Source organism: Streptomyces sp. NRRL S-87 (genome assembly GCF_000719335.1).
Classification (GTDB): Bacteria; Actinomycetota; Actinomycetes; order Streptomycetales; family Streptomycetaceae; genus Streptomyces.
Map to the genome: position 1 here is coordinate 1 of NZ_JOGB01000081.1, position 47,696 is coordinate 47,696.

The 47,696-nt window shown below is 71.1% G+C and carries 45 protein-coding genes and 1 pseudogene; 15 read left to right on the forward strand and 31 right to left on the reverse strand.

What is annotated here, in order from left to right:
- The first annotated feature begins 280 nt into the window (after positions 1 to 280).
- A complete protein-coding gene (locus IF43_RS0132735; RefSeq protein ID WP_078910638.1) occupies positions 281 to 1,039 on the forward strand; it encodes a DUF4253 domain-containing protein in 759 nt (252 codons plus the stop codon).
- Between the two features lie 337 nt (positions 1,040 to 1,376).
- Here IF43_RS0132735 and IF43_RS0132740 read toward each other — a convergent pair whose 3' ends face one another.
- The 4 genes from IF43_RS0132740 to IF43_RS0132755 form a co-directional block, all read right to left on the reverse strand.
- Positions 1,377 to 1,628, reverse strand: a complete 252-nt coding sequence (locus IF43_RS0132740) for a hypothetical protein (protein WP_158939629.1) — start codon at positions 1,626 to 1,628, stop codon at positions 1,377 to 1,379.
- Positions 1,629 to 1,779: 151 nt separating this feature from the next.
- The gene (locus tag IF43_RS0132745; RefSeq protein WP_158939631.1) at positions 1,780 to 2,892 is read right to left on the reverse strand and encodes a hypothetical protein; all 1,113 of its coding nucleotides are present in this window, start codon (positions 2,890 to 2,892) and stop codon (positions 1,780 to 1,782) included.
- A gap of 94 nt (positions 2,893 to 2,986) precedes the next feature.
- The gene (locus IF43_RS0132750) at positions 2,987 to 3,814 is read right to left on the reverse strand and encodes a C39 family peptidase (protein ID WP_030209488.1); all 828 of its coding nucleotides are present in this window, start codon (positions 3,812 to 3,814) and stop codon (positions 2,987 to 2,989) included.
- 778 nt (positions 3,815 to 4,592) lie between these two features.
- Complete coding sequence (locus IF43_RS0132755; protein ID WP_051796649.1) at positions 4,593 to 6,254, reverse strand: VCBS repeat-containing protein; 1,662 nt, start codon at positions 6,252 to 6,254, stop codon at positions 4,593 to 4,595.
- A 377-nt stretch (positions 6,255 to 6,631) separates the two neighbouring features.
- On the opposite strand from IF43_RS0132755, the gene IF43_RS41880 reads away from it, so the two are divergent.
- On the forward strand, positions 6,632 to 7,549 hold the full coding sequence (locus tag IF43_RS41880; RefSeq protein ID WP_158939633.1) for a hypothetical protein: 918 nt from the start codon (positions 6,632 to 6,634) through the stop codon (positions 7,547 to 7,549).
- Between the two features lie 679 nt (positions 7,550 to 8,228).
- Here IF43_RS41880 and IF43_RS0132765 read toward each other — a convergent pair.
- On the reverse strand, positions 8,229 to 9,344 hold the full coding sequence (locus tag IF43_RS0132765) for a VanZ family protein (protein ID WP_158939635.1): 1,116 nt from the start codon (positions 9,342 to 9,344) through the stop codon (positions 8,229 to 8,231).
- A gap of 292 nt (positions 9,345 to 9,636) precedes the next feature.
- Positions 9,637 to 10,098 carry a hypothetical protein gene (locus IF43_RS40085; RefSeq protein WP_030209500.1) on the reverse strand — a complete coding sequence of 154 codons (462 nt, stop codon included), beginning with the start codon at positions 10,096 to 10,098 and terminating at the stop codon, positions 9,637 to 9,639.
- 638 nt (positions 10,099 to 10,736) lie between these two features.
- Here IF43_RS40085 and IF43_RS0132780 point away from each other — a divergent pair.
- On the forward strand, positions 10,737 to 10,985 hold the full coding sequence (locus tag IF43_RS0132780) for a hypothetical protein (RefSeq protein ID WP_158939637.1): 249 nt from the start codon (positions 10,737 to 10,739) through the stop codon (positions 10,983 to 10,985).
- 97 nt (positions 10,986 to 11,082) lie between these two features.
- Here IF43_RS0132780 and IF43_RS43220 read toward each other — a convergent pair.
- Positions 11,083 to 11,178: pseudogene (locus tag IF43_RS43220) on the reverse strand (ATP-binding protein); the annotation flags it as partial.
- 500 nt (positions 11,179 to 11,678) lie between these two features.
- Between IF43_RS43220 and IF43_RS0132785 the strand changes: the two are divergent.
- The 3 genes from IF43_RS0132785 (at position 11,679) to IF43_RS0132795 (ending at position 13,811) form a co-directional block, all read left to right on the forward strand.
- Entirely contained in the window at positions 11,679 to 12,089 is a 411-nt protein-coding gene (locus IF43_RS0132785) for a hypothetical protein (RefSeq protein ID WP_030209506.1), read from the forward strand.
- A gap of 30 nt (positions 12,090 to 12,119) precedes the next feature.
- A complete protein-coding gene (locus tag IF43_RS0132790) occupies positions 12,120 to 12,470 on the forward strand; it encodes a hypothetical protein (protein ID WP_030209509.1) in 351 nt (116 codons plus the stop codon).
- 432 nt (positions 12,471 to 12,902) lie between these two features.
- On the forward strand, positions 12,903 to 13,811 hold the full coding sequence (locus IF43_RS0132795) for a class I SAM-dependent methyltransferase (RefSeq protein ID WP_030209513.1): 909 nt from the start codon (positions 12,903 to 12,905) through the stop codon (positions 13,809 to 13,811).
- A gap of 38 nt (positions 13,812 to 13,849) precedes the next feature.
- Here IF43_RS0132795 and IF43_RS0132800 read toward each other — a convergent pair whose 3' ends face one another.
- Entirely contained in the window at positions 13,850 to 14,701 is an 852-nt protein-coding gene (locus IF43_RS0132800; RefSeq protein ID WP_030209516.1) for an SDR family NAD(P)-dependent oxidoreductase, read from the reverse strand.
- A gap of 102 nt (positions 14,702 to 14,803) precedes the next feature.
- On the opposite strand from IF43_RS0132800, the gene IF43_RS0132805 reads away from it, so the two are divergent.
- On the forward strand, positions 14,804 to 15,403 hold the full coding sequence (locus tag IF43_RS0132805; RefSeq protein WP_030209519.1) for a CGNR zinc finger domain-containing protein: 600 nt from the start codon (positions 14,804 to 14,806) through the stop codon (positions 15,401 to 15,403).
- A 135-nt stretch (positions 15,404 to 15,538) separates the two neighbouring features.
- On the opposite strand, the gene IF43_RS0132810 is transcribed toward IF43_RS0132805, so the two are convergent.
- The 5 genes from IF43_RS0132810 to IF43_RS0132835 all read right to left on the reverse strand — a co-directional run bounded on the left by IF43_RS0132810 (position 15,539) and on the right by IF43_RS0132835 (position 18,781).
- Complete coding sequence (locus IF43_RS0132810) at positions 15,539 to 16,003, reverse strand: YdeI/OmpD-associated family protein (protein ID WP_234332617.1); 465 nt, start codon at positions 16,001 to 16,003, stop codon at positions 15,539 to 15,541.
- A 125-nt stretch (positions 16,004 to 16,128) separates the two neighbouring features.
- Positions 16,129 to 16,542 carry a VOC family protein gene (locus IF43_RS0132815; protein ID WP_030209525.1) on the reverse strand — a complete coding sequence of 138 codons (414 nt, stop codon included), beginning with the start codon at positions 16,540 to 16,542 and terminating at the stop codon, positions 16,129 to 16,131.
- A 288-nt stretch (positions 16,543 to 16,830) separates the two neighbouring features.
- Positions 16,831 to 17,652 carry a hypothetical protein gene (locus IF43_RS0132825; RefSeq protein WP_051796663.1) on the reverse strand — a complete coding sequence of 274 codons (822 nt, stop codon included), beginning with the start codon at positions 17,650 to 17,652 and terminating at the stop codon, positions 16,831 to 16,833.
- Positions 17,649 to 18,554: a sigma-70 family RNA polymerase sigma factor gene (locus tag IF43_RS0132830; RefSeq protein ID WP_037891073.1), complete on the reverse strand. Its 906-nt coding sequence runs from the start codon at positions 18,552 to 18,554 to the stop codon at positions 17,649 to 17,651. Before IF43_RS0132830 ends, IF43_RS0132825 begins: the two co-directional genes overlap by 4 nt.
- Positions 18,551 to 18,781, reverse strand: coding sequence for a hypothetical protein (locus tag IF43_RS0132835; protein WP_158939639.1), 231 nt, complete (start codon positions 18,779 to 18,781; stop codon positions 18,551 to 18,553). Before IF43_RS0132835 ends, IF43_RS0132830 begins: the two co-directional genes overlap by 4 nt.
- 453 nt (positions 18,782 to 19,234) lie before the next feature.
- Between IF43_RS0132835 and IF43_RS0132840 the strand changes: the two genes are divergently transcribed.
- The gene (locus IF43_RS0132840; RefSeq protein WP_030209545.1) at positions 19,235 to 19,741 is read left to right on the forward strand and encodes a GNAT family N-acetyltransferase; all 507 of its coding nucleotides are present in this window, start codon (positions 19,235 to 19,237) and stop codon (positions 19,739 to 19,741) included.
- 49 nt (positions 19,742 to 19,790) lie between these two features.
- Here IF43_RS0132840 and IF43_RS0132845 read toward each other — a convergent pair whose 3' ends face one another.
- From IF43_RS0132845 to IF43_RS0132900, 10 genes are all read right to left on the reverse strand, one after another.
- Positions 19,791 to 20,177, reverse strand: coding sequence for a hypothetical protein (locus IF43_RS0132845; RefSeq protein WP_030209548.1), 387 nt, complete (start codon positions 20,175 to 20,177; stop codon positions 19,791 to 19,793).
- Between the two features lie 4 nt (positions 20,178 to 20,181).
- The gene (locus IF43_RS0132850; protein WP_030209551.1) at positions 20,182 to 20,622 is read right to left on the reverse strand and encodes a hypothetical protein; all 441 of its coding nucleotides are present in this window, start codon (positions 20,620 to 20,622) and stop codon (positions 20,182 to 20,184) included.
- Between the two features lie 610 nt (positions 20,623 to 21,232).
- Positions 21,233 to 22,333 (reverse strand): LLM class flavin-dependent oxidoreductase, encoded by a 1,101-nt coding sequence (locus IF43_RS0132860; protein ID WP_030209555.1) that lies wholly within the window; start codon positions 22,331 to 22,333, stop codon positions 21,233 to 21,235.
- A gap of 239 nt (positions 22,334 to 22,572) precedes the next feature.
- Positions 22,573 to 23,361 carry an ABC transporter permease gene (locus IF43_RS0132865; RefSeq protein ID WP_030209557.1) on the reverse strand — a complete coding sequence of 263 codons (789 nt, stop codon included), beginning with the start codon at positions 23,359 to 23,361 and terminating at the stop codon, positions 22,573 to 22,575.
- The gene (locus tag IF43_RS0132870; protein ID WP_107048645.1) at positions 23,358 to 24,392 is read right to left on the reverse strand and encodes an ATP-binding cassette domain-containing protein; all 1,035 of its coding nucleotides are present in this window, start codon (positions 24,390 to 24,392) and stop codon (positions 23,358 to 23,360) included. Before IF43_RS0132870 ends, IF43_RS0132865 begins: the two co-directional genes overlap by 4 nt.
- A 172-nt stretch (positions 24,393 to 24,564) precedes the next feature.
- Positions 24,565 to 25,410 carry a DUF4097 family beta strand repeat-containing protein gene (locus IF43_RS0132875; RefSeq protein ID WP_030209563.1) on the reverse strand — a complete coding sequence of 282 codons (846 nt, stop codon included), beginning with the start codon at positions 25,408 to 25,410 and terminating at the stop codon, positions 24,565 to 24,567.
- A gap of 114 nt (positions 25,411 to 25,524) precedes the next feature.
- Positions 25,525 to 26,043, reverse strand: coding sequence for a toxin-antitoxin system HicB family antitoxin (locus tag IF43_RS0132880; protein WP_030209566.1), 519 nt, complete (start codon positions 26,041 to 26,043; stop codon positions 25,525 to 25,527).
- 322 nt (positions 26,044 to 26,365) lie between these two features.
- On the reverse strand, positions 26,366 to 27,613 hold the full coding sequence (locus tag IF43_RS0132885) for a serine hydrolase (protein ID WP_078910639.1): 1,248 nt from the start codon (positions 27,611 to 27,613) through the stop codon (positions 26,366 to 26,368).
- Positions 27,614 to 28,076: 463 nt separating this feature from the next.
- Complete coding sequence (locus IF43_RS0132895) at positions 28,077 to 29,261, reverse strand: calcium-binding protein (protein ID WP_051796672.1); 1,185 nt, start codon at positions 29,259 to 29,261, stop codon at positions 28,077 to 28,079.
- A 312-nt stretch (positions 29,262 to 29,573) separates the two neighbouring features.
- Positions 29,574 to 30,170 carry a TetR/AcrR family transcriptional regulator gene (locus tag IF43_RS0132900; RefSeq protein WP_030209576.1) on the reverse strand — a complete coding sequence of 199 codons (597 nt, stop codon included), beginning with the start codon at positions 30,168 to 30,170 and terminating at the stop codon, positions 29,574 to 29,576.
- Between the two features lie 133 nt (positions 30,171 to 30,303).
- On the opposite strand from IF43_RS0132900, the gene IF43_RS0132905 reads away from it, so the two are divergent.
- Complete coding sequence (locus tag IF43_RS0132905) at positions 30,304 to 31,113, forward strand: alpha/beta fold hydrolase (protein WP_030209579.1); 810 nt, start codon at positions 30,304 to 30,306, stop codon at positions 31,111 to 31,113.
- Positions 31,114 to 31,197: 84 nt separating this feature from the next.
- On the opposite strand, the gene IF43_RS0132910 is transcribed toward IF43_RS0132905, so the two are convergent.
- The 6 genes from IF43_RS0132910 to IF43_RS0132935 all read right to left on the reverse strand — a co-directional run bounded on the left by IF43_RS0132910 (position 31,198) and on the right by IF43_RS0132935 (position 38,111).
- Complete coding sequence (locus IF43_RS0132910) at positions 31,198 to 31,386, reverse strand: DUF6059 family protein (RefSeq protein ID WP_051796674.1); 189 nt, start codon at positions 31,384 to 31,386, stop codon at positions 31,198 to 31,200.
- 53 nt (positions 31,387 to 31,439) lie between these two features.
- Positions 31,440 to 32,675 carry an MFS transporter gene (locus tag IF43_RS0132915; protein ID WP_037891086.1) on the reverse strand — a complete coding sequence of 412 codons (1,236 nt, stop codon included), beginning with the start codon at positions 32,673 to 32,675 and terminating at the stop codon, positions 31,440 to 31,442.
- 161 nt (positions 32,676 to 32,836) lie between these two features.
- Positions 32,837 to 33,391 carry a hypothetical protein gene (locus tag IF43_RS0132920; protein WP_030209589.1) on the reverse strand — a complete coding sequence of 185 codons (555 nt, stop codon included), beginning with the start codon at positions 33,389 to 33,391 and terminating at the stop codon, positions 32,837 to 32,839.
- Positions 33,392 to 33,402: 11 nt separating this feature from the next.
- On the reverse strand, positions 33,403 to 35,727 hold the full coding sequence (locus tag IF43_RS0132925) for a helix-turn-helix transcriptional regulator (protein ID WP_030209591.1): 2,325 nt from the start codon (positions 35,725 to 35,727) through the stop codon (positions 33,403 to 33,405).
- 102 nt (positions 35,728 to 35,829) lie between these two features.
- Positions 35,830 to 36,882, reverse strand: a complete 1,053-nt coding sequence (locus IF43_RS0132930) for a ParB/RepB/Spo0J family partition protein (protein ID WP_030209593.1) — start codon at positions 36,880 to 36,882, stop codon at positions 35,830 to 35,832.
- Positions 36,879 to 38,111, reverse strand: coding sequence for a ParA family protein (locus IF43_RS0132935; protein ID WP_030209596.1), 1,233 nt, complete (start codon positions 38,109 to 38,111; stop codon positions 36,879 to 36,881). The genes IF43_RS0132930 and IF43_RS0132935 overlap by 4 nt, the downstream gene beginning before the upstream one ends.
- A 1,101-nt stretch (positions 38,112 to 39,212) precedes the next feature.
- Between IF43_RS0132935 and IF43_RS0132945 the strand changes: the two genes are divergently transcribed.
- From IF43_RS0132945 to IF43_RS0132960, 4 genes are all read left to right on the forward strand, one after another.
- Positions 39,213 to 40,373 carry a bifunctional DNA primase/polymerase gene (locus tag IF43_RS0132945; protein ID WP_078910641.1) on the forward strand — a complete coding sequence of 387 codons (1,161 nt, stop codon included), beginning with the start codon at positions 39,213 to 39,215 and terminating at the stop codon, positions 40,371 to 40,373.
- A gap of 713 nt (positions 40,374 to 41,086) precedes the next feature.
- Entirely contained in the window at positions 41,087 to 42,472 is a 1,386-nt protein-coding gene (locus tag IF43_RS0132950) for a phage/plasmid primase, P4 family (RefSeq protein ID WP_234332619.1), read from the forward strand.
- Complete coding sequence (locus IF43_RS0132955; RefSeq protein WP_030209603.1) at positions 42,469 to 42,861, forward strand: DUF6009 family protein; 393 nt, start codon at positions 42,469 to 42,471, stop codon at positions 42,859 to 42,861. The genes IF43_RS0132950 and IF43_RS0132955 overlap by 4 nt, the downstream gene beginning before the upstream one ends.
- Positions 42,862 to 43,143: 282 nt before the next feature.
- A complete protein-coding gene (locus tag IF43_RS0132960; protein ID WP_051796676.1) occupies positions 43,144 to 44,712 on the forward strand; it encodes an FAD-dependent monooxygenase in 1,569 nt (522 codons plus the stop codon).
- A gap of 153 nt (positions 44,713 to 44,865) precedes the next feature.
- On the opposite strand, the gene IF43_RS0132965 is transcribed toward IF43_RS0132960, so the two are convergent.
- Both IF43_RS0132965 and IF43_RS0132970 read right to left on the reverse strand, forming a co-directional pair.
- On the reverse strand, positions 44,866 to 45,531 hold the full coding sequence (locus tag IF43_RS0132965) for a ScbR family autoregulator-binding transcription factor (RefSeq protein ID WP_030209607.1): 666 nt from the start codon (positions 45,529 to 45,531) through the stop codon (positions 44,866 to 44,868).
- 214 nt (positions 45,532 to 45,745) lie between these two features.
- Complete coding sequence (locus IF43_RS0132970; protein ID WP_063753438.1) at positions 45,746 to 46,696, reverse strand: ScbA/BarX family gamma-butyrolactone biosynthesis protein; 951 nt, start codon at positions 46,694 to 46,696, stop codon at positions 45,746 to 45,748.
- Positions 46,697 to 46,999: 303 nt separating this feature from the next.
- Between IF43_RS0132970 and IF43_RS0132975 the strand changes: the two genes are divergently transcribed.
- Positions 47,000 to 47,206: an acyl-CoA carboxylase subunit epsilon gene (locus tag IF43_RS0132975; RefSeq protein ID WP_030209612.1), complete on the forward strand. Its 207-nt coding sequence runs from the start codon at positions 47,000 to 47,002 to the stop codon at positions 47,204 to 47,206.
- A gap of 129 nt (positions 47,207 to 47,335) precedes the next feature.
- Positions 47,336 to 47,696: carboxyl transferase domain-containing protein (locus IF43_RS0132980; RefSeq protein WP_324605145.1), on the forward strand; the 361-nt coding region annotated here is incomplete at its 3' end.

The window sequence follows — 47,696 nt, forward strand, 5'->3', positions numbered from 1 at the left end:
CACTGCCACGAAAACACCGAGCCACAACAAGCCCCCACACCGGCCAGCCCCCGCGCACCCGCTGACGCCCAACCGCTGCCACCACCCCACCCACTCACAGCTGTCCACACCCGAAGCCGTCCATCCCGACACGCCGACCAGACCAACACGAACGAGGGAAGCAACGGGATACGGATTGCCATCCGCCCTCACCAGGAAGCCGAAAATCCTGCACAGCTAGCATCCACACGTGCACCCCGAGCCTCGATCGACCCTCAGGACCCCGCTCCCGCCCGGCCGGATGATCACATCCGACGAGGGCGACGGAGATGTGCAGCCCCTTTGGCTCAGCGATCGACCCGCCCCGGTCGAACTGTGGGCACAGATCCAGACCGAGCACACAACCTCCGGCCTCTGGCCACTACTCCTCGACTCCCCGGATTCAGACGGCGGCGACTTCCGCCCATGGGGATCGGGCGAGATCTTCCCCGAGCAGATGTCATCCCCGGCAAGCCATGACCCGGCCGGCCTGCTCGCGCAGTGGTGGGCGGCCCACACCGCCGTGGATGAAGACGACCTGCTCCCCGCCGCAGAACGCCTCGCCGTCACAGCTCCCTTCGGTCAGAGCTGGCCCGGCCTCGCGCCCAGCCGAGAAACAGCAACAAACGCCGACCAACTGGCCGGCGAGTACGCGCAGGCATTCCTCACCGACCGGCCTCAATCCCGACTGGGACTGGTCATCGCCGCGTCCGGCGCCGAGGCCCTCACCGCCGCAGGCTGGGCCGGGCCCTGCAACTACGACGACGACACTGCAAAGTTCTCCGCGGTCATCGCGGATTGGGAGCACCGCTTCGGTACTCGTGTCGTCGCCGTCGGATTCTCCACCCTGCACATCAGCGTCGCCGCTCCACCAATGAACCAGGAAGACGCTCTGCTGGTCGCGGCTGAGCACTTCGCCTTCTGCCCGGACAACATCTGGCAAGGCAGCCGCCCTCACACACTGGCCGCGTACGCAGAACGACTCACCGGCGCACACAACTGGGACTTCTGGTGGGACTGATCGTCCCCGCCGCAACGGAACCCTCACGCCCTACACGCACGACAACGGACCTTCACCGGAAAACGACAGCGGCCTCCACCAACCGAACGACACCCCAGCAACGCGGTGCCCAACCCCGCCACACCCACCACCCGTGAAAACCCGTGACGCACACCCAGCGCACATCACACGACACGCATCACGCGGCAAGCTACCAACAAGGGGCCGGCGTCCACGGCACCGGCCCCTTGCCCATGAACTTGCCTTTTGGTCCCAGCCCGGTCCCAGACGGCCCTACGAGGCGGGGGCGAACTCCTCGTCGGTGCCGCCGCAGCCGGCCACGAAGCTCTCCGCCGTCCTACGCGGAGAGCAGGGCCAGCAGTTGCCGGGTGGCCTCGAAGCCGGGACCAGCAGTGAGGAGGAAGCGCCGGACCCGGTCCACCGCCCGGTCTCGGGCCTCGTCGTCCCCGGCCGCCAGTGCGGCGTCCAGGGCGTCGGCGTGGCTCTCGGCCGGGTCGGCTTGTTCGTCAGGGGCGTCCACCGCCTCTGCGCGCAGGCTCCGGGCGAGGTCCTCGTACCGCGCGGACGGGGTGCCGGCACCAACCCTCAACTGACTCTCACACCACCGCCCCAAAACCGAGAGATCGCAGGTGGCGGGTTCTGGACGGCCGAAGGGCCCTCCCTCGAGGTGATGAGGAGGACCCTCCAGCCGAAGAGTGCGACGCTCCGGCAGGCCTTGCTGTTGATGCTGACGGTTGGGACTACAGCGGTGCCGGTTCGGCGGGAGTGTCGGGGGCTGTGGTCTCGTCCGCTGGTTGGGGTATCGGTGCCCAGCCACGGCAGGGGGCGAGCGGTTCCAGACGGGATGCGGTGAGGACGTAGGCGGTGGTTCCCTTGTAGGCGGCCGGGTCCTTGCTGAAGCCCCCGGTCTGGTAGGAGACCAGGATCTTGTCCCCGTTTGCGTGCGGTACGCCGTCCTTGTTGAGCCGGGTCATGGACTGGGATCTGAGATCTGCCGCCCAGAGGCCGGAGTCGTCCTGCCACGTGATCAGGTCGCCCGCGATCTCCATCTGGTCAAAGAACTGGCCTTCACTCACGGTGGCCACCAGGGCGGAGGTCTTCCACCCCTTCTTCCACGCGTACAGCTTGCGCATGTCCGGCGAGGTCCACGCCCAGGCATGCCCGTCACTGCTGCCGGTGATGAACGTCGTGCCCTTCACCTTCGCGATCTGCTCCGGCAGGGCCGCAGTGCGGCCTGTGGACAGCGAGGCCGCCCGCACCTGCACGGGGCTCGAGCCGGAGAATGCCTCGCGCCACACCACCAACTCACCGGACACGGTCACAGGGGAGACCATCCCGGTACGCACCACACGATCGCTGCGAGTGTGCAGATCGTAGACGTGTACCTGCTTGCGTCCATTCCCGCCGCCGCCCTGCGCCCATGTTGCCTTTCCGCCGCGGGCGCGTAGGAAGAGGAACGGTCCGTTCGCGGTGTTGCGGGTGATCCTGAACGGTCGGCCACCAGCCTTCGCGTCCCATGCATAGATGGCCCAGTCGTTCATGTTCTCGGCATCGTAGGAGGCTTCGTACAGGAGCCATCTGCCGTCGAAGTCCCACAAGACGTATTGCTGGAGGCGCTTCGACCGCGTCTGCGGCATCTGGTCGATGACTGTCCGGCCACCGCCGGGGGTGCGCATGACAACCCGTGTGACGCGCCCGTCGGACTCCTCGGCAAAGATCTTCTTGCCGTCCGGGCTGACTACGCCTTCGTAGGCGCGAGGGCTGGCCGCAGTGGTGTATGTGGTGCGGGCTCGAGCTTGTCGCCACAGTTCCGGCGTGCTGACCTTGCAGAACGCCCGCTTCTGGGTCGGCACTGCAGGAGGCTTTTCGCCGCTGGCGGAGTGCGAGGGACCGGGTGCGCATGCTCCTACGCTGAGGGCCGCTATGGCGCAGAGCGAGGCGAGTCTTCTACCACTGATAGCCACGGCCGCCCATCATAATGACCAGATTGTTCGACGGGACGGGGGAGTTGGCCCTCACGCCGGGCCACACGCTGGTCGCGGGGTCCTGTACCTGGCTGTCCGCTCCGCTGTTCTTGTAGCCGCGGATGTTGACCCAGTGGTAGATGGTCTGGTTGATCGGGTGGCCGGCCAGACGGATGCGGCTGCCCTTCGGCTCCAGGACGTTGCCGGCGATGGAGTCCTTGTTTCTGGCGATGTCGATCTTGAGGTGGGCCTTGTACTCCTCCTTGTCGCGGGCGCTGGGGCTGTAGGCGAGGAAGTTGCCGGCGTAGTTGCCGCTCGTGTACGCCTTGAGCGTCCTGAGCATTGCGTCCCAGCTCGTGCCCCCGTTGCCCGGGCTGATACCGAAGCGGGAGGCGAGGCTGGCCTGGGTGAGGTTGTAGCCCTGGTGTCCCAGCGTCATCTTGGCTGTGGCCGGCCCGCAGTAGTTGTTGTAGGCCTGGGCGACGTGGTTGCTCGCCAGGTAGTACGCAGCCGGCAGGCCCGGCTGCGGCTCCAGGGCGATGCGGCGGTCCTTGTCGGCCGTATCCTTGGCCGCGGCCTCGATCTGCTCCGCAGTCAGCGGGTCGGCGTCCAGAGCCTGCTTGGCCGCGGCAGCGTCGGCCTGCTCCTGGTCGTCCGCCGGCGGCATCCAGTCGCCGCCGTCATCTTCGATGACCGGGGCGGTGACCGTGTTGGTCCCAGCGTCCCCGTCGGCGGCGGCGGGAGAGGTGGCGATCGCAGCAGCGGTCAGTGCGCAGGCCGCGGCCAGAGTGATGTTGCGCAGACGAGTCACAGCGAAGCTCCGTAGTCAGTGGTGTTCTCGGGAGTCGTGTCGATCTTCCACTGACGGAAACAGCCTGGTCATGACGTGTCTTTCGGTCACCTCAAGAGACCCTCAAGAAGCAATCACACACCGTCGTCACAGGTGACGCTTGTCCCCTATGTCGAAGCGGAGCGCCAAAGCGGAACCCCATCACGTGACGGACGACACAATTGCCGCCCGCTAGCTGTCCGCCCCACCACCCCCACAGGACGCGCAAGAGAGCGAAAAATGCGCCCTGAACCCCTTGCTCCGGAAGCCCGACACCGTCCGGTCGACGCTGGAGGAATCAGACGGCGTGGATGCAGGTTCGAGGCGCCCTGGGAGCTGTGTAGTTCACGGAACCGTAGGCATGGTGAGGAAGAGTCCTGAGCGGTGTTCGCTTCGGCCGCGCGGGCAAGTGCCAGCGCGCCTGTCGGTGACATGCGCCGTGAGTGCCCCGCCTCCTGGAGCAGATGCCCGAATATATCTGCCCCGCGGCCTTGGGGGCTGTGTGCAGTCAGCTGAGCCTGTGCGGTGTTCCGCACGGTAGCTCGCTCGCCGTCCGTGTTGTGTTGTTGCCGCGTTTCAGACTCGCTCGTGGCCCGCTGATGCCCGTCGAAGCCACTCCCCGAGGCGACTGACCTGAACGCGAGTCGCCTCGGGGAGTGGCCGCAATGTCTGCGCGGCGGAGGTGGCGTCATGACTGCGGCGTCTGAGCTGGAGGGAGTGGTAGAGCCACCCGGGAGTGCTCCGCCAGTGGGCGGAGTGGTCACGCAGGGGGAACGAGCATGCGTTCGGTTCCGAGGTTGGTCGTGCGGGTGTCGCGGTACATGGTGGTCTCGCCGTCGGACCAGCGGATCACCAGGTCGTTGGCCAAGCCGTCGCCCGTGTACTCGCCGGTGGTCATGATCACGCTGTGGGTCCAGGTCTTGTTCGGGCCCTGGACCTGCTTCTGGCTTCCCAAGCCGGACGTGGTCGTGCCCACGTAGTTGTCGAGTTCCCCGGTCGTCCAGCGGACCATCAGGTCCCACTTCTGGTTGCCGGAGAACTGCCCGGACGTCAGGAGCGTGGCGTCCTTCCAGGTGCTGTTGGGGTCCTTGAGCTTGTGCTCCTGGCCCAGGGTGCCGGCGCTGACGTTGGTGTAGAGCGTGAGCTCGCCGTCGGACCAGCGCACCATGAGGTCGGTCACGTAGGTCTGCGCGTTGAAGCGGCCGGCCGCGATCTGCGTTGCATGGCTCCAGATCGAGCCGGCCGGGGCCATCTGGGTGCCGCTGCCGCCGAGCCCGTTGGCACCGATGTCGCCGTGCAGGCTCAGCCGTCCGCTGTCCCAGCGCACCAGGAGGTCGAACTGGTTGGAGCCGGTGAAATCCCCGGCGGTGATCCCTGCGGCCGTCTTCCACGTGGGGTTCGGCGCGAGCAGCTGCCGTTCCTTGCCGAAGCCTCCGTTGCCGTCGCCGGGGTAGAGGGTGACCTCGCCGTCGGTCCACAGCACCAGCAGGTCGCTGTGGCCGGTCGCCCGGAAGTCGCCGGAGGCGATCTGCTTGGCGTGCTTCCAGGTGGTGCCGCCGCCAGGGAGGATCGGCCCGTCGTCAGGCCCTTGGTAGGGCTTCGTTCGGTTGACGTTCTTCTCGCCGATGTCGTTGGCGGCGTCGTTGTACAGATCGAGGGCGTCCTGGCCATACACGGGGGCGTAGGAGAGCCAGTGGACGGGGCCTCCGCCGCCGACACCACCGACGTTGCCGATCACTTCGCCGGTGCGGGTGCGGGGGTTGTAGTTCCTGATCCAGGGACCGCCGGAGACACCGCCGTAATAGCCGCCGCACTCCATCCTCATCTGGCGGTAACCGTAGAGGCGCTTGGTGCGGACATCGCACCGGATGGCCCGGTGGGAGTTGTTGACCTTGTCGGCGGCCGGGTAGCCGACGACCGTCACGTCGTGCTCATAGGTATTCGAGGTGGTCAGCGTCAGGGCGCCGGTGACATCCTCGACCTTGCCCTTGGGGCCCTTGCCGACCAGGACGAACGCGAGGTCGAGGTCCGAGACAGTGTCGCGCTTGGGGTCGTAGCGGTTGTCGATGTAGACATCGGTCAGCGGGTAGACCCCCCAGGGCTGGTCGGCGGCCGACTGCCCGTAGCGGTACTGCGGAACGAAGATGCGGTGCTCCGCCTTCCGCAACGCGATACCGCAGTGCCCGGCGGTCAACACCATGTTCTTTCCCTTGCTGCGCACCACACTGCCGCTGCAGTAGGTTGCGTCACCACTGACCGGTGTCCCCTGGAAGAAGAACGTGCCCACCATGGGCAGCCCTTCGAAGTGGGTGGCGCTCGGCGTGCCGGCAGGAGGTCCCTCTTCCGGCTCTTCCATGCTGTTCTGGCGTAGGGAGGCCTCGGTCTGTCCGCGGTCGGCGTCGATGGGTTCGGCCTGTGCCATGCGCTCGGCGGTCCAGAACTCCGCTTCCCCGTTCTCAAACGGCTCGGCCGGATACGGGGATGATGCGGATGCGGAATCCGAAGGACTGGCAGACGAGTTCGGAGACAGCGAGGGACTAGGCTGCGCCGTCGCAGAAGCGGAAGGAGACGCAGACGGGGATATGGAAGGTGGAGGGAAATCGGTCGCAGCCGCTGTCGGACTTCCGGTTGCCGACGCGATGGGCGTCGGCAACAGGGCCGCTGCGAGTGCGAGGGCACACGTGGCCAGCCGTCTGGAATTCAAGTTGTTTCCCTTGAAAGATTGTCTCAAATCACGTTCTCGTGGCCGAAAGTGAGGGGCCGAATGGCTGCCCGCGTCGGCGAGCTGGCAGAGTATGCATGTTCGTGAATGATCGTCAACAAGGAAGCCAGGTGCCGCGAGTGGGCATATGGAGAGCTGAGCGGGTAGCAACGTTCGCTGCGGCGCTGCTCATATCGCTAATCGCCGCGGGAAACGCCGCGACTCTCCCGAATTCGGATGAATCCATTCCGATTTCGGAAGGCAAGAGGGCGGCGCTAGTCGGGCTCAATGGCACAGTCGCGGTGAATGTACAAGCCGCGTCCCGATCCGGCGTGAGCAACGTTACCCAGATGGAGTCCGAAGCCTCGGTACGCCCCAGGGTGCTGCGAATGCAGGGCAGTGGACTCAAGGACTCAGTTCCTGTCTCGTGTGTGGCTGCGGATGGCGTACGCGAGATCCGCCTCCCGCTCCCCGCCTCCGTACCGGATAGCACCGCCCAGGCGCGGACGTCGCAAAGCGTGGATTCAAAGGCGGGCTACACACGGCGGGACTGCGAGCGCAGCGTCGCCACCCAGCAGGCGGCAGCCCAGGACGAGCACCGGGACCCGGGCACGTACTGGCCGCAGACACCCTGGGACGTGCGCACGGTCCGCGCCGGCGGAACACTCACGGCCGATGAACCCCTGGCCCTGTTCTCGGACGGGGTCACGCTTTCTTCGCCCGCCTTCGTGGAACCGGTCGTCATGCACGGCGGCAAGACCGTCTCCGCTGTCGTGCACATCCGCTGCACCGCGCCGCCGGGCCTGTACACCGTCACCGCGACCGGCCCCGGCGCCCCCGCCGGTCCGTGGGCACGTTTCCGTGTCGAACCCGCTCTCCCGAACTGCCACGACCCAGCCCCCGCTCGCGCGGCAGGGTCATCCGGGCACAAGGGTGTGTGGCTTGGTGCAGCCGCGTTCTTCGTCTTCTCAGCTATCGCACTTATCGCCGTCCTCCGCTTCCGACCAGCTGCCTGAAGTTCCAGAGGCCAAAACACGCGGCTGCCCTGGCTTGCCGCCTCAGTCACGCGATGTCTACTGCGGCGCGCACGACGGCAGCCGTTCAGCCGCGGAGCGCGGTGCCACCGAGCAGCCCCGCCCTACTGACGCAGGGTGTGCGCGATTCGCGCCCCCGCGCGGGAGTTCGCAATGGCCCACAGCGAAGACCACCCGCCGGGCACCCCAGTCCCCCATCGCCATTCCCACGTCTCGGCGGGCAGAGGGCTACGAAGGGCATATGGCTGTCGCCAGCTTCAAAACCTTCGGCGAACGGCCGCCTGGACGAAGGGACGTGAAGGCGGCGGCGCGAGCAGGTGCGCAACTACACCTCGCGCTGGCCAGGCACAGGCCGTTTAGACCGGCATGGTCTGGTCTATGACGGTGTTCGGCAGCGTGGTGGTGCGGCGGGAGGGGTCCCCCGGAAGGCGCCAGTCGGGGCGCGGCCACCTGGACTACCGCAGGGCCGAATGGCGGAGTTGCCGGCACATCACGAAGATTCGTGGTACGAGGTTCTCTTCGGCAGAAGCGGTGGGCGCGGGCTGGCCGACCTCGCCCTCCCTGGAGGCAGTTCGGTGCAGTCCCTCTCGATGAGGCGGCCTCTCCCGGACCTGAAAGAGGCCGCCTCGTGCGCGGCGTGTTCGGCCGGCGGGTCCTCGGCTCATCCAGTGGCAGCGGCGTCGTGGACCTTTCCGGTCTCGGCATCCACGTAGAGATCGGAAGCCGCGTCGCCCATGGGGATGCGGACCACCCACTCAGCCCGCCATGTCGCATTGCGCTGCACCGCACGCAGCACGATGGCACGAGCATCCACCGTGGCAGGCGCATCGATGGAGCGCAAAGCAAGCTCCTCAGCCTGCGCCGTGGTGATTCGACGTGGCGGGACCGTCACCGCCCCGGGCCCCCTCTGCACATCGATCTGGGAGACCCGTCCGGCCCGGTTGACCTGGACGTCAAGGCTGCGGGGCATGAGAACACCGTCCCTCATCTGCCGCCAGCTGGTGATCCACCCCAGCTCCGCCTTGTCTCCGACCGGATGAGTCGTGTGGTGGTTCGTCTGCAAAGCCCAGGGGAAGTGCTGCTGCGCATACTTCTGGGCGATCTCGGTGGCTGCCTTGCCGTCCTTGGGTGCACCGGCGTCCGGGGAGACAGGGAAGCTGTTGGGGCCGGGTACGCTGCTGGACTCGAGGCTGACGTTCAGGTTAATCGCGTCGGGCCAGCTGAGCGTGGCTGTGCCCTCATGGGCAAAGGTGATCATTAGACTCCCACGGTCTGTTCCCGGTATCGGCTGGAGCTGCACGTTCGCCACTTCGTAGCGGTTCCCGAAGGCGTCGCGGATGGCCTTCTCAGCGGCCTCCTTCTCATCGGACGAGGCCAGCTGGATGCTGGTGGCGTCCACTGCGATCGGGGTGATGAAAGCGGCGCCGAGAAGGCCGGCGACCACTACTACCCCGAGGGCGAACTGGCCGGTGCGCTTGCCGCCAGCCAGCCAGGGCAGGACGCTCTGCTTCGTCGTGAGCAGAGCAACCCAGGCGAAGGCGAAACCGATCAGCGTGCCGAGCGAGTTCATCTGCACGTCACTGGTGTCGCAGTTGCGCCCCACCCATGGGGCAAGGGCCTGTCCGAGCTCGGTGGCCACGGACAACAGTGGGCCACTTACGACAGCCACCGTGGGACGACGCGTGGCAAGCAGCCCGAAGAACCCCACTGGCAGGTACAAGAGCACGTTCAGCAGCCCCTGCTCGGTCGCGAACGGTTCCGCGAGGTCACGGTTCACGACGCACTGGGTGCCCAACCCCCCGCCGGCTCCGGTGAAGAACCCAGTGACTCCGACGACAGCCGACATAGCTGCAACCCACAGGGCGTGCGCCCCTGCGCGTGCCCCGCGGCGCTGGGCGACCGCGAACGCGATAGCCCCACCTGCAAGGCCTGCGAGGCAGATGGCAACGAGAAGACCAAGGTGGCCCTTAAAGACAGCCTCGAACATAGGTTCCTGACTCTATTTCTTCGAGAAAACGCGCCGCACCCCCGCTGCGGCTGAACTCACCGCAGCGAGGGCGTGGAATGAATTAGGCGCAGCGCGAAATGGGCGTTTGGAAGGTACCCTGACCACTGACGTTCAGGAGCCCGACAGTATTGTTGCACCAGAAATCATAGTCGTAGGTGTACCAGTCTTTGGTCTTCGTGGTTCCTGCGGACTGCGTGAACCAGTCTCCCCAGTGATTCGTGCCGGCGTAGTTGTACCCGAGACGCGCGGTGATGGCGGAACCACTGGTCTTCTTGTACTGCGAGTAGATCCGCGTCCGCGTGGAATCCGGGTGGTGCTTGCCGTGGAAGAGCGCACCGTTCGTCATCGACGTGCAGCTCTGGGAGGGGTTGCCGGGGACCGGGTAGCCGCTGTCCGGGCACCCTGCAATGTAGGGCTCAGGGATCGGGCCGTCGGCATGAGCCACTCCAGGAACCGCCAGAGCAGAGACGGCAGCGATGATCGTGGCAGCCCCCCGCGCGATGCCACGGATTACATTCTTCATGGTTTCTGTTTCCCCTCCCGGCCTCGACGGCCGAATTGCGATTACCGGCACCCGGGAAATCGACAGGATGCTTCCGCTTACGCAAGGCAATCCTCCCCCTGAAGCCCCCGGGGGAATTAATGGACTTATCAAGCGCTGAATACTTTATGGAGCGAGGTAAGTGCTTGCAAGCAAATGACGGCACCCCGCGTGTCGTGATTGGCTGAAATTTCTGCAACCCCGCGCCAATCTGCCCACTTTTGCCCATTTTCGTCGATACCTGACGTGCGAGCATAAAGGGAAATTTCGGGCCCAAAGGGCGAGTTTGTTACAAGATCTTTGGCCTGAACGCCTCGGCTCTGAATCGTGCGAGACCGCCAGCTACCGATCCTCCGGCAAGCCCTCGTCGTGAACGAGCACCGTTGCACGCACCAGATCCCGCTCGGAGCGCCGGGTTCACAGGGCGATCCAGGGGCGTAGCTTCTCGACGCGGACCGCGGCGGCCGCAGCCGACGGCCCTGCCCATGTGCCTTCGGCGGCCTGCTCGCTGTCGTACAGAAGCTCCATGCCGGCGTACTCAGGTGTGTGCTCAAGTTACGCGCGAACGTGCCCAGCAGGAGGACACGGTGACCACTCAGCTCATGAGGAGCCGTGCCACGATGACCATGCTGATCGAGGCGCTTGTCGTGGTCGCGGCAGGTGCAACGGCTCAGGTGGCGTGGCTGGAGGAGTACGACGTGCCGCCGGACGAGATCGCGTTGGGCTTCGATGACGTCTTCGGGCTGGCTGGGCAACTGGTCGAGGAGCAGCAGCTCAGTCCCGCGGTACTGCCTCGCCTGAAGATGATCAACAAGGTCTTCAGTGGGATAGGCCACGACTCGAAAGTGGATCGATGGACAAAGCCGTAAATGTCCAGTCACCTGGGATGGGAACGTACCCGACAGCTGGCGCGAGAAGTCCTCGTGATGGAAGGCGAGGGGGACGTACCGCTGCCACGCATCTGCATCATCCGAGCCGGTTCTTGACTCGGTAGCTGGGGCCATTGATGGAGACGACGTCGCAGTGGTGCAGGAGGCGGTCGAGGTCGAGGATGGCCGTAGCGGGTCCAACACCATGGTCAGCCGCCCGCCACCACCCCCAATCAAGTCAGCGGCAAACTGCCCACGAAGGATCCCGAGAGGTCAGTAGCCGGGCACATTCGTCCATCCATATGACTGGGCACGCTCATCCATACGCCGACACTCCAGCCCGCGGCAGGCCACCGTCACCCGGTCGCCCCGGTACGCAGCCTCGACCACGGTGCCGCAATGCCCGTCAACCTAGCCCACCTCCACTCGCCAGTCCCGCGCACGACTACCTGAGCCACCGATAGCCGCCGCTGGTGTGACTTCCTGCTGAGGTATGTCCCGTGCGCGTGCAGGCGTTGCGGGGACGCCTGGCCTTCGCCCGGAGCATGTCCTTCTCAGCCAATGCGGGTTGTGAATCGGGCAGGCACATGCGAGTCCCGCACGTCTTCGAGGCCCGGGCCAGATGATCTGCGGCAGGCCATGGCCTTCTCATGTGGCCGCGATCAGTGCCTCAGCCAAGGTGGAGGGAACCCCATGCGCAACATCACTCCGGCCGACGATCCCGACCTCTCCCACCTGGTCGACCTGATAGACATCCTGCCCGGTCCGGAGGCGGCGGGCTTTTGGGACGAGAAGGGTGAGGGCGGTGCCAGCATAGGCTCCAAGATCGGATGGGACCTCAAGCAGGTCCTCGGCGGTCAATGCAGCCCTGGAGATGTGGACTACTTCGCGGTGCATGTCCTGAAGTACCTGGGGCGAGGGAACAAGTACATCTCGGAGGAAAAGATCACCCAGAAGCTGAGGGGGGTCCACGGGCTGCCTGCGGCCGGCCATGCCTGGGTGGAGGATGCCACGCGGACCGCATGGACGCTGGTCACCCGCTACAGCCTCACGCGCTGGCGGGGAACCCGCTCAACTCCTGGAGCGGCGTGGACTGAGATCTAAGGTCCGCGCATCCAATTGGAGGAGTCGACTATGACCGACGATGAAAACCAGCTCGCTGCCCTCCTCAACGACCTACCTGGCCATGCAGACGCCCGATTCTGGCGCGGCCTCAAGGAGGCCGCGGGCCTCTACCGCATACGCTCGACCATGTCCTCCGCGGTTCAAGATGCTCGGGGTGGCGACTTCGAACCGCTCGCCACGTTCGTGCTCGACGTCTTCAACCGCGAGGCCCGAATCAAGGACATCACCGCAACCCTTGGCACCCATCTCGGCAGCACCCTGCGCGCCCGAGCCTGGATCACCGACGCCATCGCAGCAGCAGACCGCGTCAAACGGACACACGACGAGGACCCACTCGACGGCCTCACCGCAAAGTGGTGAGCCCGTCGATACGGCGGGGTAGCGCTTCCGACGGCGGCCGACGCGGTGTAGGGCGTCCATGGTGAACCTCTCTGCCACGCAAGCGGATGAGGGGCTGGGCAGGGACTCTGTCGCGATGACATCCTCGCTGCGCACAGCGGCGTAAACACGGCGGTCGAGGGATGTGCGGCGTGGGTGACGCACCATCCGGGTGCGGACGGATGTGGCGCCATCGCGCAGGGTGTGTGTCACGGTGTCCGGGGGCGGGGTGAGCGGGTTCTCGCACAGAAGCTGGCCGACGCAGAAGAGCGCCACATCAGCCGGGTGGCACGGAGGCGTGAGGTGTACTGGCAGGTGCCGCTGCGTAGTCGGTGGCGGTTCGCCGGGACGTTACCTGGGGCTCGTAATCTCGCCGGATCGACCGCTCCGCCTCGCTCCTGGGATGTCCGCCCCATGACCGCACCGCTTGCACGGCCCGAGGAACCCCTGAACCTTTCTGCGCCCACGCGTCTGGACGAGGTGAAGGGATGGTTCTGGCCGGCCGATCAGGTCCTGTTCGACTGGTTTCTGAGCCGTCAGAACGCCGGTCCGTCCGGCGGGGACCTCCTGGAACTCGGCGCCTACCTGGGGAAGAGCGCCATCTTCCTCGGCGGGTACCTTAAGGAGGGCGAGGAGTTCACGGTCTGCGACCTCTTCGACTCACCGGCCGAGGACGACGGCAACGACGGCGAGATGCGACGCTCGTACGCCACCTTGACGCGCCGGGCGTTCGAGGCCAACTACCGGGCGTTCCACGACGAGCTGCCGACGGTGGTGCAGGCGGTGACGGCGGTACTGCCCGACCGCGTGCGGCACGCCTCCTGTCGCTTCGTTCACGTGGACGCCTCGCACCTGTACGCGCACGTGCGCACGGACGTGGAAACCTCGCGGCTGCTGGCCGCCCCCGGAGCAGTCGTCGTCTTCGACGACTTCAGGGCGGAGCACTGCCCGGGCGTCGCAGCGGCCGTCTGGGGGGCCGTGGACGCGCGGCGCTTGCACGTCCTGTGCATCACCCAGCACAAGATGTACGCAACGTGGGACGATCCCGAGCCGCTGCGCACGGAGCTGGCCGCGTTCCTGGCCGGGCGCGAGGATCTGTGGCACGGGGTGGAGGAGGTGGCCGGCGCTCCCCTGATCCGGGTCACCGGCCGCAAGGCGGTTCCTCCAAAGCACCCGCGCTCCCGCTACGAGACGACCACCCCTGGTCCCGGCTCCGCGGCCGTACAGTCACGGCATGCCCCGGTCCGCGGTCAACTGGCCCGCCGGCTGGGCAAGGACCTCCTTCCGCCGGTCCTGGCCCGCAGGCTGCGCCGTTGGCTGTAGGGCCCGCGGGGCCGGTTGCGGTTCGTCCGCCCGCCGGCTTACTGGCTGTCGACGGCGTCGGTCACGTGCTGCCAGTCGTCCAGGTCTGCGATGCGCGTCTTCAGGGCGGGGCGCATGGCCGTCGCGCTGGAGGCGCCGAGGGCCAGGCGCAGCGGAGGGGTGGGGCTGTCGACCGCGGTTCGGATGCCCGCGGCGATCCGCGCGGCGGCGGAGAAGGCGGACGGCGGCAGCTCTGCGATGCCCTTCTGGACCTCGCGGACGGTCTGGTCGTAGTCGGCCAGGCCGGTGGCGACGTCGAGGTTGGAGAGGAAGGGGGTCGCGGTCAGGCCGGGCTGGATGAGCGTGACCTTGATGCCGAGCGGTGCGACCTCCGCCGCGAGGGCTTCCGACAGCCCCTCGAGTGCGTGCTTGGTGGCGGCCAGCAGACCTACGCCGGGATGGGCGGACTGCCCGTAGACGGACGAGCCCTGGAGGATGTGGCCGGACCGCTGGGCGCGGAGTACCGGCAGCGTGGCGCGGAGCACGTTGAGCGCTCCGAAGACGTTGGTGTCGAACACGGCGCGGACCTGTGCGTCGGAGGCCTCCTCGACGGCTCCGAACAGTCCGTATCCCGCGTTGTTGGCCACGACGTCGATGCGGCCGAACCGGGCGAGTGTGGCTTCCACTGCGTTCCGGACGGCTCGCTCGTCGCGTACGTCCGTCTGGACGAGGAGGAGGCGCTCGCCGTGTGCTTGCGCCAGTTCGTCCAGGGAGGAGGTGTCGCGGGCGAGGGCCGAGACGGTGTCGCCGTTCTCCAGTGCCTGGAGCGTCAGTTCGCGGCCGATGCCGGACGTCGCGCCGGTGATCAGCCATGTGCGGGGGTGGGTGTGGTGGTTTGAGGTTCCGTTCATGTTGCGACCGTAATGAGTTAGCTCGCAACTCGTCAAGGGTAGGGGGGTTGGTGGTTGCTTTCTAGTTGGATTAGTGCTGGTTCGTTGATGTAGTGTTGGGGTATGGCCAGTGCCCCGAGAACCAGCCTGCGCACCGTCACGCCGACGGTGGAGACCGTCCTCGCGTTCGTGAACACGCGGGCGGACGGATCGGGGCGCAGGGAGTTGTTCGGGGACGGGGACTCGTTCGCGGCGTGGCTGGCGGAGCGCGACGAGTTCGGTGGCGAAACCGTGGTGACCGATGCCGACGCCGCGGTGGCGCGCGAGTTGCGTGATGCCCTGGTGACCGTGCTGCTCGCGCACTCGGGCGACGAGGAGAGTCTGGGTGAGCCGCTGCTGCGTGCGGAGCGGCACCTGCGGCGGGTGGGGGCGCTCTACCCGCTGGCGACGGTGGTCACGGCCGGCGGTGTGGAGCTGGCCTCGCCGCAGGCGGGGGTGCCGGGCGTGTTCGGGACCGTGCTGGCTGCGGTGACGACGTTCGCGCAGAGCAGCGACTGGGGGCGCATCAAGGCGTGCCGGAACCCCCCGTGCCATTTCGGCTTCTTCGACCGCACCCGCAACGGGGGTGGGCTGTACTGCAGTACCGGCTGCGGCTCTCAGGTGTCCATGCGTAAGCACCGCCAGCGGCAGCGCGATGGCGGTGGCGCGTCGTCCGACGCGTGAGACCGGCCCCGTGTCGGGTGGGGTGCGGGGCGGTTCGGCGGATCCACGCGGGGGCCCGGGGCCGTCCCTCGTGCTCGGTCACGACGAGCGTGGCTGAGCACGAGAGTCGAGCGCGGCGTGCCGGGACGGGTCCTGTCAGCCCCGCAGGGTGGCGATGGCCTTCTCGATGCGCCGTTGGCGCGTCTCGGGCTTCTTCGCGCTCTCGATGGCCCGCACGTGCTCGCGCTTGCGGCTGAGGGTGAGGTTGTCGTAGGCGGCGCGGGCGGCCGGCTCGTCGTCCAGGGCCTGGGCGAAGTCCGCCGGCTCGATGACGACGCGCGGCTCGGTGTCGAGCTCGACCTCGACCTCGATCTCCTCGCCGATCTCGACCTCCGAGGCCTCCCGGTTGGCGTGGCTGAGGCCGATCAGGTGGCGGCCGCGCAGGTGGGCGATGCGGCTCCGCCAGGTGTGCCCGTTGATGGTGATGGTCACCGGCGGCCGCGAGCCCTCGCCGAGCGCTGTCACCACCTCGAGCGGGACTTCCAGACCCCGCATGGGCTCGGGCGGCTCGACGTAGGTGCGGAACTTCACGGTCTTCTCCTGTTCGTCCTGCCGGTTCACCGCGGATCCCGCCCGCCCGGCTCCGATCGCCGCTCCCGCTTTCCCGCACCTCGGACGCGGCGGTCCGGGGGCGGGAAGCGGCACGCGCCCCGCCGTCCCGGACGGCTGTGGGACGGAGTTCGCGGCTACTCGGCGTAGGGCTGGTCGGTTCCCTGGGCACTGTAGCCGAGGCTCCAGATGTAGCCGTCCGGGTCGGCGAAGGTGCCGCCGTACCCGCCCCACGGCAGGGCGCCGGCGGGCTTGAGGATCGTGGCGCCGGCCTCCTTCGCCTCCGCCATGACCTCGTCGACGCGCGCCTCGCTGCGGACGACGTAGGTCAGGACCAGGCCGCTGAAGCCGCTGCCTTCCTGGTCCGTGCCCACCTGGTCGGCCAGGCCTTCGCGGCTGTAGAAGCCGACGGGCGAGGCGCCGTCCGATTCGAAGAACACCGAGATGCCGAAGTCGTTCCGGATCTTCCAGCCGAGCCCCTCGGTGTAGAACCGCTTGGCCCGGTCCATGTCCCGGACGCCCAGAAGGATCGAGCTGACGTGCGCTTTCATGCCTTACTCCTTGCACTGAAGATGTGTTCGTGCCGGACGTCCGGGGCCCTGGCCCGGACGTCGCGTCGGCGCGTGTCCGCCGGTCGATCCGGTATGAGAGGGCCCGGAGTCAGGACGGCGTCGGGGCGAGCGACGCGTCCGGGTCGTCATACGGAGAGGAAGCCGTGCGGACGGTGAGGTCCATGTCCAGCAGGCTAGGGGCGGCTGTGTGGACCGCGCTTCTCGAATCCTGACCGATCCGGAGGTGGCCCGTGTGGTCGTGGGGCGGGGTGCGCGGCGGTGGGCGGGTCAGCGGGTCGCGGCCTCGTCGACCCGTCGGCGGGCCCGTCGGGCGGCCCGGTCGGCGTCCCGTCGGGTGGGGCGGGTCTGGGGGCGGGCCGGGAGGTCGCTGGGGCCGTCGGGGCGGTGGGCCGCGGCGGCCAGCAGGGTGCGGATCCTGCCGGCGAAGTCGGGTCCGGGCAGGGGCAGCTCGCTCTCGGGTTCGCGGAGGTAGCCGACGGCCACCGCGGTCGGCATGTAGGTCATCAGCTCGGTGACCACGGCGGACCGGGGCCGGCTGGCGTGTCTGGCCAGGTGGCGCATGACGCGCAGGAGCGTGGTGCTGGAGGCGCCGTCGCCGTGGTGGAGGACCATCGAGGCGCCCTCGCAGCGGACGGTGGTGTGCACGGGGGGTGCGTCGGGGCCGGTCTCGTCGGGGGGCGTCTCGTCGGTCTGGGTGTGCCACCAGCGGGCGGTGTGCGTCTCGCCGAGGGCGAGGTGGTGGAGGTAGAGGCAGTAGGCGGCCGCCGGGTGGCCGGCTCCGGCGGCGTACTGCCACCAGAACCGGGCTCCGTCGTCGGTGTCGGTCAGTTGGAGCACGCAGGCCAGGATCAGGGCGCTCCGGGGTTCCGGTACCTGCTCGGTGACGAAGGCGGCGACCGTGGTGGCCGGGGTGTGGTGGACCAGGGCCTCGCACAGTGCGCGCAGTTCTTCGGCTGCGGTCGCGTTCGGGAGTTCGACCGTGACCGGACGGGTGCGGGGGCCGGGGTCGCGGGGCGGGACGGTGTCGCGGGGCACGGCTCGGTCGGGGGCGAGCAGGGCCCTGGACAGCAGGTGTTCGAGCGTGGTCATGGGGTGGGTCCTCCGGTTGGGGGCGGCAGCTCGACGGTGTCGTCCAGGAAGCGGTTGGCGTGGCGTTCGTCGGAGCGGACGGCGGCCAGGGGGATGCCGAGGAGGTCGGAGACGTGCTCGGGCGGGAAGCCGCACAGGCGGCGGAGCACCATGACGTCGAGCTGGGCGTCGGGCAGCCTGCTGATCGCGGTGAACAGTTCCAGGCTCTCGGCCAGCTGGGCGGGTTGCTCCTCCGGACGGGCGTCGCGCAGGGCGACGGTGTCGAAGGCGGCTTCGGCCAGCACGGGGCGTTCGTCGCGGTAGTCGGCCTTGGCCTTGACGGTGGCGCGCAGGATGTTCCAGGCGTAGCGGCGGATGTCGGCGCTGGCGAGGGCTTCGTCGAAGCAGAGCCAGAGGATGGCGAAGGTGTCGTCCACGGCGATCCTGCGGGTGTCGTCGGGGAGGAAGACCCCGGCGTACGCGAGGTAGCCGTCCATGACCATCTGGCACAGGGCGCCGTGTTCGATGGGCCGGCCGGAGCGGGCGGTGGCCACGGCGGTGGTGCCTTCGGTGGAGCGGTCGACCCAGTCCCGGCTCTTGCCGGCGTCCATGGCCGCCTGCTTCCACAGCCGGTAGAGGGGCCAGCCGGGGATGTCCAGTTCGCCGGCGAGGCGGTGGATGACCTCCCAGCGCGGGTAGTGGCCGACGCCGCGTAACAGTTCCGACAGCTTCGACTTGGCCAGCAGGACGCCGAGGCTGAGGTCGCTGAGGGTGCGGCCGCTGGCGAGGTAGCACTTGCGGGTCGGCTCCAGCCAGGCGCGGTGCGAGCTGCTGACCGTGTCCGCGATGGGGCCGAGCTTGCGGCCGGGGCGGACCGGGGCCGGCTCGGGGGCCGGTCCCGGCGCGTTGAACGACGTCGTCACGAAGCGCCGTCCTCCTTGTCGGGCACCGCCGCGACGCGGTGCCCGGAGGCCGGCGCGGTGCGCGAGCGGGCGCCGCGCACCACCTGGGTGACGGTCAGTCCCAGGACCGGGGCCAGCCCGGCGATGAGGCCCGCGTGGCCCATCGCGGCCATCGCCGCGCTCCAGCCGAACACCACCAGCAACACCACTGCGACGGCCACGACCGCGGATATCTGTTTTTTGCTCACACGTGCTCCTTGATGTCGTGCCCACGGATGCGGAAGACCCCGCCGGGACGGGCGGGACCTCCAACGAGCGGGTGCCGAGCCGCTGTTGGAGGAGCATCAGCATGGACCGGCATGTCCGGATCACGCGATGTGATCAAGGAATCACGGAACATTAGGAGTCGGAGACGGTCGGCGCGCGGCCGGAGATGACCGTTCCGTTGCACGTAGAGCACACCGGGAGCGGCCATCGGATGAAGTTCCCGGTTTTCCTTGCAATCCCACCCCGGCACCCCGTCATATGGAGGCAGGACACCTCGGTGTCGGCCCTTCCTCACGGAAGAGGCGTGCTCCCCGTGCCGAAGAAGGGGAGCGTGCCACGCGCCCTCGCCCGGCCTGAGTTGGAGGCCGGGCGGGGATCGCGCGTCCCCCGCGGGGGGAGATGACGGTAGCGCAGGCCGCTGACAGGATGCGTCCATGGACATCCGAGCCGCCCGCGTGGACGAGCTGCCCCTGCTCCAGGACATCGAGCGGGCCGCCGGGCTGTGTTTCCGGGACATCGGCATGCCGGAGGTCGCCGACGACGAGCCGCTCCCGCTCGATGAGCTCGCCGGCTACTGCCGTGCCGGGCTGGCCTGGGTCGTGGCCGGCGCCGGTGACGTGCCGGCCGCCTACCTGATCGCCGACCGCGTCGACGGCAACCTCCACGTCGAGCAGGTCTCGGTGCACCCGGACAGCGCGCGTCGCGGCATCGGGCGGCTGCTGCTGGACCATGCGGCGGACCACGCCGTGCGTACGGGGGCGCCCGCCCTGACCCTGACCACCTTCACCCAGGTCCCGTGGAACGCCCCCTACTACGCACGCTGCGGGTTCCGGCTCGTGGACGACAGCAGCCTGACTCCCGGTCTGCGGGAGATCCGCGAGCGCGAGGCTGCGCACGGCCTGGACAGGTGGCCGCGGGCCTGCATGCGCCGGGAGCTGTGACGTCCGCAGCCGTGGCGTCCACGCGCCGGGGCATCCGGGGCGGTACACCTCAGCGGGTGTGCGGGAGCGACGTCCAGGCGGCGGCGAGGCGGGTGACGAGTTCGGCCGCGGTGTCCGGGGCGAAGGAGTACGGCAGGCGGAGGAAGTCGTCGTGGCCGCCGGTGGGGTCCATGGTGGCGCCCGGGACGACCTCGGCGCCGTGGCGCAGGGCCAGTTGGGCGTAGGTGCGGGCGTCGGTGGCCGGCGGGAGGCGGATCCACAGTGCGGAGCCGCCCTGCGGGGGGTGCCAGTGCCAGTCCGGGAGGTGTTCTTCCAGGAGGCGGGTCATGGTGGCGAGGCGCTCGCGGCGCAGGCGTTCCCGCTCGGGGGCGAGGCCGGGGAGGGCCGGAAGCAGGCGCGCGGCCAGGGCCTGGTCCAGGAGGCGTTGCGCGCGCACGCGGTCAGCGGCCCCGGGGGAAGGCGGCGCGCAGGACGGGGCCGCGGGTGAGGAGGGCGACGCGCAGGACGGGCAGCATGCAGACGGTCTGCATCACGGCGTACCAGAGCGGGCAGACGCCCGGGACGAAGTCGACGCCGATGATCGCGATCGGCATGACGAGGGTGAGGGCGCTCACGCGCTCGTAGGCCCGGCGGGAGCCGCGGGAGGCGGCGACGGTGACCCGGTGGACCAGCAGGGCGGTCAGGGGCAGCAGGGCCGCCCGGACCCACATGAAGCCGTTCACCATGTGCCCGCTGCTCGCCACCGCGACGACCGCCGCCAGGGCGGCGGCGGTCAGGGCTGCGTAGAGCGTGATGCTGCGCTTCGCCACGGTGAACGCCTCGTGGGTGCGGGGGGTGTCGAGGGCGGCCGGGGCGGTCGTGGTGTGCGTCTCGGTGTCCATGGCGTCGACGCTGGACAGCGGCGGACGGGCCCGGTACGGGCCTGGGCCCACGGGTGGGTGGGGCCGGCCCCACTGCGCGGGCCCGGCCCGCACGTCGACCGCTCGTCCCGTCAGTCGGCCCGCAGGGCGGCCAGGCGTTGCTCGAACGGGATCAGGGTGGCGGCCGTCGTGGCGTGGAGCGAGGTGATCGCGCCCGTGAGGGAGCGGGGGGCGATCGCGGCGGCGGTGTCCACGTCCGGGGTGGCGGGGTGGGGGTGGGTCTGTCTCTTATACACATCTCCGAGCCCACGAGACGTAGAGGAATCTCGTATGCCGTCTTCTGCTTTGTCGATCAGGTCGAAGAAGGACTTGAAGAGGCCGCTGTACGAAGCCGCGAAGACCGGTGTCACGGCGATCAGGCCGTCCGCGGCCGCCACTGCGTCGAGCGCGGCGGCGAGGCGGGCGGGCGGGAAACCGGTGACGAAGTGCTGGGCTATCTCCGTGGCCAGGTCCCGCAGCTCGATCACCTCGGGTTCGGCGTCCACGTGGGCGAGGGCGGCAGCCGTGAGGCGGTCGGCGAGCAGGCGCGTGGAGGAGGGCGAGCTCAGTCCTGCGGACACGACGACGAGCTTCATGCCCGGGCCTCCTTCCGGGTGGTGTCCTGGGCAGCCGCCACGCGGGCGGCGTGGGTGGGGGCGTCCGGTACGCCGGCGGGGCGGAGGTTGGCGAACTCCTTGCGCAGGACCGGTACGACCTCTTCGCCGAGGAGGTCGAGCTGCTCCAGCACGGTCTTCAGGGGCAGGCCCGCGTGGTCCATCAGGAACAGCTGGCGCTGGTAGTCGCCGGCGTACTCGCGGAAGGACAGGGTGCGCTCGATGACCTGCTGCGGCGAGCCGACGGTGAGCGGGGTCTGGGAGGTGAACTCCTCCAGGGAGGGTCCGTGGCCGTACACGGGTGCGTTGTCGAAGTACGGGCGGAACTCGCGCACCGCGTCCTGCGAGTTCCTGCGCATGAACACCTGGCCGCCGAGTCCGACGACGGCCTGCTCGGGAGTGCCGTGCCCGTAGTGGGCGTAGCGCTGCCGGTACAGCTCGACCATCTGCTTGGTGTGGGAGGCGGGCCAGAAGATGTTGTTGTGGAAGAAGCCGTCGCCGTAGTACGCGGCCTGCTCGGCGATCTCCGGCGAGCGGATGGAGCCGTGCCACACGAAGGGCGCGACGCCGTCCAGCGGGCGGGGGGTCGAGGTGAAGGACTGCAGCGGGGTGCGGAACTTGCCCTTCCAGGTGACGACGTCCTCGTCCCACAGGCGGCGCAGCAGCGCGTAGTTCTCGACGGCGAGGTCGATGCCGTCGCGGATGTCCTTGCCGAACCAGGGGTAGACCGGTCCGGTGTTGCCGCGGCCCATCATCACGTCGACGCGGCCGTCCGCGACGTGCTGGAGCATCGCGAAGTCCTCGGCGATCTTGACCGGGTCGTTCGTGGTGATCAGCGTCGTCGACGTGGACAGGATCAGGTTCTCGGTGCGTGCGGCGATGTAGCCGAGCATCGTCGTCGGCGAGGAGGGGACGAACGGCGGGTTGTGGTGCTCGCCGGCGGCGAAGACGTCGAGGCCGACCTCCTCTGCCTTCTGCGCGATGGCGAGCATCGCCTTGATGCGCTCGTGCTCGCCGGGCACGCGTCCGGTCGTCGGATCGGCCGTGACGTCACCGACGGTGAAGATCCCGAACTGCATGGCTCCCCTTCCCAAGGTTGTTTACAATTCAACTATACCCGGGAACGGGAGGTGCGACGGGGGTATTCCCGAGGGGGTGGTCGCCGAGTGGGGCCGGTCGCCAGGCGAGGCCGGTCGCCGCGGATGGTCCATGCGCTGCCGGTCGACGGGGATGTGTGCCGCCTGAACGGCCGCCGGGGCGGCGTGCACCGGCGGGGTGGCCGGGGTACGCCGCCCGCGGGGCGGAGCCGGAGGACGGGTCAGCTGGGGTCGCGGTCGAAGACCGCCTTGGACCAGCGGTAGCCGAGGGCCGCGAGGGCGAGCGACCAGGCGAGGGTGAGCCAGCCGTTGTTGCCGATCTCGGTGCCGAGGAGGAGTCCGCGCAGGGTCTCGATGGCCGGGGTGAAGGGCTGGTACTGGGCGATCGGCTGGAACCAGCCCGGCATCGCGTCGATCGGGACGAAGGTGCTGGAGATGAGGGGCAGGAAGATCAGCGGGAGGGCGTTGTTGCTGGCGGCCTCCGCGTTCGGGCTGATCAGGCCCATGCCGACGGCGATCCAGGTGAGCGCCAGGGCGAAGAGTACGAGCAGTCCGAAGGCGGCGAGCCACTCGAGGGCGGTGGCGTCGGAGCGGAAGCCGATGGCCACGCCGACGGCGCCGACGAGCACCACGCTGGCGACCGCCTGCAGGACGCTGCCGACGACGTGCCCGATGAGGACGGAGCCGCGGTGGATCGCCATGGTGCGGAAGCGGGCGATGATCCCCTCGGTCATGTCGTTGGAGACGGAGACCGCGGTGCCGATCGTGGTGCTGCCGAGGGTCATCAGCAGCAGGCCCGGGACGACGTAGGCGATGTAGTCCGAGCGGTCGGCGCCGCTGCCGCCGATGCCGGCGCTCATCACGTCCCCGAAGACGTAGACGAAGAGGAGCAGCAGGACGATCGGGGTGAGCAGGAGGTTGAGTGTGAGGGAGGGGTAGCGCCGGGCGTGCAGGAGGTTCCGGCGCAGCATCGTGGTCGAGTCGCGTACGGCGAGGGAGAGGGAGCTCATCGGGTCTGCTCCTCGGGCTGGTGGGGCCGGCTCGGACGGGTGGGCTGCGTGGGCTGGTGCGGCTGGTGCGGCTGGGTGGAGACGGTGGCGGCGGTCAGGGCGAAGAAGACGTCGTCCAGGTCGGGGGTGTGCACGGTGAGCTCGTCGGCCTCGATGCCGACGGCGTCGAGTCGGTCGAGGACGGCGCGCAGGTCGCGCTGGCTGCCGTCGCTGGGGAGTTGGAGGGCGAGGGACTCGTCGTCGCGGGCGGCGTCGGGGAGGGCGGCGGCCGCGTGGCGGTGGGCGGCCGGGTCGGAGAAGCGGAGGCGGACGTGGCCGCCCGGGACGAGGCGCTTGAGCTCGTCGGCGGTGCCTTCGGCCACGATCCTGCCGCCGTTCAGTACGGCGATGCGGTCGGCGAGTTCGTCGGCCTCCTCCAGGTACTGGGTGGTGAGGAAGACCGTGACGCCGTCGGCGACGAGGCGGCGGATGATCTGCCACATGGTGTGGCGGGAGCGCGGGTCGAGGCCGGTGGTGGGCTCGTCGAGGAAGATGATCCGCGGGTCGCCGACCAGGGTCATAGCGATGTCGAGGCGGCGCTTCATGCCGCCGGAGTAGGTGGAGGCGGGCTTCCCCGCGGCCTCGGCGAGGTCGAAGCGGTCGAGGAGGTCGGCGGCGACCCGCCGCCCTTCGGCCTTGGGGAGGTGGTGCAGGTCGGCCATGAGGAGCATGTTCTCCTCGCCCGTGATCAGGCCGTCGACGGCGGAGAACTGGCCGGTGACGCCGATCGCGGCGCGGACGGACTGCGGGTCGGTGGCGATGTCGTGGCCCGCGACCTGCACCTGTCCGCCGTCGGCGGTGACGAGAGTGGACAGGATCTTCACGGCGGTGGTCTTGCCGGCGCCGTTCGGGCCGAGGAGCGCGTACACCGACCCTGCCGGGATGTGCAGGTCGATTCCGTCGAGGACGGTCTTGTCGCCGTAGGACTTGCGCAGGCCGAGGGCGGAGACGGCGGCCGGGGACGAACCCCGGGGAGTTGCTGGCGTGGGCATGACAGAAGTCGGCACGGGGGCCTCCGTTCGAAGGCTGGGGTGGGCTGGTGGGGTGGAGCGGTGAGCGAGGGGCCGGGGCGGCCGTGGGGCCGGTGGAGCGGGAGGGCCGGGGGAGCAGGAGGGCCGGGGCTGGTGGAGCGGGGGCCGCCTGGAGGAGGGCCCGAACGCCCGGTCAGGCCTTGGCCCGCAGGACGTCGATGTTGCCGTGTCGGGTGCGGGCGTGGATCTTGACGGTGTCCTCCGTCTCCCCCGGCGTGTCGGAGGCGCTGAGCATGTTGCGCACCTGCCCGGAGCCGGAGCGGACGTCGAGCCAGGCGGCCGTGCCCTGGCGGATGCCGACCTCGATGGCGCCGTAGGAGGTCTCCAACTGGACGCTGCCGCGGGCCACCTCGCCGACGCGCACGGTGCCGTGGGCGGTGGTGGCGGTGACCGAGTCCTCGGCGCGCCGGATCTCGATGTCGCCGTGCGCGCCGCTCACCCGGAGCTCCCCGGCCGCGGCCCCGACGGTCGTGGTGCCGTGCGAGTTCTTCAGTACGGCAGGTCCGTCGAGCAGGCCGATGCGCAGGCTGCCGGAGCTGGTGGTGATCTCGGCCGGGCCCTCGACGCGCTCCAGGGTGATCGAGCCGTGCGAGGCGGTCAGCTTCAGCGGCCCGGTCTCGTCGAGGCGGACGTCGCCGGACGAGGTCTTCACGGTGACCTCGCCGAGCGGGCCCTCGCCCAGCACCTGGGCCCAGGCACCGGTCATGTCGACGCGTGAGCCGGCGGGCAGCTCGACCGTCACGTCCACGGTGCCGGGGCGGCGGAGCGAGGTGCGCTCCTTGGGCGTCCGTACGGTCAGGACGCCGCCGGCGTACGCGACCTCGGTCCGGTCCGCCGTCCGTACGTCCCGGTCCTTCTTCGGGTCGCGCGGCTGCACCTCGACGACGGTGTCGGTGCGGTCGCCCGCGGTGAAGCGGATGGAGCCGGCCTCCACGTGGGCGGTGACCGAGATCGGTGCGGGCGTGTCGAAAGAAGGCATGGCTGTCCCGTCCTCTTGGGTCGTGGCAACGTCCCTGCTGGTGGGACGTGGTGTGGGTGTGGGCGAGTGGAGCGGGTGGCGAGTGTGCGGGCGGGGCGGCGGTGCGGGTGTCCGCTAGCGCACCCAGCCGGTGATGCTCTGACCGACGGTCTGGGTCCTGTTCGTCGTACGCGGCCTGCCGCCCTCGTCGACCGCGGCGGAGACCGCCCGCACGAGCCACGCGTTGACCGACAGGCCCTCGCGGGTCGCGGCCTCCTCGGCGCGGGTCTTGAGGTGCGCAGGCAGCCGCAGGTTGACGCGGGCGGTGCCGCCCTCGTCGCCCTCGGCCGTGAGCGCGGCCCTGGACGGTTCGGCGGGCGAGGCCGGCTCCGCGGGGGCGCCGCCCTCCGCGGGCGGCAGCGTCACCACGAAGTCGGGGTCGAGGCCGCGCAGGCGTACGTCGACCGAGCCGGGGGCGAGTTCGCGGGTGATCTCGTCCATCGCGGCGGAGAGCACGTTGAGCAGGGTCAGCCGGGTCGCCGACTCCAGAGGAGCGGTGAGCCTCTCGGCCAGCTCGCGGGCGTCCTCCCCGCCGGCTTCGGCGGCCACCGCGAGTTCGCGGCGCAGGGTGTCGACATACGGGGTCAGGTCCATGGCGTCATGATGGCACCATGATGGCGCCACGCGCAAGCCCCTGTGGCGCTACAGGCGACCGCGGATGCCGGGGAATGGTGGTGACCTGCGGAGATGATGGGACAGCCGGGTTCATCGCGGCGGCGACGGCCGTGCGCTTCTCTGCTTGGAGGGGGGTGAATGGCGCCACGTGATGCCACGTGGCGCCATTCGGTGCCATCCGACGCCATCGGATGCCTACCCGACGCCATCCGACGCCCGTCACACGCGGCCGCGGCGCCGTGCGCGGCCGGCGGGGGCCGGTCGGTGCGCCGGCCCGCAGGGACCGGCGGGGCCGTGCAGGTCAGCCGAAGTCGGGGATCGGGTGGTCGGGGGCAAGGGCGGCGGCGATGCGCTGGGCGATGGTGTGGGCCGTGTGGCCGGCGGGGGCGTCGGGGCCCGGGGTGGTGGAGACGGCGATGGCGAGGTCCCGGGACGGGAGGTAGGCCATGGAGGCGGAGTAGCCGAAGAACAGCGGGTGCTGGGAGATCCAGTCACCCAGGACGAGCACGCCCATGCCGTAGTGGGTGGCCTCGGTCTGCGCGAGGCAGATCGTGGCGGGGCACTTCTCGGTGGCGTGGCCCAGGCCCACCGTCCCCGGGTCCAGGAGTTCCCGGTACGAGGCCGGGGAGAGCAGCTCGCCCGAGCCGATGCCGACCGCCGAGCGGGCCAGGTCGCAGATGTCGGTGGTCTCCACGGCCCCGGGGGCGGTGGTCCACGAGGGGTTCCAGAAGGTGGACTCCTCGTAGGTGCCGCGGTCGTCGGTGAAGGCGTGCAGGACGGGCCTCGGGATGTCGGGCGTGAAGCCGTTCGCGGTCTGGTGCAGGCCGAGCGGGCGCAGGATCTCGCGTTGCAGGAGGACGTCCAGGCGGGTGCCGGTGATCTTCTCCAGCGCGGCGCCGAGGAGGACGAAGTTGGCGTGCGAGTAGTTCCAGTTGGTGCCCGGGTCGTACCAGGGCTCCTGGCCGGTCGAGATGGCGACGAGCTCGTCGGCCGTCCACTGGCGGAACGGGTTGGCGCCGACGGCCTGCTGGAAGCTCGGGGTGGTGACGTAGTCGCGCAGGCCCGTGGAGGAGTTGGCCAGCATGCGCAGGGTGACCCCCTCGGTGTGGGGGATGCCGGGCAGCCAGCGGGAGAGCGGGGCGTCCAGGTCGACCCTGCCCTGGTCGACCAGGCGCAGGAGGGCGGTGCCCATGTAGCTGATGGCGATGTTGCCGTTGCGGAAGTGCATGTCGGGTTCGGCGGGGACACCCGTCATGGACTCGCCGAGCGCGGTGGTGATCAGCTCGCGGCCGTCCACGGTGACCCGCAGGATCACGGACTTCAGGTCCATCTCCCGCTGGGCCTGCTGGGCGATCCGCAGGACCTCGGCGGCCTGGCCGCGGGCGGGCCCCCGGGATTCGGCGCAGTGCCGGCGGTGGTCGCCGCCGCCCGCCGGGGCGGCGGCCTCGACCGGGGCGCCGAGGGCGAGGAGCGCGGTGGCCGCGGTCAGGGCGGTGAGGGCCGTCGCGGTGGCGCGGCGCGGTCGTGAGGTCCTGCGGACGGGGCTCATGGCCGGAGTATCGGGCGGCAGTACCGCAGTGTCGTCCCGTCGTGGGCCGACCCGCGCGAACATCACCCGTCAGGACCGCGGCTCCGGTGGGGTGGCGTGACGCAGTGGCCCGTTCGCCCGGCGCGAGGGCGGCGAGGAGCGCCAGGTCCTCGCCGCCTCGGGTCGTCCGGGCGACGCTCGGCACGGCGGGGGCCGAGTACGACGCGGCGCCCGAGGAGACCCGCGGACTAGTCCGCGACGAGGCGGGACAGGAGGAGGTCGAGGCGGCGCTGGGCGTCCGGGGCGGGGAGGCGGCCGGAGCGGGTGAGGGCGGCCAGGCCGTGGAGCGAGGACCACACGACCTCGACGAAGAGGGCGGGGGTCGGCGTCGCCCGCGGCCGGGGCGAGGGTGTCGAGGAGGGCTGCGAAGGCCCCGCGGGGGGCGGGCCGGCCCGGTGTGTCCGGAGGGGTCGTGGGCCCGCTCCTACGCCTCGCAGTGGAAGACGGTGTCCGCGGTGCCCGGCGCGGCATCGCAGGTGTCGGTGTCCGTCCCGCCGTCGAGGAAGTCGTTGCCGGGGCCGCCGTAGAGGATGTCGGGACCGGCCTGGCCGCGGACGACGTCGTTGCCGCCGGCGGTGCCCACGGGGGCGTCCCCGTCGAAGTCGGTGTTGTCGCCGAAGACGGTGTCGGCGCCGCCCCCGGCATCGATGACGTCATGGCCGGCGGAGGTGACCGAGGCGTCGGCGACCGAGCTGTCGCCGACGAGGATCTCCCCGGCTGCGCCGCCGACGATGTGGTCGTTGCCCGCGCCCCGGGCCCGGCCGCCCGCGTCCGGGTCGCCGATGTTGTGGTCGCCGAGCGCGAACACGCCGCCGTCGGGCCCCATGTCCAGCAGGTCGTCGCCGCCGGCTCCGGAGGCCCCGGTGATGCCCTCGCTGTCGCCGACGAGGGCGTCGCCGGCGCCGCTGCCGCCGCGCAGGACGTCGTCGCCCGCGCCGGTGGCGGACCCCTGGAAGGGCGCGGCCGAGTCGCCGAGGAGGCCGTCGTCGCCGGCTCCGCCGTCGATCAGGTCGTCGCCGCCGCCCACCGCGTCGCCGCCGAAGGCGACGCTGTCCCCGGTGATGTGCTCGTCGTCGCCGGCTCCGCCGTAGATGCGGTCGTGGCCGCCACCGCGTGCGGTGCCGCCGGAGTCGCTCTCGGAGTCCCCGACGAGGTAGTCGGCGCCGGGACCGCCGTCGACGAGGTCGTTGCCGCCGCCTTCGGCGTCGCCGCTGCCGGTCAGCGAATCGCCGATCAGGTCGTCGTCGCCGGCGCCGCCGCGCAGTTCGTCGTGGCCGCCGCCGCGGGCGGTACCGGCCTCGAGGGCGAGGTCGCCGCGGAGGGCGTCGTCGCCCGCGCCACCGTCGAGGCGGTCGTCGCCGGCGCCGCCGATCAGCACGTCGTCGCCATCCAGGCCGCAGATGCGGTCCCGGCCCCCGCGGCCGTCGATGGTGTCGGCCGCGGCGGAGCCCACGATGACGTCGTCGCCGGGGGTGCCGGTGAGGGTGCCCGTGCCGGTGAGGGTCGCAGGGAGACCGAAGCAGGTGGGGGGCGCGGCCGCGGCGGCCGCCGGCAGGGCTGAGCCGAGCAGCGCCGCGGTGAGGAGGCCGGCCGTGAGGGTTCGGGGCATGGAGGGGTCCTTGCCGGTGCGTCGGAGGGGGTGGGTCCGGGGAGGTTGCCCGGTTGCCGGTCCGGCGCATACCGGGGCTGGGCCGGTCGGACCGGTCCTTCCCCTGTTCGGCGTACCCGCGGGGCCGCCGCGAGGGACATCGGTGTGCCGCCCGTCCGACCCGGGTGCCCGTCCCACGGCCCGACTCCTCCGCCGGTGCGACCTGCCCCGCGCGATGCGACGCGACCCGGACGCCGCGACGGGCGGTCCGGGAGTACGTGCGGTGCTCGAGCGCCCGGAAGGCGACCGGCTCGGGTGCCGTCGCGGCGGACCCTAGGACGCACCTTCCGGGTCGACGACGCGGGCGAGGGTACGGAGGCCGGCGACGACCTCGGCGCCGGTGGGAGCCCGGTCGGGGTCGGTCAGGCACTGCGTCATGAGGCCCGTCATCAGGGCCATCTGGACGGTGCCGAGCGTGCGGGCCGTCGTGTCGTCGACCGCCGGTTCGTCGGCGCCGGTGAGGACGGCCGCCACCCCGCGGCGGCCGCCGTCCTGGCCACCGGCGAGGTAGCGGCGCAGTTCGTCGGAGTGCTCGGCCTGGACGAGCGCCTCGAGCGAGGCGAGCCACAGGGCGCGCCGGGTGCCGAAGGACTCGATCAGCGCGTCCCACAGGGCCGCGTACCGCTCGGCCGGCGTGGCGCCGTCCGCCCCGAAGGCGGCCAGGGTGCGGCCGGTGTGCGTGGCCCATTCGTCGATGGCCTCGATGAGCGCCGCGTTCAGCAGCGCCTCGCGGGACCCGAAGTGGTAGCCGATGGCGGCCATGCTGACCCCGCCCGAGGCGGTGGCGATGTCCCGGACGGTGGTGCGGGCCCAGCCCTTGTCCTCGAGGCAGCGGCGGGCGCCGGCGAGCAGGTCTTCGCGATTTCCCATGGTCCGGAGGTTAGTCCGACATCAGGCGTTCGCCTCATGCGGCTGTCTGAGGCGAGCGATCTATACAAGCGTATTGCGCGAATGCCCAAATGATGTCTACTCTGGGGGCACACCAAGCAGACGGGGGAACCACATGACCGAGCAGAGCACCGCGCCCACGACCGGCACCGCCACCCGCGCCGAGGTGTCCCTCGCCGGACGCCGGCTGTCGTACGTCGACTTCGGCGGCCCCGGCCGCCCGCTGGTCGCGCTCCACGGGCACCTGTCGGAGGGCGCCACGTTCGGCGGACTCGCGGCGGCACTGGGCACCGACTGGCGGGTCATCGCCCCGGACCAGCGGGGCCAGGGCGAGTCGGAGCGCGCGGCCGACTACACCCGTGAGGGCTACCTCGCCGATCTGGAGGCCCTGCTCGACCACCTGGGCCTGGCCGAGGTGGTACTGGTCGGACACTCGCTGGGGGCCGTCAACGCCTACCAGTACGCCGCCCGCCGCCCCGAGCGGATCCGGGCGCTGGTGAACGTCGAGGGACCGGTCGAGATCGGCCTGGACGGCTCGCACCCCCTCGCCTTCCTCCTCGGACTGGCGTACAAGGCGCCCACCCGCGAGGAACTGGTGGAGAAGCTGGGCCCGGCGGCTCCGTTCTTCGCCGACCGGCTGCGACGGAACCCCGACGGCGGCTGGCGGCTGCCCTTCCACCCGCGGGACATGTACGACTCCGAGGAGAACGTGCACGGGGACCACTGGGCCGACTGGACCGCCACCTCCTGCCCCGCCCTGCTGGTGCACGGCACGAGCGGCGTGATCCCGGCCGAGCAGGTGCGCGGCATGGTCGAGCGGCGGCCCGGCACGGCGGCGGTGGAGCTGGCGGGGGACCACCTGGTCCACCTCGGCGCGGCGGAGGCCTTCGGCGCCGAGGTCCGGGGGTTCCTGGCCGGGCTGTGACGCCTGCCGGGCCGCGGTGCCTGGAGACTGCCGGGCGGCGGCGCGTCGAGCGGCGCCGCCGCGGGCGGCGTGCCGGCGGCCCGGTCAGTCGCGCAGGGCCGTGAGTTGGCGGAAGAGGGCCAGTTCGGTCGCGTCGAAGGGGACGTCGGGGCGCAGGCGTTCGGGGTGGCCGGGTGCCGGCCCGCACAGTTCCACCGGTGGGGTCCACACCCACATGGCGCCCGCGGCGGACAGGGTCCGGTAGACGGCCCTCAGCGGTCGGATCAAGAGCATGGGCAGGGTTCTCCCTCGGGTGGCCGGGATCGCGGTTCGGGATCTCGCGATCCTCACTCGGTTGCCTCGACGTACTGCGGAGACCTGCTCGCGGTCTCCTCGCGCGTGCGACGCTGTGCCCACAGCGCGACCGCGGCGGCCACCATCGTGACCAGGCCGCCCGCGTACAGGCCGGAGCGGGCACCGAAGTGCTCGCACAGCTGCCCGATGATCAGGGCGCCCAACGGGGTGGTGCCCTGGAGGATCAGGGTGTACAGGGCCATGACCCGGCCGCGGAAGGCCGGGTCGCTGCCCAGCTGGATGCGGTGGTTGGCGGTCTGGGCGAAGGAGACCGAGGCGAAGCCCGTGGCGGCGAGCAGGACGACGGCGGCCGGGAAGGAGGGCGCGAGGCCGGCGGCCGTCTCGAACACGCCGAAGGCGAGGGCGGATCCGGTGACGACGGCGGCGCGCGGACGCCCGCGGCGGGCGGTGCTCGAGATGGCACTGAACAGGGAGCCGATGGCCACGGCAGTGGTCAGCAGGCCGAAGCTCGCGGCCCCGGTGTGGAACACGGTCTTGGCCATCAGGGGCAGGGTGAGCGGGAAGTTGAAGCCGAACAGGCCCACGACCGCCGCCAGGGCCAGTGGCATGACCAGGTCCGGTCGGCTGGTGACGTGCCGCAGGGCGTCGGTGATCCGGTCGTCCTGGCGGGGGACCGGCGAGCGGTGCAGTTCCTCCGGACGCATCATCAGCAGGGCGGCCACGGTGGCCAGGTAGCTGAAGGCGTTGAGGAGCATCACGGTGCCGGTGGAGCCCGTGCCGCTGATCAGCAGACCCGCCAGGGCAGGGCCGATGATCCGCGCGGCGTTGAAGTACGCGGCGCTCAGCGCCGAGGCGTTGGGCAGCAGGTCGGAGCCCACGAGCTCGCCGACGAACGACATGCGGGTGGGCATTTCCACCGCCGCGACGGCGCCGAGGGCGGCCGCCGCGACGAGGATGACGCCCAGGCCGGCCCGGCCGGAGAGGACGGCCAGCGCGAGCAGCAGGGACACGGCCCCGGCGGCGAGGTTGGCCATGACCAGCAGCCGGCGCTTGTCGTAGCGGTCGGCGAGCCGGCCCCCGTAGAGGGTGAGCAGGAGCGTCGGGGTGAACTGCGCGACGGTGACCAGCCCGAGGGCGGTGCCGGAGTCGCCGGTGAGGGACAGGACGAGCCAGTCCTGGGCGACGATCATGATCCACGTGCACATCACGGACACCAGCTGGCCCATGACGAACAGCCGGAAGTTGCGGACGGACAGGGAGCTGAACACGGCCGGGCTCCGTGGTGTGGGTTCCGGGGACGGGACAGGTCCGACCGTCTCCAAGACGACCGGAGATCGGCTGGAAGACCGGTCGAGACGAGGTGGTGGCCGGGGTGGGGTCGACGGGCTCACGCCCCTCGACACTCCCCCGGCCCCGCCCCGGCCGCCACTCAGAAGTCGAACTCGACGTAGTCGATGTCCGTGAACTCGACCAGCAGGCCCGGCGCCCGGGTGCCCTGGTCCTTGAAGTACAGCTCCTGGAGGCCCTCTGCGGCGATGCGCTGGAGCGCGTCCTCCGCGGCCCCGGCCTCCTGGGCGGCGAAGAGCCGACCGGCGTACTCGGGGGGGAGGTGCTGGGTGATGCGGCGCATGCGGCCGTCGTCCGAGGTGCCGGGGGCGGCGGTGAACCCGAAGCGGGCCCTGGTCTCGATGACGAGGCCGGTCCGGGTCGCTGCCCGGTCCCGGGCGCGCTTGCGGACCAGCGGCTGCCAGCGGCGGCGCACCTCGTTCTCCAGACGGGCCGCCAGGGCCGGCTTGGGCTGGCGGAGCTGGTCGGCGACGTAGCGCTCGACGGTGCGTTGGGAGATGCCCAGCAGGCCTGCCACGGCCCGCGTCGTCTTGAGCCGCTTCACGAGGAAACGCATCTGCGCGCCCGCCGACTTGGGGATCGGGCGGGTGAGGTGCTGTTCGTCCGCGCGGGTCAGGCCATCGCCGATGTCTGCCATGTCCTAGTCCCCTACTCCCCGTACGCGGCCGCGTCGTGGCCCTTGATGTGGCGGGCGGGGTTGTGGCCCTCGTCGAGCATGCCCACCGCCCACAGGAGCGGCTGGGTCCCCTCGTGCTTCACCATGCCGGGGCTGACGCCGAGGCGGAAACCGCCGGGGAGCGGCTTGCCCTCCGGGGTGCGGGGGAGGAAGTCCAGCGGGCTCGGGCCGTCGGAGAGGTACACCGCGCAGTCCGACAGGACGGCGACGGGATGGAGACCCGCGGCGGCGAGCCGGAGCATCTTGCGGTGCATGTTGACGCGGGCCGTGGCGATGACGGCGGCCCGGATGTCGGGGCGCCACGTGGGGCGCTCGAGGGCGGGCCAGGGCTCGCCGGGGCGGTAGCCGATGCCCTGGGGGCGCTCGCGGAGCTTGCCGATGCCGCCCTTGACCGTGGCCTTGACCGCGGCCAGCACGTTGGCGAGGGCGGGGTCGCGGGTCTTGTGGACCGTCATGGCGTCGAGCAGCTCGGCCTCGGAGAGGTCCGCGGTCACGCCCAGGTCCGCCATCGTGGCCAGGTAGGCGTCGCGCAGCCGGGCGTACCAGGGGTCGAGGTAGGCGGTCGGCTCGTCGCGCAGGTACGCCTCCACGGGCCGTACCTCGTGGCCGAGCTCGACGGCGTACGCGACGGTGGGGGTCGCGTACCAGGCGGGGCCGGCGGGGCGTTGCCCGGACGGCGTGAACGGGCTGGGCAGACGGGGGTCGAGCTCGATGCCGGAGAGGTCGACGAGCCAGCTGCCGGGCTGCTTCGGGTGGAAGCGGGGCGCGCTGACGTGGGTGGCCGGGCCGAGGCCGACGGTGAGGCGGTTGGCCGCGGCGGCGAAGGCCATGTTGACGTCGATGCCGACGGCGTAGGTGCGGGCGCACTCCTCGTCGGTGAGGAGCTCGGGATCGCGGATCCAGTCGTACGCCTCCTCGTCGAGCACCTCGTCCGGGGTGCGCCGGTGGGCCCGCGGGTAGCGGGAGGCGACGACCGGGTGCTCGTCGGGCGCCTCGGGCGGGGCCGGGTCCACCGGGGCGGTCAGGGTGCCGGAGACGGGTGCGGAGACCCAGGTGACGGTGCCGTCGGGCCCGTCCTGGCGCAGGGCCCGGGTGGGCGGGCGCAGGGCGGTCATGAGCTCCAGGCCGCAGACGGCGCTGGAGCCGCGGGGCACGAGGACCCGGGAGGCGTAGGTGCCGAGGACCCGGGCGATCTCGGGGGCGGGGAAGGTGGCCGTGTCGCCCCAGGAGCGGGTGTCGAGGGCGCCCCAGGGCAGGACGGCCAGTTGCACGCAGGCGCGGCGGGTCCCGCTCCGGCGGTCGTCGCCCTCGCCGGGGGCCACGGGGGTCGGGGGACGGTAGACACGGGCCCAGGGGCCGAAGCCGCGCCGGGTGAGCTTCCAGCCCGCCTTGGTCAGCCCCTTCACGACGGGATGGGCATCGGGCAGGCGGAGGGCTCGGCGGTCCTCGAGCTCGAGGGGCAGGCCGAAGCGCTCGGCGGCGGGAGCCGTCAGGACCAGGAGCGGGTCGGCGTCCTTGCCGTTGGGGTGGAGGCGGGGGGCGCCGAGGCCCGCGTCCAGGGCCCAGGTGAGGAGGGACGGGAGGTCCTTGGCCGGGCAGTCGAGGAGCAGGCCGCCGGGGGCGTAGGCGGTCGCCGTGGCGTCCAGGACGACCAGGGGGGCGGGGGCGGCGTTAACGGCGTTAACGGTCCGGGCGGCCGGGGCGGGGGTACGGGCGCTCGCGCGGGCGGGCGGGGCGGTGGTGGCGGCGGGTTGGGCGTTAACGGCGTTAACGGTCCGGGCGGCCGGGGCAGGGGCGGGGTGCGCCGGGGCGTCGGCAGCGTCAGCGGGTGCCGGCTCGGGGACGGCCCGGGCGCGGGGCCGGGGTGAGGTGGCGTCGGCGTTAACGCCGTTAACGGTCTGCGGCTCGGCGGCTGGTGGTGGGAGCTCCGGAGCGGGGTCCACGGGGGGCGCCGGGCGGGGGTCGGCGGTGGGGGCCGGGGGCTCGGCGTTAACGGCGTTAACGTCGACGGCGGGGCCGGCAGGGTCGAGGGGCCCGATCGGGTGGAGCTCGGCGAGGCCGTCGAGGAGGCGGACGTACGCCGCGCGCTTGGGGGGCCGGGGCTCGGTGCGGCCGGCTTCCCAGGACGTGACGGTCTCCCGGCGTACGGAGAGTGCCTTGGCGATCTGCTCCTGGCTGAGGCCCGCGGCCTCGCGCAGGCGTCTGCGCTCGTCAGGGTCGGGGAGGGCGTCCTTGGCCGCTGCCTGCTGGAGAAGGGCGTCGACGGCTGCGAAGAGCCTGCCTTGTTCGTGCTGCACGGCTTCACCTTAGCCCCGGTCGCACCTTTGATCGCACGTGAAACGCACAGGGGACCGTTAACGGCGTTAACGGTCCCCTGTGCGTCAGGGCGTGCGGGCCACTCAGGGCAGTCGGGCGACGAGGTGTTCCGTCAAGGCCGCGAGGTCCGCGGGAGAGAGCTCCCGTGCGAGGGCTGCGGCGAGCTCTTCCGGGGAGCCCGCGGGCAGCGTGAGGGTGGCCGTGCCGGCCACCCCCTCGACGTCCGCTGCCCGAACGGGCGGCTCGGCCGTCCGCGCGGACGGCTCCTCGGTCGGGCCGGAGGGCGTCTCGGGTGCCGGGCGGTCGGGCGTCCGGCCGTACCCGCCTGCGGACTGCTCGGTGTCGGCGGCGCCGTCGGGCCGGGCCTCGACGCCGCTGTCGGGTGCGGATCCCGCCCGGAGGTCCGGGGCGGGGCGGCTGCGCTGGCGCGGGGGAGTGTGGGCGCTCTCCTGGGCCGCCGCCTCCTGGGCCTCCTGCGGAAGCCGTCCGATGCGCCGGGCCGGCTCCACCTTCAGCTCACCCGTCTCGACCTTCTCCTGGAGGGTCGGGGTCAGGTTGAGCAGGGCGAGCCTCTGGGAGACCCAGGCCGGGGTCTTGCCCAGCCGCTTGGCCACCTTGGCCTGGGAGCCGTGGACGTCCACGAGCTCCTGGAGGGCCCGGGCCTGGTCCATCGGAGCGACGTCGGCCCGGTGGATGTTGGCGATCAGTGCGGACTCGAGGATGTCGGCGGCGCTCGCGGACAGGGCGTCGTTGACGTGGATGTGCATCGTCGTCAGCCCGGCGAGGCGGCCTGCGGCGAGGCGGCGGTTGCCGTCGATGACCACGAAGGGGGCACGGCCCAGCCCGTCGATCTGGCCCGGGTGGGCCTCCATGAAGGCCATGCGCGTGGCGACCGCGAGGGGCTGCAGCTGGCCCCGTACCCGCAGCGACTCGGCCAGCTCGTCGAGCTCCGTGAGTTCTTCGCGGAGGTTGAAGGGGTTGTGGGTGAGGGCTTCGATGGGCACCTCGGAGGGCGGGATGACACCCGAGGTCGGCGCTCCGGTGGCCTCGGCGATGGCCGCGCGGCGGGAACTGACGGTCACGGGCTGCGCGCGGGCGAAGGAGGCCGAGACGCCGAGCTTGTCTGCCTTGCTCATGAGATCTCCCGGGCGAGAGCGCGCAGGACGACGGCCTGGTCTCCCTTGGGTGCGTACACGAAGAGGGGCTGCTTGAGGCGGACCGCTTCCCGCTGCTCCTTGAGGTCGGGGACGATCGCCACGACCCGCGGATCCTTTATGTCCATCCAGGCCTGGAGGGAGGACGTCGCGATGTAGCCGCGGCGGCCGTCGTAGAGGTTGACCACGAGCCCGAGGTAGTCGATGTCGAGCGCGAGGTCGTCGCGCAGGTCGTTGATCTGCGAGGTGAGCAGGTCGTAGGCGTCGGCGGAGGAGTCCTCGGCCTGGACCACGATCAGGGCGCCGGAGGCGCCGGGCTCCTCGCCCGGGCGGCGGCGGCCGTAGTAGATGGCCGCGTCCATGCTCAGGCCCAGGCTCGGCGGGCAGTCGACGAGGATGACGTCGTACTCCGACTCCAGCGGGGAGAGGGCCCGTTCCAGGGCGGCCTCCCGGGCCCGGACGGTGGAGAGCCGCACGTCCAGCAGGAAGGCGTCCGTGCAGGACGGCAGGAGGTGGAGGCGGTCGCCGAAGCGCCCGTCGGGGATCGGTACGACGATGTCCTGGAGGGGGCCCTTGCCCTCGCCCGCCATGTGGCAGGTGAGGCTGTCGCCGCCGATGGGCATGGGCTGCTGGCCCAGCTGCTTCGTGAGGTGGCCCTGGGGGTCGAAGTCGACCAGCAGGACCCGCAGTCCCAAGCCCGGGAGGTCCTCGCGGTCCAGGGCCGGGTCGTCGTCGGCGAGCCGGGCCAGCTGGCGGGCGATGCGGACCGGGTACAGGGAGTTGGAGTCCTCGGCCAGGGCTTCTCCGGTGCCGGCGGTGATGGCGGTCTTGCCGACGCCGCCCTTCTGGTTGCACACGACGATGCGGCGGACCACGGACGGCCGCTGGACGGTGGGCGCCGGGTTCTTCTCGAGCCACAGCCGGACGGACTGGGCGAGGCCTTGGATGAGGGAGACTCCGCGGTCCTTGGCATCGGCCCGGAAGGCCTCCCACTGACCGGCGGGCAGCCAGGTGGAGAAGGACTCCGCGCCGGAGGTGTCGACGGGGGAGGGGGCGGAGGCGAGGGCGCTCCAGTCCGCGATGCCCTGGTGCACCGCATCCTGGATGTCGATGCGGAGTTGGGCGGTACGGATCTTCAACTCCTGACGGAGCCAGGGCGGCAGCTTCGAGACGACCTTGTCACGGTCGCTCGGGGAGGCGGGCGAAGTCATGAGAGGGACTTTACTAACGTCCCGGGGAGTTGAGGGACGTGACACGCAATCTTGCTAACAAAACGCTTGAGGAGTCTGGCGTTTTGGGATGGTTTGAGAGGTGCTGGCGGCGTTGACGCCTGGCCTGGAGGGCGGGTGAGGGCGCGTCAGCCGCCGCGCGAGGTGTTGGCCCGGCGGGCTGGGCCGCCTCGACCCGGCCCACCGCAGGGGGATCGTCGCGGATGCGTCCCGGCCGCCGCTCTGCTCTCCCGCGAGGCGGCGGCCGGTCGTTTTTCGGCCAATCGTTCGCCGTACTCGGACATCGTTCGACGCACCTGAGTACGTCGCACCTCAGTACGGCGTACATAGATACGGGAAGGCGTACACCTGTTCTTCGTACAGGAGCCCGCTCATGGGGGGATGGACGTCGTCGCGGTCGCTCGTGTGCTCGATCCCAGGGCCGGGCGGGGCACGGGCAAGGGCGTCGTCAGGACCCGGAGCGACTGAAGGGAACGCCCTCCGTAGAGCTCTGACCTGCGACGGGGCGGAAGCAGCGACCGAAGCGACCGAGACTGCGGGTTTTCGTACAACCGCTCGGGGCGGGCTCGACACGCGCTGCGGAGTCGCTTGAGTCGCTGCCAGCGACCGAAGGGGCTTCGGTCGCTGCAGGTCAGAGGCGCCGTTCGGGCGGTCCTGGGGGCCGGGAAGGGGCTCAGCGACTGAAGAAGAGCGACTGAAGCGGGGTTCAGTCGCTGTGAGTCGCTCAGAGAAAGCCCAGGTCAGACGGGGTGTGGCGGGTAAATAGCGACCGAAGCGACTCAAGGTCCGGGTATATGGAGTGCAACGCACGTGTGTGCGCGTGCGCCTGCGTGCGTCATATATTCAGTCGCTGAGTCGCTTCAGTCGCTGTTTGGGTTACGAAAACCGGTCTGACCTGCTGTTTTTTACAGCTACTGTGGGAGCGACTGAAGGAGCTTCAGTCGCTGGGTGCGGGTGCCTTCAGTCGCTGAGTCGCTGCGTGACCCTTGTGTCTCTGGTGGCTGCAGATGCTCTCTTCCTCAGATGACCTTCGCTAAGGTATGTCCGTCGTTGAGTCGCTTGGGTCGCTGACGGGGGATGGGCATGGCTTCTGAGCTGCGGGATTCGCGCAGCGACTCAGCGCACCCCCCGACTGGAATCCCGGGTTCCGGGTCTTGTCGTGACCAGGCGCGCCCGGCCGCCCGCACTCCTGGGCAGGCTCTGGCCACGGCTCGATGGTGCGCCAGCAAGGGCTGGCCCGTGCACCCGCTCTCGCCGGGCCGCAAGACGCCCGCCGGGAACTGCGAGGCCTGTCGGGCTCCCAGGCACACCTCCAAGGACTGCGCCTGCCTGCGGGCCGGTCGCTGGTGCCACGGGTTCCACGCGGCCACCCTGGACTTCGCCCGCATCGAGCAGTGGTGGGGCGCCCACCCCGGGCTCGGGGTCGGGATCTCCTGCGGGCCGGCCGGCCTCGTCGTGATCGACATCGACGCCCACGAGCAACCGCTGCCCAGCCGGGACCGCCTGCTGCCGGGCATCCCCGTGGCCGACAGCGTCGACCTGCAGGGCCTGGCCAACGGGTTCCACACGCTCGGCGTGCTGGCCGCGCTGCGGGGCGAGACGTCCCCGGCCGAGGACACCACCACGCTGCGCGTCCGCACGCCATCCAACGGCCTGCACGTCTGGTACCGGGCGAATCCCGGTCACCGCTGGCAGTGCTCGGCGGGGTCCTCCGGCTCCGCGCGCGCGCTCGCCTGGCAGGTCGACGTACGGGCCCACGGCGGCTACATCATCGCCCCGGGCACCGTGACCGACGCCGGGGTGTACGAGCCGGTGGGACCCGTCAGGGAGCCGGCGCCCCTGCCCCCGTGGCTCGCCAGGGAACTGGAGCGCACCGGGCACCTCCCGCCCGCGCACGTCCCCGCACCGCGCCCCGTCCCGCCGCGGGCCCAGCAGGCCGTCGTGGCCGCGGGCGGCGGCGGGCGCGGCATGGCGGGCCGGGTCCTGGGCGCCGTGCTGGCCGAGGTGGCGGCCTGCGCCGCCGTGCCCGAGGGCGCGGCGTTCTCCGAGAAGCTCAACCGGGCCGCCTACACCGCGGGCGGGCTGGTCGCCGCCGGGCTGCTGCACCCCTCCGAGGCGGAGCGCGCCCTGAGGGACGTGGCGGAACACGCCAGACCCGGTCAGGAACGGCGCTGCGGCGCGATCATCCGCAGCGGGCTGAGCGCGGGCTCCCACCGCCCGCTGACCCCGGGGGGCCGCCCGTGACCACGGACCGCCACAAGCGCCTCGCGGAGGCGCGGCTGGACGACTCCTACGACCGGCTCTTCGGTGCTGCCCTCGACAGGTCTCCGGACCGGTCGGAGAGGCCGGCGGACAGGTCGCTGGGCACGTCCGCGGGCACGCCCGCCTACCGGCCCGGGGACGGCGTCCTGGACGAGCCCTTCGACGAGGCCTTCGAAGGGCCCATGGACCATCCCTCCGTGGAGGGGGGCGCTGACGGGTCCACCGACCACGTTTTCGGTGCGGGCTCCCGTCCCGGAGCCGCTCGGACGTCCGGCCACGCGCCCCTCGACGGCGCCCCCGGCGGCTCCTACGGCGACGCGCCGTCCGGGGCCGGGGACGTGCTGGGCGGCGGCACGCTCGACGAGGACGAGCTGCCCGGCGACGGCCCGGCCACGGGCATGCTGCCGTTCGGCGACGGGACGTCGCGGTCCTTCGAGGAGGGGGCGACCGTGACGTGCGGCGAGGAGGCATCCGTGGGCTTCCCGGACGAGGTGTCGGACGGTGCCCCGGCAGGGGGCGGAGCCGTTCAGGAGGTGCTCGTCGACTTCGACCCGCAGGCCGTGGCCGCCCAGATCCTGGCCCAGACGGCCGCTGTGCCCGCTCAGGGCACCGCGGGGGGCTCCGGTGCGGTTTCGGTCGCGGTGCGGCCCGCGAGGGCCGCAGAAGGGCACACAGGGCCTCGGGGGGCCGGGGAGGTGACGGCGGACGGGCTCCTGCCCGACACGCTGACCGACCGGGGCAACGCCAAGCTGTTCGTCAAGCTCTACGCCAACGACTACCGGCACGTGCCGGGCCTGGGCTGGTACCGCTGGGACTCCACCCGCTGGCAGATCGACGAGGACGACACCATCCTGTGGGCCGCCGGCGACCTGGCGGAGTCCATCGCCACCCAGGACCCGCGCGGCCTCCACACGCCGGCGTCCCTCCAGCAGCACCGCCGCCGGGCGCTGAGCACCAGCGGCATCAACGCCATGCTCGTCCAGGCCAAGTCGGCCCCGGGCATGGTGCTGAACGCCGCACGCCTGGACGCCGACCCGTACGCCCTGTGCACGCCGGCCGGGATCGTCGACCTCCGCACCGGGCGGATCAGGCCCCCCGAGCCCACCAAGGACTTCCACTCGCGCTCCACCACGGCCCCGCCGCAGCCGATGCCGACCCCGCGCTGGAACCGGTTCCTGACCGACACCTTCGGGGACGACCCCGAAGGCACCGAGATGGTCGGGTTCCTGCAGCTGCTCCTCGGCTACTCGGTCACCGGTGACGTCGGCGCGCAGGTCATGCCCTTCCTGTTCGGTTCCGGCAAGAACGGCAAGTCCGTGCTGCTGGACGTACTGATCAAGCTGCTCGGCGACTACGCGGACGCCGCGCCGCCGGGCTTCCTGATGGCGCGGCCGTACGAGGGCCACCCGACCGACCTCGCCGAGCTGCACGGCCGCCGGGTCATCGTGTGCTCCGAGGTCAAGCCGGGCGACCGCTTCGACGAGGCGCGGGTCAAGCTGCTCACGGGCGGTGACCGGATCAAGGCCCGGCGGATGCGCCAGGACTTCTTCAGCTTCGAGCCCACGCACAAGCTCTGGCTGCTCGGCAACCACCGGCCCGAGGTGGGTACCGGCGGCTTCGCGTTCTGGCGGCGCATGCGCCTGATCCCGTTCGAACGGGTCGTCTCCGACGACCGTAAGATCGACAACCTGGCCGACATCCTCGTCACCGAGGAGGGTCCGGGCATCCTGAACTGGCTGATCGAGGGGGCGCGCCGCTACCTGGGCGGCGACAAGGACCTCAGCGGGCCCGAGCGCGTGCGGATCGCCACGACGGCGTACGCCGAGACGGAGGACCACACCGGCCGCTTCCTCGGGGAGTCGTGCCGGATCGAGCCGGATCTACGGGCGGAGCAGGCCCAGCTCTACGCGGCCTACCGGAGCTGGTGCCAGAATGAGGGCGCCCCGGCGATTTCCTCCCGGGCCTTCGCGGCACGTGTCCGCGAGGTGGTGGGACTGGAGTCTCCCAAGGAGATGATCCTGTCCAACCAGCGCAAGTACTACCCGGGCATCGGCCTGCTCGCGCACGAGGAGACAGCATGAGCGCCCTCATCGGCGAGGACGAGATCATCCACGAGACCGCCCTCGTCTGGCTCGAGGACATCAGCCGGCTCGACTACGTCCGGCAGAGCCTGGACCGGCTGCCGACCCGGCGGGGCAAACCCGCGTACCACCGGGACGGCCGGATGGTCGGCTACGCGCAGCTCGGGCCGGGTGCCAAGCCGTCCCGCTCGTCCGGGACCTTCCGGCGGCGGGTGTTCTGGCTGCTGCCGCACGACCGGGACACCGAGCCGGACGGACTGTACTCCACGGGGGCTCCGGCGGAGGCCGTGGACACGCGGACCCTGGCGCCCGGGCACAAGGGCCGCAAGACGGAGCGCTCCGAGGGCGGGCCGCTGCGGTCGGCGGTGGCCCGGCAGCTGCCCGCCTAGGGGCTCTCTGCTGTGAAGGTGCCGGTCCCGGCCGTTCGGTGAGGTCCGGGGCCCGCCCCGGTCGCCCCGGGCGGACCGTGCGATGTGCCGCGCCCGTCTCCGCGCTCCCCGCGCCCCCGCACAGGGCCGGCCACGACCTGCCTCTTCCTCCCACCTGAAAAAGAACAGGGCACCCGGTATATTTTCGGCTCCGCGGTGTGCCGCCGAGCGCTGTCAGGCGTGGCGGGGGCCGTCGGGGGGCGGGACCGCAGGGGGCGGTGGGGTCTGGGGGGAGGGGGCGCGATGCGCGCGGAAGTGGTGGTGGTCGGTGGGGGGCCCGTGGGTCTCCTGATCGCGACGGAACTCGCCGCGTACGGGGTCGACACGGTGGTCCTCGAGGCGCAGGGCGCGGTCTCGGAGCGGCCCAAGGCGACCACCCTGCACGCCCGGGCGGTGCAGTGCCTGGCGAGGCGGGGGCGCCTGCCCGGGGCGGGTGGCGGCGAGGGGTCGGTTCCGGCCCCCGAGCGGGCTTCGCAGGATCCGGGCCCGGTTTCGGCAGGTGCGGCGCCGTTCCACTTCGCCGGTATGCCGGGGCTCGTGGTCACGGCGCCGGCGACCGAGCCCGTCCCGATCCTGAAATGCCCCCAGGCCGACATGGAGCGGCACTTCGAGCGGCAGGCCCTGGAGGCCGGGGTGCGGGTGCTGCGCGGCCACCGGGTGACGGGCCTCGACGAGGGGCCGGACACGGTGGTCGTCACGGCCGTCGGGCCGTCGGGTCCGGTGCGCTGCACCGCGCGGTTCGTGGTGGGCGCGGACGGGGCCCGCAGCCTCGTCCGCGAGACGGCGGGCATCGCGTCCGACGCGTACCCCGCGACGGTGTCCGCGATCGCTGGCCGGGTCAGGGTCCTCGGTCCGGAAGCGGTCCGGCCGGGCTGGCACCGTACGCCGCGCGGCTGGATCGTGGCCAAGCCCGCCGCGGGCGGCGCGGTGCACGTGCGTGCCCTCGACCTCACCGGCCCGCCCGCCGACCGCCATCGGGAGCCGACCCTGGACGAGCTCCAGGGCACGGTGTCCCGGATCGTCGGGCGCGAGGTCCGGCTGGCGGAGCCGCGCTGGCTCACGCGGTTCAGCGACTTCACGCGGGTGGCCCGGACGTTCCGCTCGGGGCGGTTCCTGCTCGCGGGGGACGCGGCGCACGTGCACTTCCCGATCGGCGGACAGGGTCTGAGCACCGGTGTGCTCGACGCCGTCAACCTGGGCTGGAAGCTGGCGCTGACGGTGCGCGGTGAGGCGGGGCCCGGGCTGCTCGACTCCTACGACGGGGAGCGCCGGCCCGCGGCGCTGCGGGTGGTCGACAACACGCGGGCCCAGTTGGGGCTGATGAGGGCGGCACCGGAGGCGGACGCGGTGACGCGGGTGCTCGGCGCGGTGCTGGCGGCCCAGGGGGAGGGCGGCCCGCTGGCGGACATGGTCAGTGCGCAGGACACGGTGTACGAGCGGCGGGGCACGGGGTCGGCCGCCTTGGAAGGAACGTTTCTGCCGAACGTGGTGCTGCGGACCGGCTCGGGTCCGGCCGACCTGATCGGGCTGCTGGCGCAGGGACGGCCGCTGTTGCTGGTGTTCTCGGGTGCGGGGGGTCCGGCGTCCGGGACGGACTACGAGGAGCAGGCGCGGCCGTGGGCCGGCACGGTACGGGTGGTGCACGCGGAGGCGTCGGCCGAGGTGCCGTACGGGGCCGTGCTGGTGCGCCCGGACGGGTACGTGGCGTGGGCCGGCGGCGGCGCGGCCGGCCGGGGCGCCGATCCGGTGCCGGACCCGCTGGCGGGGGCGCTGTCGGCGTACTTCGGGGAGCGGGGTTCCGGCGGGCGGTAGGCGCCGGGCTTCGTGGGCGGTCGGGTGCTCCGGGCCCCGCGCACCCGTGCGGTGGTCGGTGCGACCGGGGCGGTCCGGAGCTCCGGCCCTGCGGGGACGGGGGCCGGGAGTCCGCCGCGGCCCCGCCCGGTCGTAACCCCGCCGGGGCCGGGGTTACGTGAGGGCTACCGCTTCGCTGTCGGGCAGATGGGCGGCGGCCTCGGCGAAGACCGCGGAGCCGCGGGACTCCGTGAGGTCCAGCGAGGCCAGGACCGACGGGACGACGATGCTCGGCAGCAGGTGCCGCAGGAGGGCGGCGACCCGGCGGGTCAGGTCCTGGTAGTCGTTGATGGCCTGGGACATGGACTGGATGCCGGCGAAGGCGCCGACGACGACGTCCGACGTCTCGGCGGGTACGACGTGGGGCAGCAGTTCGCCCTGGGACTGGGCCTGGGTGAGCAGGGTGTGGCCGACCTCGCCCCAGCGCAGGAAGGGGCCGCTGCGGTCGAGGCCGGGCTGCTGGTCCATGGAGAGCCGGACGCCCGCGCGTACGAGGGGGTCGGTCTGCAGCCGGTAGGCGTGCAGCATCACGATGTCGACCATCTCCTGTACCTTCGACTGGCGCTCGGGCACCAGGAGGCGCTGGTCCTGCTCGGCGAGTACTCCTTGGGCCAGGTCCTCCTTGGACTGGAAGTGGAAGTACAGGGCGCCTTTGGTCACGCCGGCGGTGGCGAGGATCTCGGCGATCGTCGCGGCCCGGTAGCCGCGTTCTTCGAAGACCTTGGCGGCCGCCGTGAGGATGGCGCGCCGGGTACGGATGGCCCGGACTTGCTCGGCCATGGTGTCTCTCCTCCCCTCCGTCGGGTGTGCGTGTGTCCGAAGTGGACAGTGTCATTAAGAAACCGTCCAGTCTGTATCTTACAGTGGCGGACGACCTCGCACAGCCCTCGGAAATATGGGAAGGGTTCGGCCCTTCATCCGTTCAAAGGGGATTTCGGTGATCTTGGGTGGGATCCGTCCCGCTCCGCCCGCGGGCGGAGCGGGACAGACCGGCTCAGTCACGGTACGCGCGCGCCGTCACGTTCCCGGTGAAGGAGAGTCTGCCCTCCTGGTGGCACGTGACCAGGACCTTGGGGTCGGCCCCGCGGGTCTGCTGCGGCAGGCGGCAGGCGGTCACCTGGCAGGGGCTGTTCAGTTCGACGTACCGGTGGAACTGCCCGGAGATCGACAGCGGCATGAGGGAGGACCGGCCGAGCGCGCCGGCCGCGGCCTGGCGGGCGGCCTCCATCAGGAGCATGCCCGGCACGTGGTCGACCGGGTGGTCGAAGAGCACCGGGTGGCGGGTGTCCACACGCAGCTGCCAGGTGTCGCGCTCCCCGACGGGCGAGAGCACGACGTCCTTGGGGGACATCCGGCCCACGCTCTGGGGAGCGGCCGGGGCGATGAGGGCGGGTTGGCCGGCCGCGTCGCTGAGCGGCCGGGACGCGCGTATCCGCTCGTAGACGGGCCTGGTGAGGCAGCTGAACGAGCCTCCGCCGGTGGCCACGACGTGCCCGTCGCGCCGGATCACGGTCTCGACCCGCAGACTGGCCAGCGCGCCGCGGTGGCGCTTGACCGTCGTGCAGGTGAGGGCGATGTCGACCGAGGCGGGGGAGTGGCCGACGGCCAGGTGCTCGGGGTGCACGGCGACACGGATGTCGTGCACGAGGAACTGGCGGTCGAGCGGGACCCCGAATTCGACGTGGGCGACGAGGGTGCCGGCCTGGCGGATGGTTTCCGCCACCATCAGCGGGTCGTGCCGGCTGTCCTCCACCGGGGTGAAGAAGCTGTGGCTGCGGGGCCACTGGGCGGTGAGGGCGATATGGGTGTCGTCCTCGCGCCGCCAGTCGGTGAGCATGACTTCGGCGACCGAGGCCCGATGCACGAATTCCTTGGGAACGGTCGTGGTCAGGTTGAGGTGCCGGAGGTCTGTGGTGCGTACGACGCCGAACGTGCTCGCAGTCATTGGCTTCCTCTGGGTCGCTGTAGCGAGATGGAACGGAACAATTCCGACGGGGTGGCCCGGCGGCCAAAACATACATACCAACCGGTTTAACCTCCACCGGAACCAGAACCTCCTCCTGGGGAACTTGCGGACTCCCTGATTCCGGCCCGGCGACCCTCCTCGCCCGTGCGGCCTTGTCCCAGGTCGGAGGGGGTGGGTGGATGCGGGGGGCCGGGCGGCAGATCCAGCCAGATCTCAAGCGGGGCAACAGCGGTCCTTGAGGTGCGTGGCGGACGGTGGGGGACCAGGCCGGAGGAGGGGCGAATGGTTGAAATCGACACCGCGGGGCCCACGTTCCGAGTGGAGCGCGGGAGCGCCAGCGACGAGGAACTGGCGGCGGTCACCGTCGTGTTGTGCTCCCTGCTGGCCGGGCGGGACGGGGAAGCCGGCGACGACGAGTCGCCCGACGCTCCGCTGTGGCGGCCCGAGCGGCCCAGTGCGGGCTACCGCTCTCCGTACAGCTGGCGTTAGAACGCGCCTGGTTCACCTGATGGCTGATTCGTGTGCGCGCCAAGCCGCACCACGTAAACCGCATGTGCGGTTTGTTAGGGTGGGTTGTCGATCGGGCCGCACCTTGAGAGGGAGGGACGTGTCGTGACGATAACGAATGACATTCCTCGGGCCTCTGTGGAGGCGGCGGACGCTCACGGGCGTGTGGCCGAGCTGCACGCGGTCCGTGCGCAGGCGGTCAGCGGCCCGAGCGAGAGGGCCACCGAGGCGCAGCACGCCAAGGGCAAGCTGACCGCGCGCGAGCGCATCGAGCTGCTGCTCGACCCGGGGTCGTTCAGTGAGGTGGAGCAGCTGCGCCGGCACCGGGCGACCGGTTTCGGGCTGGAGGACAGGCGGCCGTACACCGACGGTGTCATCACCGGTTGGGGCACGGTCGAGGGCCGCACGGTCTTCGTGTACGCGCACGACTTCCGGATCTTCGGTGGCGCGCTGGGTGAGGCCCACGCGACGA

Bases quoted from the DNA above. Each gene is read 5' to 3' on its own strand.
- IF43_RS0132735 (WP_078910638.1), top strand. From the start codon at position 281: ATGATCACATCCGACGAGGGCGACGGAGATGTGCAGCCCCTTTGGCTC.
- IF43_RS0132755 (WP_051796649.1), bottom strand. From the start codon at position 6,254: ATGGCACAGGCCGAACCCATCGACGCCGACCGCGGACAGACCGAGGCC.
- IF43_RS41880 (WP_158939633.1), top strand. From the start codon at position 6,632: ATGTTCGTGAATGATCGTCAACAAGGAAGCCAGGTGCCGCGAGTGGGC.
- IF43_RS40085 (WP_030209500.1), bottom strand. From the start codon at position 10,098: ATGAAGAATGTAATCCGTGGCATCGCGCGGGGGGCTGCCACGATCATC.
- IF43_RS0132780 (WP_158939637.1), top strand. From the start codon at position 10,737: ATGACCATGCTGATCGAGGCGCTTGTCGTGGTCGCGGCAGGTGCAACG.
- IF43_RS0132785 (WP_030209506.1), top strand. From the start codon at position 11,679: ATGCGCAACATCACTCCGGCCGACGATCCCGACCTCTCCCACCTGGTC.
- IF43_RS0132790 (WP_030209509.1), top strand. From the start codon at position 12,120: ATGACCGACGATGAAAACCAGCTCGCTGCCCTCCTCAACGACCTACCT.
- IF43_RS0132795 (WP_030209513.1), top strand. From the start codon at position 12,903: ATGACCGCACCGCTTGCACGGCCCGAGGAACCCCTGAACCTTTCTGCG.
- IF43_RS0132800 (WP_030209516.1), bottom strand. From the start codon at position 14,701: ATGAACGGAACCTCAAACCACCACACCCACCCCCGCACATGGCTGATC.
- IF43_RS0132805 (WP_030209519.1), top strand. From the start codon at position 14,804: ATGGCCAGTGCCCCGAGAACCAGCCTGCGCACCGTCACGCCGACGGTG.
- IF43_RS0132815 (WP_030209525.1), bottom strand. From the start codon at position 16,542: ATGAAAGCGCACGTCAGCTCGATCCTTCTGGGCGTCCGGGACATGGAC.
- IF43_RS0132825 (WP_051796663.1), bottom strand. From the start codon at position 17,652: ATGACCACGCTCGAACACCTGCTGTCCAGGGCCCTGCTCGCCCCCGAC.
- IF43_RS0132840 (WP_030209545.1), top strand. From the start codon at position 19,235: ATGGACATCCGAGCCGCCCGCGTGGACGAGCTGCCCCTGCTCCAGGAC.
- IF43_RS0132850 (WP_030209551.1), bottom strand. From the start codon at position 20,622: ATGGACACCGAGACGCACACCACGACCGCCCCGGCCGCCCTCGACACC.
- IF43_RS0132860 (WP_030209555.1), bottom strand. From the start codon at position 22,333: ATGCAGTTCGGGATCTTCACCGTCGGTGACGTCACGGCCGATCCGACG.
- IF43_RS0132865 (WP_030209557.1), bottom strand. From the start codon at position 23,361: ATGAGCTCCCTCTCCCTCGCCGTACGCGACTCGACCACGATGCTGCGC.
- IF43_RS0132870 (WP_107048645.1), bottom strand. From the start codon at position 24,392: ATGCCCACGCCAGCAACTCCCCGGGGTTCGTCCCCGGCCGCCGTCTCC.
- IF43_RS0132875 (WP_030209563.1), bottom strand. From the start codon at position 25,410: ATGCCTTCTTTCGACACGCCCGCACCGATCTCGGTCACCGCCCACGTG.
- IF43_RS0132880 (WP_030209566.1), bottom strand. From the start codon at position 26,043: ATGGACCTGACCCCGTATGTCGACACCCTGCGCCGCGAACTCGCGGTG.
- IF43_RS0132885 (WP_078910639.1), bottom strand. From the start codon at position 27,613: ATGAGCCCCGTCCGCAGGACCTCACGACCGCGCCGCGCCACCGCGACG.
- IF43_RS0132895 (WP_051796672.1), bottom strand. From the start codon at position 29,261: ATGCCCCGAACCCTCACGGCCGGCCTCCTCACCGCGGCGCTGCTCGGC.
- IF43_RS0132900 (WP_030209576.1), bottom strand. From the start codon at position 30,170: ATGGGAAATCGCGAAGACCTGCTCGCCGGCGCCCGCCGCTGCCTCGAG.
- IF43_RS0132905 (WP_030209579.1), top strand. From the start codon at position 30,304: ATGACCGAGCAGAGCACCGCGCCCACGACCGGCACCGCCACCCGCGCC.
- IF43_RS0132910 (WP_051796674.1), bottom strand. From the start codon at position 31,386: ATGCTCTTGATCCGACCGCTGAGGGCCGTCTACCGGACCCTGTCCGCC.
- IF43_RS0132920 (WP_030209589.1), bottom strand. From the start codon at position 33,391: ATGGCAGACATCGGCGATGGCCTGACCCGCGCGGACGAACAGCACCTC.
- IF43_RS0132930 (WP_030209593.1), bottom strand. From the start codon at position 36,882: ATGAGCAAGGCAGACAAGCTCGGCGTCTCGGCCTCCTTCGCCCGCGCG.
- IF43_RS0132935 (WP_030209596.1), bottom strand. From the start codon at position 38,111: ATGACTTCGCCCGCCTCCCCGAGCGACCGTGACAAGGTCGTCTCGAAG.
- IF43_RS0132945 (WP_078910641.1), top strand. From the start codon at position 39,213: ATGGCTTCTGAGCTGCGGGATTCGCGCAGCGACTCAGCGCACCCCCCG.
- IF43_RS0132955 (WP_030209603.1), top strand. From the start codon at position 42,469: ATGAGCGCCCTCATCGGCGAGGACGAGATCATCCACGAGACCGCCCTC.
- IF43_RS0132960 (WP_051796676.1), top strand. From the start codon at position 43,144: ATGCGCGCGGAAGTGGTGGTGGTCGGTGGGGGGCCCGTGGGTCTCCTG.
- IF43_RS0132965 (WP_030209607.1), bottom strand. From the start codon at position 45,531: ATGGCCGAGCAAGTCCGGGCCATCCGTACCCGGCGCGCCATCCTCACG.
- IF43_RS0132970 (WP_063753438.1), bottom strand. From the start codon at position 46,696: ATGACTGCGAGCACGTTCGGCGTCGTACGCACCACAGACCTCCGGCAC.
- IF43_RS0132975 (WP_030209612.1), top strand. From the start codon at position 47,000: ATGGTTGAAATCGACACCGCGGGGCCCACGTTCCGAGTGGAGCGCGGG.